Consider the following 48,070-nt stretch of genomic DNA (forward strand, 5'->3'; position numbering starts at 1 on the left):
CAGGATCAAACTCTCAATAAAAACTTTGAGTTTGCTTAGCTCGGATCCACTGACTGTGTTCCGCTTTAAGCTTATAGATTGTTATGGTTTAATCTCTTATACCATTTAATTAACTTGGTTCAGCGCTGTGTCTTACGAAACAGCTTATTTAGTATATCCCGCAGAGGCTTTTTTGTCAAGCACTTTTTAAATCTTTGTAAAAAGTTTTTTTGACGTGCCTCACGTGACAACTTGTATAGTCTACCATGTGATGGCGACTTTTGTCAACCTATTTTTTGAACTTTTTCTCTCGCGAGTGCGTTCGCTCAAATAGGTAAGTATTATTATACGCAGGTCACTATTTCTTGTCAACACGAATTTTACTTCAGTTTATCTCTTCCTTTACGCCCTTTCCGCCAGCTCTCTCGTCTGCTCAATCAGGGCCCACAGGTCCGGATCCGAGGCGAGACGGTAGGCTTTTTCGAAGTCGTTCAGCGCTTCTGAAAACTTTTCTTCTCTGTAATAGAGAATGCCTCGGTTCATAAGGGCGGTGCGATTGTCGTTTTCTTTGTCCAGAAGATTTGTGAGAACTTCCAGGGCTTCCTCTTCTCTTCCCGCGGCGGCCAGGGCGATGGCCAGGTCGTTTTCGATTTCGCCGTCGTCGCCGTGGGATGCCGCGTCTTCGAGAAAGGCGATGGCTTTGTCCATGTCTCTCAATCCGTAATAGGCCATGCCCAGAATGTGTGCGCACAGAGCGGGCTCGGTGTACTTGGAATCCAGGGACTGAATAGCGGCAATGGCGTCTTCGTATTTTCCGTAGTGCAAGTAGGTCTTCGCCCCGTCAATGGCCGCCGGCTCTTCCACCCGCTCAAGTGCCATTCGCATTTGTTCTTTCAATAGATCGTCTTCGGCGAGGGCCAGGGCCTTTTCGTCGTAAAACTTCGCCTTGATGTAGAGGGCCTGCGCTTCGAAAAGCCGCCCCAGCGCTCCGTAGGCTTCGGCGCAGTTCGGTTCGTCGTTAATGACGGACTCGTAGCGATCGGTGATTTCTTTTAACAGATCGCTTAAGTCTTCTCCCTGCCCCCAGTTTTTATTGTAGATGCCCTCCATGGCATAGGTGGTCTCCAGTCGATCACGCACATCCCCTCGTATGCACTCTTTGGCCCGCGCCATTAAGTAGGCGAATTCCGCCTCTTCCTGTTTCAGGGCAATGGCCAACTGCCGATCGATGGCGCGAATGGCGTCGTCTCGATTTTCTTTTAAAAATTTCAGGTACACGTCGGCATAGGGAAATTCCGGATCCAAGGCGACGAGAACGCACATGGCGGTAAAAATGTGGCGGTAATCCATGGTGCCGTCGCCGCGCTGCGCCTTGATTTCGCTAACAAGGTCTTTTTGCAACATGGGTATGGGCGCGCCGTTCAATATTTTCTCGCGACCGGGAATTTGTTCCAAGAAGCCGATGGCGTCGTACCAGTCCCTTAGGTATTTCTTACTGTCCATGGTCCTTCCTTTCATCTCTGTGATCTTTATATTTTCCGTTTTCGTAGTAAATGTAGCGCACGCGCCCCGGTAAATGAATGCCGCGCACCTGTTTCGACGCTTTGAGGGGATCGTCTGCGGGAACAAAGTCCGGGTGGTTTTTCAGAAATTCCACCACGGACTGACGGTCCACTTCCGGATCCTCCACGGGCAGGACACCGCCGATGTAGCGATTCTCCGCAAAATAGAAGTCTTCTTTCAAAGCCGCGTACATAGCCTCGTCCAACAGGCTCGCTTCTTCTAAAAAGCTGTAAAGGAAGCGGTACTTGCCCTCGCGATTTTTCAGAGGCATTCGGTGAATGTTTTGTTCAAGTGCCCGAGCCATGGCCATATAGAATTCCGACGGGCACAGGCCTCGCTTCTTGACTTCGGCTTTTACGGCGAGAAAAACGTCTTCGTCGTAATAGTTTTCCACAATGGTGGCAAAATTTTTCAGTAATAGCACTTCACTTGCCCGAAGGACATCGGTGCGGATCACCTCGTAGGGCGGGCGGTCGTCGTAGACGATGTGAAATTCTTCGGCCCTGCGTCGCAGTTCCGTACCGCGGAGCAATTTTAAAAAGCCGATTTGAATCTTTTTCGCTCCGAGAGGCACCACCCGGTCAAAGCCTTGAAGAAAGCTTTCTATATCTTCTCCGGGAAGACCGACGATGAGATCCACGTGGATATGCACTTTGTCTCGGTCGATCATGGCCATGGCCCGCTTCATTTTGTCCAGATCCGTGCTCCGGTGGATGCGCCGGTTCACTTCCGGGTTCACCGATTGGATTCCCGCCTCGATTTGAAAGAGGCCCGCCGGCGCTTCATTGATTACCTCAGCCACTTCAGGGGTCATGTGTTCCAAATTCATTTCAAAGTGGATGCACATGCCCTTCGGCGCCTCGTCGATGAAGAAGCGAAGGATCTCTTTTGTGCGCGCGGGACGAATGTGAAAGGATCGGTCCACGAATTTTACCAGCTTCGTTCCCGTCCGGAAAATTCGACGCATATGGGCTTTGATTTCTTCCGCGCTTCGGTAGCGCACCACATCGTCTTCGGACGACAAACAGTAGCTGCAGTGGTAGGGGCAGCCGCGCATGGATTCGTAATAGGCGATGCGATGATTCAAGTCTTCCTCTTCGTAGCCGGCGGGAAGGCCATCCATGGAAAGCGGTCCTTTCACGGGGTTCGCCTGTATTTTATTTCCGGAGCGATACACCAGGCCCGCCACCGCCTCCGCTTCGGCTTCGCCGGCGAGATAGGCTAAAAAATCGTCGAAACTGTCTTCGCCTTCGCCGCGCAAGATGCCGTCGATCCACGCCGCTTCTCCCATGCGCTCGACGCTGTCGTAGGTGACTTCCGGACCGCCGACGTATTGTTTGATCTCGGGAAAGGCCTTTTTTATATAGCGGCCCAGAGTTTCGATCTCAGGCCAATTCCAAATATAGGCAGAGTAAAGGATCACATCGGGGCGCTTCCGCAGGATTTTCTGCAGCATGACGTCTTTCGATTCATTAATGGTCATTTCCAGAAGGCCCACCGGCCGCTTCGTGGATTCTTTAAGAAGGCGCACGGCCAAATTTGTGTGAACGTAGCTGGCGTTTAGGGCGACGAGTAAAGGGTTCATTCTTCCTCCATAAAAAAAGAGGCTTTCGCCTCTTTCTTACATTTTGTCCGGGGCTTCGATGCCCAAAAGATCCAAACCAATGCGGATCATGTTTTTGACGCCGTATACCAAAAGCAGGCGGGCCTGTTTCAGTGCATCGTCGTCGACGAGAATGGGCGTATTGGTGTAGTACTTGTTGAAAATTTTTGCGCAGTCGGTAATGTAGCGGGTCACGAAATAGGGTTCGTACTTTTCGTGGCTGTCTACGATCACTTGATTGAAGCCGTAAAGTTTTTGCAAGAGTTCTTTTTCTTCCTTTGAGGTGAGCAGGGACGCATCCACCGGCCGGCTTACGTCGAAGCCACCTTTTTCCAGAAGGGAATTCATGCGGGCGTGTGTGTATTGAACATAGGGGCCTGTTTCGCCGTCGAAACTTAAGGTGCGATCCCAATCAAAGACGTAGTCTTTAATCCGTTGATTAAAGAGCTCTTGGAATTTCACGGCGCCGATGCCCACTTGATGGGCCAGCTCGTCGCGATTGTCCATTTTCATGCCGCTCGTTTCTTCACGCTCTTTTAAAATGTCTTCCACTTTGTCCACGGCGCGATTCAAAACATCTTCCAGGTAGACGACTTTGCCCTTCCGGGTGGAGAGGGTACCTTCCGGCAGAGAGACCATGCCGAAGGGCACGTGGATGCAGTCGTCGGCCCAGTCGTAGCCCATTTCTTTTAAAATGGCTTTTAATTGTTGGAAGTGAAGGTTTTGTTGACTGCCCACGACGTAGATATTCTTGTAGAAGTCGTAGTGTTCTTTTCTGAAAATGGCCGTGGCGATGTCGCGGGTCAAATAAATAGTGGAGCCGTCGCTTTTAATAATAATGGACGGGGGCAAATTGTATTTGTCCAAATTGATGATTTGCGCCCCTTGATCTTCCACCAAAAGGCCCTTTTCCTTGATTTCGTCCACGGCCTTCATCATTAATTCGGAGTAATAGGATTCGCCGCGGAAGGAATCAAATTCCACATCCAGCATATCGTAGACCCGTTCGAATTCTTTTAAGCTCAGATCGCGGAACCATTGCCAGAGGGAGACAGCTTCTTCGTCGCCGCTTTCCAGCTTTCTGAACCACTCTCTGGAATTGTCCAAAAGTTCTTGGTCTTCTTCCGCCTCTTTGTTAATGCGAACGTAAAGTTTCACCAGTTCGGGAATGGCGTTTTTTTCGATGACTTCATCGTCGCCCCAGCGCTTGTAGGCTTCGATCATCATGCCGAATTGGGTGCCGTAATCGCCTAAGTGGTTAATGGCCTCGACTTTGTAGCCCAAGTGCTTGTAAATGCGCTTAATGGAATCGCCGATAATGGTGGTGCGAATGTGACCGATGTGGAAGGGCTTGGCGATGTTCGGCGAGGAGTATTCCACGATGACGGTTTTGCCTTCGCCGAGATTCGAGGCACCGAAGCGATCCCCTTCTTCTACCACGGCCTTCAGCACGTTTTCGGCCAGGGTTTTCGTGTCGATGAAAAAGTTTAGGTAGGGCCCGGCAACGACGATCTGTTCGATGCCTTCCATGCCTTCCAATTTTTCTTTCAGTTCTTGCGCAATAATGGCCGGATTTTTCCGCATGGTTTTCGCCAGGGTAAAGGTAGGGAAGGCGTAGTCCCCCATTTTTTTGTCCGGCGGCGTTTCAATCTTTAAAAGTAGTTCGTTTTTCTCCAGCCCCGTTTCCCGAGCCAGCCCTTCTGCAATTTGTTCTTTAAAATCGATCATAGTCTCTCCTATCTTAAGTATGCAATGGTCACGCCACTGCCGCCTTCTGCCGGCTCGGCATCTTCCTGCTTTTTAACCAAGGGATGGTGACGCAAGTATTCCTTTACTTTCTTGCGCAGCATCCCCGTTCCCTTTCCGTGAATGATTCGTATCCGGTCCAGGGAAGCTAAATATCCGTCGTCCAATGCTTTTTCCAAAATGGGCTCCGCCTCTTCGAAGGTTTTGCCTCGAATATCGAATTCCACCTTGGCGTTCTTTTGCTTCTTTTGCCGCACTTTCGACGTGTTGACTTTTTTCTCTGCCTTTGCCTGTGGTTCGCTGCGAATCAAGGATGCGGCGGGTAGGGTCATTTTCATTAAACCCGCCTGCACAAGGACCTCGCCTTTGTTGTCGGGCCCTTCAAGTACCGTGGCGGACACGCCTAATGATTCCGCGTAGACTTCGTCTCCCGGCTTCAGGGCCTTGGCTGGTTTGGCCGCCCGCTTCAGCACGATGCCTTCGTCTTTGTCGCGATACTTTTTGCCCCCTTCCCGCAAAAGATCTTGGGCCTGTTGCAGAGTTTGGGCATCTTCTTTTCTGAGTTGCTCGCGAATATCCCGTATTTCGGACACGGCGAGATCCGCATCTTCTTTGGCAGACTTTACGATGCGGCGGGCTTCGTCTCTCGCCCGCTGCAAAATCTGATCCTTTTCGGCATTTATCCGATTCGCCGTCTTTTTCGCTTCCGCCATTTCCCGCCGATATTCGCCGGTGAGTTGCACAAGCTCCGCTTCCCGCTTTTCCAAGCGACTGCGTTCCGCTTCCAAGGTGGTGAGCACGTCTTCAAAGGCGATGTCTTCGCCTTCCAGAAAATCTTCGGCGCCGTCCAAAATTTCTTTCGGAAGTCCGAGGCGGGAGGAAATTTCAAAGGCGTTGCTCTTGCCGGGCACGCCCACGTGGAGGCGGTAGGTGGGCGTCAATGTCTCCACGTCGAATTCCATGGAGGCGTTTTGCACGCCATCCCTTGTCAAGGCATAGAGCTTGAGCTGGGTGTAGTGGGTGGTGGCCATAAAGCTCACGCCCTTGGCCATTAGGTGTTCGATAATACTCAGTGCCAGGGCCGCCCCTTCCGTGGGGTCGGTGCCGGCGCCCAGTTCGTCGAAGAGGACCAAGCTGTTTTCGTCCACGGCCTTTAAAATGTCCACGATGTGCACCATGTGGCCGCTGAAGGTGGAAAGAGACTGTTCGATGCTCTGTTCGTCGCCGATGTCGGCATAGACGCCGTTGTAAATGCCCACGGTGGTGCCGCGGTCTGCGGGAATGTGCAGGCCGTATTGGGTCATAAGCACCATGAGTCCCAAGGTCTTCAGGCTCACGGTCTTGCCCCCGGTGTTGGGCCCGGTAATAATCAGACCCTGATTGTCGCCGCCTAATTCCAAATTCAAGGGCACCACTTTATGGCGGTCGATTAAGGGATGGCGCGCGTTAATCAGCTTTGTGATGCGCTTCTCGGAAAGCTTGGGACGCACGGCGTTTTGATCCGAGGCCAGCTTGGCCTTGGCGAAGATAAAATCCAGCTGACCGAAGAGTCGCTCGTTTTCCGCGAAGGCTTCCGGGTACTGACCCACTTCTTGGGAAAGCTCTTCCAAGATGCGCTGAATCTCGTCTCGTTCTTCCAGCTCCAGCTGACGGATCTCGTTGTTCGCCTCCACAATGGCCATGGGCTCGATGTACACCGTTTGGCCCGAAGCGCTCATGTCGTGAACCAGGCCCTTTACTTTGCTTCTCGCGTCGTGGCGCACGGGGACCACGTAGCGGCCTTCACGCATGGTGACGAGGGAATCCTGCAGGGATTCCTGCAGGTCCTGAGAATTTAAAATGGCCTGCAATTTGTCCCGCACCTGATCTTTTTTCCGCGCCAAAGAACGGCGGATGGTCTTCAACTTCGGGGAGGCATCGTCGTAAATGGAATCTTCCGATTCGATGGTGGCTTCGATGCGCTCTCTGAGATCTCCCTGAGTCCACAGGGCCGATACCATGGCGCGAATAGAAGGATAGGGGTCTTCCGCGGATTCGTCGGCCTCGGCCATGTATTTGCGCATGCGAGAGACGCCGCGAAGGGAATCGCCGATTTCCAAAAGCTCGCTTATGTGGAGCACGCCGCCGCGGGAAGCGTAGTGGGCGCTTTTCGCCACGGGGCGGGCGCCGGACAAGGGAGGAGCCGAGCGCTCGACCAGGAGGCGAAAAGCCTCTTCGGTCTCCTGCTGCCTCTGTTCGATGACTGCGGGATCGGCGGAAAAGCGCATGGTTTCGCAACGCTTCTTGCCGATGCTCGACGTCGTCAAGTTCTTTAATTGTTCGACAATGTCGTGAAATTCAAGAATGGCTTCGATTTTAGGCGCCATATCTCCTCCTCTTCTAAACACTTGCTTCTAGATGATTCCGCGATTGAAATGGCCGCGGGTAAATTCGCTGACCACGGGCTTTTTCACGGGCTTTCCTTCGATGACGCGGCTCGCTTCCATAATGATTTTATTTAAGTCTTCGCCGACGCGCCCGCGAATCTTCAGCGCCGCAGGCTTCACGGCCATAATGGACTTCGCCCGATCGCCCAGATAGATGGGCACGCTGTTGTATATCTCCGTCATGTCGCCGATGCGACGGAAGGGAAAGGCGGCGTTTCGCTCGTCTCTGAGCCTGTAATTCTTTCTGAAGGCGCACGTGTCGCATTTGCGGTCCACGCCGCAGCCTTTGACTAAACTCATAGGGCAGTGGCGCATGGTCATGGAGCGGGGGTAACCGTAATACAAAATTTCGCCGCAGGTGCCGAAGCGTCGATAAAGGGCTTCCAGCTGTTGCCTCTTGCATTCAAAAGACGGAATTATGCTCTCGGCCTGATGAAAGTGACGGAAACTGTATGCGTTAAAGACATTGAGTCCTTCTCCGACCACGATATGTCCGGATACGTCTTCGAATTGGCCCAGATTTTGAACGACGCCGCCGTCGAAAAAGTTCTTGACCTTGTCGTAGCCCGCCGGCGTTTCGTAGGGAAAACTGTAATAAACCGGCACGTCCACGCCCTTCAGGAAAGCCATGGCCTCTTTTGAAGGCAAAAAATACAGCTCCAAGCGATCGATGGCTCGATAGGGCAAATCGTAAATCGCCTCTTCCTCTGAGATCTCCACGGTGAGCAAAGTATTTTCTACGGTTTTCTTTCTGAAGCTTTCGGAAAAGGTGAAATCCGGCCGCGTCCGCTCGTCTTTTTTCTCGTAATCTGCCAAGGCCCGACGCCTGAGGTCGTTGACCGTGGAAATCGGCAGAAAGACATCGTCGTCCATGTCCAGTTCCACGTCTTTTAATGCGTAGACGGAGCCGTCAAATTTCCCTAAGTTTTCCCGAATGTGATCCTTGTTCGCCTTCGCTTTTTTTGCACGCTCCAGGGGATCTTCTCCCACGGCCTCCGATCGATGATCGCCGCTTAAAGTAAAGCGAGGCAATTCGCCGATGTGGGCGTAGAAATGGCCGCTTACATCTCGGGTGCCGGCGATTTCCTCAGCTTCACGGGCCGCCGTTTCGTTGAGCTTCACCGAAGAGAGGCGCAGCACCGTCGTTCCCGCATCGGGCGCAAAGGGCAGGCGAAGGGCCTCTTCCGCCTTTCCCGCGAAGGTGTGGCGCTTCTTTTCCCCGGCCACAGTAAATTCCAAGAGATCTCCCTCGTCGGGCAACCTTTTCCAATCCACCGTCGTGCCCTTGGCGGGATCGCTGTTTACCACCACGCCGATTTTCACGCCGCGGTGGTTGGGGCGAGATTTCGTAATAAAGGCGTCGCCGAAATCGCCGAAGCCCACGCCCTTGGTGTAGGAGCGGTTAAACATCTGGGCCATTTCTTCGATTTTGAAATCCTCGCCGCCCAAGGCTTTGTTGTAATTGCTTGTCACCACCGCCACGTATTCCGGGCTTTTCATGCGGCCTTCCAATTTAAAGGAGTAGACGCCGGCCTCCGCCAGTCGGTCAACAAATTGGATGGTGTTTAAGTCCCTGGGGCTGATCACATAGCCCTTGTCGTAGGCGGGATTTCCCGCAGCGTCCTCGATGGTGTACTGCTTTCTGCAGGGCTGGGCACAATTGCCGCGATTGCCGCTTCTCGCGCCGATATAAGAGCTCATTTCACATTGGCCGCTAATAGAAACACAGAGGGCGCCGTGGCAAAAGGCTTCGATTTCAAGATTCGTGCCTTCTTTGATGCGGCGAATTTCATCGGGAGAAATTTCTCTGCCCACCACCACGCGGCTGAAGCCCATTTTCTCCAAATAGCGGGCGCCTTCAAGGTCCATGACGCTCATTTGGGTCGAGGCGTGAAGTTCGAAATCCGGCAAGTACTTGTGGACGAGCTCCGCAAAGCCGATGTCCTGCACGATGAGGGCGTCCACGCCCATTTCGTAGAGATCCGCCGCGTAATTCAATGCCCGTTCGCATTCTTCGTCGGAAAGCAAAATGTTTAAGGTGACGAAGACGCGCTTGCCCCTGACATGGGCATAGGAGACAGCTTTCGCCATCTCCTCTGCCGTGAAATTCTGTGCACTTGCTCTGGCGGAAAATTCCTTCCCGCCAAGATAGACGGCATCGGCGCCGCTGTTTATGGCCGCGTAAAAAGACGCCATGGATCCCGCCGGTGCCAATAGTTCCAGATTATTCCTGTTCATGGTCACCGCGCAAGACGTATATTTCTTTATTCAGATCCACGAGGCGCATTTGCGTTTCGTAGTTCTTTTCTTCCAATTCGCGAATCTTTTCATCCCGTGCCTTTAATTGCGCTTCGGCGGCTGCTTTTTCTTCCGATAAGGCCGCCTTTTCCCGCTCGAGCTTCTTCTTTTCGTCGTCGGATTCCTTGAAGCGGGCGTCCAGCTCTTGGATCTTCTTATCTTTTGCCTCCAGGGTCTTAGAATTTTCTTTCAGACGTTTATTCAGCGCGTCGATTTCTTCAAGCTTCTCCTTCACGCCTTGGGAATCTCCCGCCAAGGCGTCGGCCGCTTCTTGGGCCCGGGCCTGCTTGTTCTTTTCATCCAACGCATTTAAGAGACTTAAAATATATACCTGTACGTCATTTAAGCGGTAGTTGTGGCTTTCCACTTCTTGGATGCGCTCGTTGGCCTCATCCGCCAAAGCCTTGACGTACGTTTCGTCGTCTTCGCCGATAACGTGAAAGGTCATGCCTGCAATTTCAACCTGTACGCGCGTCGTTGTCATCTTACACCTCTTATTCAGATCGTAATTTGGCGTTAAACTGTCCTTCGATTCCTTCGATGATTCCATCGATAATGTGTGCAATTTCCGATTCTTTTAAGGTCCGATCGGCGTGGCGGAAGGCCAACTTCAGCGCAATGCTCTTCTTGCCTTCTTCGATGCCCTTGCCGAAGTAGACGTCAAAGACGGCCACGGATTCCAAAAGTTCGCCGCCTTCTTTTTCCACATAGTCAAGAAGATCTTGTGCCGCAAGCTTCTTGTCGACAATAAAGGCCAAATCCCGTTCGATGGAGGGGAAGCGGGCGATGGGCTTGTAGATAATGATGTCCTTGGCCTTTTCCACGATCTTCGAGAAATCCAATTCGGCCATGTAAACGGGCTGTTTCATGCCTAAGTTCGCTTGGGCCTTCGGATGAATGCAGCCGAAACGACCGATGCATTCGTCTTCGATGTAAACTTCCGCTTGACGTCCCTTGTGGAACAGGGGGAAGTCCTGTACCTGAACGAAGCGCACCCCGTCGATGCCGAGGCGCTTCAAGACCGTGGCCACGGTTTTCTTCAGATAGTAGAAATCTTCTTCGCCGTAAAAACCGATGGCGAGCTTCATGTATTCCTCGGGCAAGCCGTCGGCGTCTTTATCCACGGAGAACACATTACCGAATTCAAAGCCGTAGGCCGAGGGATTTTTGTAGCTCATGTTCTTTACGAAAATATCCAACATATTGGGAAGAAGGGTGGTCCGCATAATGGAGTATTCTTCGCCGAGGGGATTTGATATTTTTACGGCTTCTCTCAAGGGGTCGTCCGCCGCCAGTTGAATCCGGTCGAAAGCCGAGGGGCCCATGAAGGAGTAGGTCATAAATTCGTCGAAGCCTGCGGCGAGAAGCACGTCTTCCGCGCGCTTTTGTACCCGGCGGAACAGGCTCTTACCCCCGCGAGTCAATGTGCCCTTTAAGGGTTGGGGCGTAATGTTGCCGAAGCCGTAAATCCGGCCCACTTCTTCGGCCAAATCTTCCCAAATGTGCAAATCGCCTCTGAAGGTGGGAATCGTGGCGTGAAGCATATCGCCGTCCAGGGTCGTGGGGATCAGGAGGGATTCCAAGATCTTCACCATGCCTTCGCCGGAAATTTCCGTGCCTAAAAGGGCGTTGATGCGGCTCACTTTTGCATCCACCGTCCAGGGCGTGACTTCTTTCGGGTAATGATCGAAGCAGCCCTTGGCCACTTTTGCCGCACCGATTTCAACGGCCAGTTCGCAGACGCGGTCCACGGCTTCTTTCGCCATATTGGGATCCAGGCCTTTTTCGAAGCGGCTGGAGGCTTCCGAGCGAAGGGCTTGGCGCTTCGATGTCTTGCGAATGTGATCGGCATCGAAATTGGCGCCTTCCAAGATGACCGTGGCGGTCGTTTCGCTGACGCCGGAAATATCGCCGCCCATGACGCCTGCAAGACCGATAATGCCTTCCTTGTCGGCGATGACGATGTCGTCTTCACACAAGATGTGTTCGTTGCCGTCCAGGGTGTGCATTTTTTCTTTGTCCTTCGCCATGCGCACTTGGATTTCCTTGCCCTTTAAGTGCTCCAGGTCGTAGGCGTGGAGAGGTTGGCCGTATTCCAACATGACGTAGTTGGTCAGGTCGACGATGTTGTTAATGGGGCGCACACCGGCGGCCATTAAGTCGTTTTGCATCCAAAGGGGCGAGGGCTTTACTTCCACGTCCGTGAGCATGCGGAGGTAGAAACGCGGCGCGTTTTCCGTTTCCACATTAAGGCCGTTAAAGGCATCTTTCATCGCCACGTCGCTGTTTTCCGTGACGGTAACGGCATTTTCCTTCAACGCGCTGTTCGTGGAGGCCGCCGTTTCCACCGCCATGCCGCGTACGCTTAAGCAGTCCGGGCGATTCGGCGTGATTTCGAGCTCGATGACTTCCTTGTCCAGTTCCAGAATCTTCACATAGTCGCTTCCGAGGGGCACGTCGTCGGGCAGAATATGGATCCCGTCGCGGGCATCTTTCGGAATGACGGAGGTATCCATTCCCACTTCTTCCAAAGAGCACATCATGCCTTCGCTGGGCAGGCCGCGCATTTTCGTTTCTTTAATTTTCATGCCGCCGACAAGCTTTGCGCCGTCCAGCGCTACGGGAACGACAGCGCCTTCAAAGACGTTTTTCGCCGCCGTTAAGATTTGTTTTTCTTCGCCGCCCACGTCGATTTGGCAGACGACCAATTTGTCTGCATTGGGGTGGGGTTCGATTTTTAAAATCTTTCCTACGACGACGCCTTCGAGGCCTTTGCTGCGGTCGATAATGGATTCCACGTGATTGCCCGTGGCGGTAATTTCATCGCACATGGTCCGCGTGTCGGCGGGGAGTTCTACGTATTTTTCAAGCCAAGATTTGGGTAATAACATCCTTCAGTACCTCCTAGAATTGAGACAAGAAACGGTCGTCGTTTTCAAACATGAGGCGAATGTCCGTAATGCCGTATTTAACCATGGCAATTCGGTCGATGCCCATGCCGAAGGCAAAACCGCTGTAAACATCGGGGTCGATGCCGCAGTTTCTGAGGACATTGGGGTGAACGACGCCGGCGCCCAACAATTCCATGCTCCAGCCCGTGTGGTTGCAGGCGGGGCAGCCTTCCCCGTGGCAGACGAGGCAGGTGACGTCAACTTCCGTGGAAGGTTCCGTAAATGGGAAGTTGTGGGGGCGGTATCTGATTTGCATGTCGTCGCCGAACATTTCTTTGACGAAGACATTTAATGTGTCGATTAAATTGGCCAGGCTCACGCCTTTGTCTACGACCAGGCCTTCAAATTGATGGAACATGGGCGAGTGGGTGTCGTCCACGTCGTCGAAACGGAAGACGCGACCGCTGCTCACAATGCGAAGGGGCGCGCCGTATTCTTTCATGGCGCGAATTTGCATCGGCGAGGTGTGGGTACGAAGCAGGGTTTTGTCGTCGATGTAGAAGGTGTCGCTCTTGTCGCGGGAGGGATGGTTTTTCGGGGAATTTAAGGCGTCGAAATTGTTTGCGACGCTTTCGATTTCCGGACCGTCCACGACGGTGAAGCCCATTTCCACGAAAAGATCTTCCAATTCTTCTTTCGTCTTTAAAAGGGGATGGCGATGACCGACGCGGAGCTTCCCTGCATCTAAGGTGACGTCCAGGTATTCGTCTTCCATTTGCGCTTCGTAGACGCTTTCTTTCAGGTTGACGATTTTTTCTTCAAGCTTTCCCTGAACTTTTTCCCGCACTTCGTTGGCAAAACTGCCGACGATGGGGCGTTCTTCCTTAGACAACTTACCTAAGCCCTTTAAAATTTGAGTTAATTCACCTTTCTTACCGAGGTATTGCAGGCGAATTTTTTCCAAATCATCCATGGTTTTGGCGCCGTCAATGGCGGACAGTGCGCCGGATTCCAATTTTTCAAGTAACTCTTTCATAAGTACTCCCTTCGGTTTGTGCTCTGATCTAATGGTTCATTATACCATAGAATAAGGCGCGGATAGGGCATCGGCGCCAATTTCTCTTGTCAAAAAATCCGCCTTGCTTATATTTAAAGTCTATGTTATACTGACATAGTCAATAGGTAAGGCGACATAGCCAAGTGGTAAGGCGCGGGTCTGCAACACCCTTATCCCCGGTTCAAGTCCGGGTGTCGCCTCCAAACCGTCGAGAAATCTCGGCGGTTTTTTTGTGTTCTTTTTTACTTCTTTTGGCGCCTCGCTTTCATTCATACATAAAAAACAGCACCTGCCGAAACAGGTGCGCAAGCAAAAATGAAATCTGAGTTTTAAAGCTATTTGTCCTTCACATTCATTCCGACGAGCATGCCCAACAACATGCCGACGGAGATTCCTATGGCCAGGTTTTCCGCGCCCAAGGCGATTCCCACCGCCGTGCCGAAGCACATGCCGATGGCCATGCCCTCGGCCATATGATCCTCGGCTCTCTCCTCTTCACTCCTATCGTCTGCATCCTGCATCTTTTTTGCCCGATGAATGGCATAAATGGCCAGCACACCGAATAATATAAGCGGCAAAAGGATTCTGATGATTTTCATTGAACGGCCTCCTCATCATGTATTTGAGCAAGAAAAAAGCCCGGTATAAACCGAGCTTGGAGCGGAAGACGAGATTCGAACTCGCGACCCTCGCCTTGGCAAGGCGATGCTCTACCACTGAGCCACTTCCGCAAGTGGTGCCCAGAGCCGGAATCGAACCAGCGACACGCAGATTTTCAGTCTGCTGCTCTACCGACTGAGCTATCTGGGCAAGGTCGTCAGCGACAACCTTTTTCTATCTTACAGAAACTTTACGGATCTGTCAAGAAATTTTTAAACGGGCCGAAGAAATTATTTACTCTTCCACCTCGTGGGCCGAGAGCATGGCCTCAAGTTCCGCTTCGTCGAATTGATAGCGGCGATTGCAGAAATGGCAGGTGGCTTCGCAGCCCTTGTCTTCGTCGATCATTTCGCGAATCTCGAAGTCGGGCAATGCGGCGATGGAATCCGCCACTTTCTCCTTGGAACATTCGCAGACATAGGCGATGGGTGCCTCGCTTAAGATCTTCAATTCGTAACCGGGCAAGAGGGCGTGCAAGAGCCCCTCTGTGTCAAGGCCCTGAGCCAAAAGTTCCGTCACGGACTTCACGCCCTTTAATGTCTTTTCCAGGCGGTCGATGTCGTCGTTGTCGGCACCGGGCATGATTTCAATAATGAAACCGCCGGCGTGTTTCACGCTTAGATCCGTGTCCACGGCGACGCCTAAACCGACGGCGGAAGGAATCTGCTCGGATTGGTACAGGTATTGGGCCACGTCTTCGCCGATTTCGCCGCTCACGAGAGCGACTTTTCCCGTGTAAGGTTCCCGCATGCCCAAGTCCATGGTGACGGTCAAGGTGCCGGGAAGGCCCACGACGGCGCCGACATCCAGCTTGCCATCGGTCTCGCGACTGGGAAGGTCCGCTTGGGGATGATCCACATAGCCTTTAATGTGGCCGTTGTTTCTGCCGGTGACCACGATTCTTCCGAGAGGCCCGGATCCGTCCACGATCATGGTCATGGATTCCTCTTTGCCCTTTAATTTATTTCGAAGCAAAAGCCCTGCAATTAAACTTCGTCCCAAGGCCGCCGTAGCCGTGGCCGAGGTTTGATGGGTGATGCGGGCGGTTTCCACCAAGGCCGTGGCCGTGGCCACGCTCACTTTGATGGTGCCCTTTTCATTCATTGCGCGAATACATGTATCGGTCATAAAACTCCTTTACTCGTCGATGCCCGCGACAAAACTGATCCGCTTCGATTGCGGCGTCGCGGGAGAAAAACTATAGCCGTCGTAGGCGGCGAGCGCCTTCAAGCCCGCTTCCCTTAAGCATTTTTCCACGGTCTTTTCATTGTATACATACTCTTCGTGGATTTCGTCGAAGCGCTCGTAGGAGCCGTCTTCTTCTTCCAAAAAGGCGGTGATGACGTAGCGATTCACGGCGCCGTCGAAGTGATTTTCCCACGTTAAAAAATAGCCCTCTTCGTCGCGAATTTCTTTTAAGTCGCCGTATTCCCGAAAACGGGCGGCGGTATTTAAGTCGAAGAGAAAGCGGCCGCCCGTTTTTAAATGGGCCCGAACCTGTTTAAAGCACGCCAAGAGATCCGCCTCATCGGGCAGGTAATTGAGCCCGTCGCAGAGGCAGAGGATCAAGTCGAAGGATTTGCCGAAGGAAAAATTCCGCAGATCCATTTTTGTCCACTTGGCCCGGGGATTTTTGTAGAGGCGCCGGTAGGCCTGCATCAACATTTCTTCGGAACGATCGAAGCCTACCACCGTGCCCATGGCCGTGAGTTTTTCCGTGAGCTTTCCCGTACCCATGGCCATTTCGAGAATGTCGAGCCGATCCCTTTCGCCGGCGACTTGTTTCACCCAGCGAAAGGCCTCGTCGTAGTCGTAATTGGCCATAACGGCGTCGTAGATCAGGCTAAAGGCTTCGTATTCACTCACTGAGTCGCTTCTCCACTTCCGTTAAAATGGGCGAGGCTTCCCCGTCGAAAATCACCTCGGCATTGTGGTCGTAGGGCGTGGTGCCCTTGTTGATGATAATTAAATGCTCCACCATTCGCGGAAGATAAGCCACGGGCATGACTTTCAGGGAGCTACCCACGACGATCATGGTGTCGGCTTTTTCCGTGGCGCGCACGGCGTCATCAAAAGCTTGAGGCATGGCGTCGCCGAAAAGAACCACATTGGTTCGCATCACGCCGCCGCATTTCGGGCATTTCGGAGGAATTTCCCCTGACTGCACGCGCTCGTCGAAGGCCTTGAAATCTTCCCGGTAGTTGCAGCGCTCACAACGGGCCGTGGAGGCGTCGCCGTGCACCTGAAGCACCTGCTTCGCGCCGGCCGCCTGATGCAGATCGTCGATGTTTTGCGTAATGATTTCGTGAATAATGCACTTCTCCTGCATTTTGGCCAAAGCTACGTGGCCCGGATTGGGCTCTTTGCCTTCCAGATCCTTTAAAATCGTGTAGCCTTCTTTGTAAAAGCGCTGAGGATTGCTTTCCAACACGCCGACGGACAGGGCGTCTTCCGGAATAAAATTCGTGTAGTAGCCCCTATCGCTTCTGAAATCGGGAATCCCTGATTCCGTGGAGATGCCGGCACCGGTTAAACAGACGGCATACTTCGCATTTTTTAGAATTTCTGTCGCTCTTGCTAATTTATCCATCATCGACCTCCTATACAAGTAATTGAATCATATAAACAGCTGCGAGCATGGCAATCGGAATCCACTCCTTGCGCCGCACCGCCTTTTTGCCGCGAGGTAAAGGCCTTTTTATGGAGGCGCGCAAAATCAAAGCCACGCCCACGGCGCCGGCCACGAGGAGCATCACCGTGGTGGCATTTTTTATGCCGCCCAGGCGAAGCACGAGCCCCGCCTTTGAAAAGGACGCGATCCACCGTTCGTTAAAGAAGTGGATAAACAGAATGGATGACAAATTATAAAGAAAATGGGAAAAAATACAGGCCTTTAAACCACCGTAGAGGTAAATATAGCCCAGAACCAATCCGAAGAGAAAGGGAGCCAAGCTGTTTTGCAATTCGAAATGAAAAATGGCGAAAAGTGCCGCCGACAAAACCACGGCGCCCCTGGGGCTTCGGCGGGAAAACTGTTCGCACAAGACGCCGCGGAAAAAGAATTCCTCCATAATCGCCGGCGCCAGGGCCATGGTAAGGATTTGTTTAAAAAGGCCCACGTCGCCCCTGAGCAGGTCCAGATTTTGATTTTCCAAAAGATAAATGCGGCTCAAGGCATCGAGAAAAATGCCGTTGATCACGAGGATGATGGGAAAGACGGCCACGGTCAAGAGCGCCGCCTCGCCAAGGGCCATGCCTCCGTGCTTTTTCCCGCCGTAGCGGCTCCTGAAATAAATCGCCGGGAGAAAAATCGCCACCGCCTCCGTGAGCACGATGCCGAAAAAAGGATCTCTCTTTGAAAACAGCGGCCCTAAGAGCAAAAACAAAATCGCCGCCGGGACGCACCAATAGAGCAGGCCAATGAAATTAATCTTCGTAGGTGTAGATGTAGAGTTTATTTCTGTAATACGGCCCATAATTTAATCCATAGCCCACGATAAAGACATCGTCGATGGTAAATCCCGTAAAATCGGCGGAAAAATCCACTTGTCTGCGGGAGGGTTTGTCGAGCATCACCGCCGTTTTCACCGACAACGGCTCCATTTTTTCAATGGCTTCCGCCACCGTTTTAAGGGTGTGACCCGTGTCGATAATGTCGTCGACGATCAGCACGTGGCGGCCCTTCACCTCACTGCGCAAGTCGCCGAACACCTTCACATCCCCGGAAGAGGATTCGTTGTTTTCGTAGCTGGAGGTGGTCATAAAGTCGATTTCCATTTTGCTCTTCATTTCCCGAACAAGGTCCGAGCAGAAGACGAAACAGCCGCGCAAAAGGCCGATAATCAGAATCTCTTCGCCGGCGTAGGCCGCGTCGATCTCCTTTGCCAATTCCCCGACGCGCTCGGCGATGGCTTCCCTCGAGTACAACACCAATTCTTTCTTTTCCATAGGCTCCTCCTTTTTACTTTCCATTCATTATATCAGAATCCGGCCCATCTTTTCCCCTCGGGTGCTATAATTCTTATAGGTGATACTATGAAAAAGGAAACATTACACACATTGGCGGCGGACAAACTCTATCTCCTCTCCTCCATCGACGCCTGGAAGGGCCCGGTGAGGCGGAAAGATTTTTACGACGCCGTTTTAAACGAAGGGCGCATGAACTACTTCTTTCTGTGCCAATACATGAGCGAATTGTGCGATGCCGATTTTATCGAGGACGCGGACGAGATTCTTACCTTAACCGAAGAAGGCAAAGACGTCCTCGCCATGTTCGGCGATGCCGCCACTCCCGTGGTCCAAGAAGACGGGTTGCCCAAGGCGAGCTACGCCGTTTACGACGAGGGCAATTTCAGAGTCTATCAAAAGCGATTGGACGACGTGCTCGTCTTTTCTCTGGCTTTATCGAAGGATGCCTTCAAAATAAGCTTTGAAAATGAAGATGACGGCGAGCAGGTGGAGGAATTAATTCGACGTTTCAATAGTTAATACTTTTGAATTCAATTAAAAAGACGAAGGGACTTTTGAGTGATCCCATAAAGTTGGATTTCATGATCCATCGTTTGGGCACTCTAATGCTCCTCTCGCCTTTTTTTAATTATTTTCAATTGAAAAATTCCTGCCTTTTAAATTTGCTGCCAGTTTGCCTTCTCCAGTCCATTAAATTGATCTTCATTCTCTGAAAAAAGACGTCCACGGAAAGGTATTTCGTAAGCAATGGACTTTCCGATATGAAGAAAATGAATCGTGGCTTTTTTCGTCTCGCGATGGACCTCGAATTTTTCTATTTCGCTCTCCGGGTAAAGGTAAAATTCCTTTTTGTCTGAGTTCGAAATTTCCTTTTCATAAATGCCCTTTTTATCGAAGACGAGGACAAAGGTTCTATTTGCTTCGTACGCATAAAGTCCATCGAGTAAAAAAAGCTTTAGTGTCGATTTCACCGGTCCATTATGTTTCATTGCAAAAAGATACTTCGCCTGAGCGCCGAATTTTTCTTCGACTTCTTTTTTTATTGCCTCATTGTCATTAAATAATAAGCCCATCGTGCCTCCTATTTAAAAATAAATACATCAGTGAACTCTTTCTCCAATACTTTCGCGATTTTATAGGCGGTCTCCAAGGTGGGGCTGATGGTGTTGTTCTCATAAGCCATAATGGAGCGACGCTTTAAACCCACGGCCTGGGCCAACTTTTGCTGCGAAAGATGCTTTTCTTTCCTAAATTCGCGTATTCTGTTTTCAATTTTTACGTCCATACCTCATCCTCTTTGATTTGGCACCACCGTACTATTTATAGTACATAGTTTGTACTATAAATAGTACCACGAACTTCCTTTCCTGTAAATACTATCCCCACTTTAAGCAAACTTCGTCGAATGGATGGACGTAGAAAAAACGGATGTCGAATTTTTCAGCCTCCGTTTTTCTTACTCTGCTCATCCATATTAATCTATCTTTACCAGGCCTTACCACGGCATTTGCTTACGCAAATAAACGATTCATTAAATATTTTTTCTCTCCATTTGTTAAGTCTCCGGTTCGACCGGGGGTTATTTTTTATTCTCATGACTTCCTTTTCGGAAACCACGGAATCACGCGATTCACTTTTCTGCAATAGGTAAGGTATTCCTCCCCGAATTGACGAAAGAGCCACTTCTCTTCCGTCTGCTTCATTAACAGGGTGAGCATCGCCCAAAAGAGAATAGGCAGTAGGAGTAAGAGGTAATTGGCAGCGAAAAGAAGAGCCCCGGTAAAGAGAAAGAGGAAGGCACTGTATACAGGGTTTCGAACGCAGCCGTAGACGCCGGTGGTCAAAAGCTTCCGCTCCCGAACTTTTTCGTTGATTCGTTGAAAGACCACCGCATGAACCCAGAGATACATGCCGCCCAATAAAAATAAAATGCCGAAGGCGACAAAAAAGAGTCGTCCCCGTTCCGCACAGCCCACCTTCAAATAGCCTCTGTCCCGAAACATGATTCCGAGCGTGGTTAAAAACAAACAGCTAAGTACATAAATCGGCCCTACGCCGAAAGCGGGCATTTTAAAATCGTCATAACTCATGCATCCCTCCTGCGTTATTTGTTTTTATTTGATATTATCTCTCAGGATTATTATATAGTAAAACCGTTTTTCGGTCACAAAAAAACAGATGCCGAGAGTCTCAGCATCTGTTTTTTCGCGAACTGATTTTATATCAAGTCCTTGGATTTACCATTGACGGTTGTAGTCTTGTTTGTTGGATCCGACTTGATTGGAAATGCTCTTTTGTTTCTTTTCTTCGAAGTCTTTGCGGGTGAGTACGTCGACGACTTCCATATTGAGTTCCACGACGTCCAAGCCAGTCATAAGCTTCAGTTGTTTTTCCGTGTATTGTTTTAATTCTTCGAAAATTCGCGGTGCCGATTGGCCGAATTCCAGAAGAATTTTTACGTCCAGCACAACTTCCTTGCCGTTGATCGTGGCATCGACGCCCTTGGTGTCGTTGGATGCGCCGAAGCTTTCCGTAATGCCGGAGATAAAGCCGCCTTTTAAGTCCAAGACGCCTTTGATTTCGCGGGCGGCCAGGGAGACGATTTTTTCTACGACGGAATCATTAAAGATCAAGGAATCTCTGTGCTCGACTTCTTTTGCTTCTTCGCCGGGAACTTCCGGCAAATCCTTTAAGGCTTCTTTTACTTCTTCAGCATTTTTTTTGATTTCGTTTGTCATGATCCGGTCCTTTCTCTTAACCAATGGAATCTAAAAACTTGAGTACGACGGGATTGCGGTCGAAGAAACCGCCTACCACAAAGCCCGCGCCGATTAAAATGGCGAGGAGCAGGGTTTTGAAAAATCCGATGGTGATGAATAAAATCCCGATAACGAGGCCCATCACCATGCCGCCGACGGTTTTTTTGTAGCGTCTCAAGAGGGGAGAGGAAAACAAATTTCCCAATCGCCTTCTTCCCGCAGGCGCGCTTGCGCTTTCCGCAATTCGGGGCGCTGCGGCATTTTGCGGAACGATGTCGTAATCACCTAAATAATGCAACTGCTGCTGTTCATCTTGTGTAAATAATCGCATCGCCTCACCCCGCAACCTGTTCTGTCTTCACTTCACCGGGCTCGGTGAGGGTGATTTCCACATCGCCTACGGGATAGCCCACGTAGTTTTCCAAATTTTCCCGCACGCGTTCCTGAATGGATTCAGCCAACGCGTCCAGATTGGTAACTTCCGCAACGCCGCAGGTGATCTTCGATCGAATCGTAGGCTCTTTGCCTCCGTGGATATCCACGGACACTTCGGGCCGGGTCACTTCGGTAAAATTTTTCACCGTACATGCCACGACCGAGCGCACCGACGATTCTGTTAAATACACTTCGCCGTCTCCATGCTTGATGCGAATGCTTCTTTCCCGCGTCTTTACGGTTAATGAGCGCAGGAAAAGGAACAATCCGTAGACAGCTGTAAGAGCCGCAAATACGGAAAAGGCATAAAAACCCCATTCCTCATTTAAAATCCCGATCAACGCTTCCTGCCACCGGCCGAGACCGACGGCATTGCCGTAAAATGAAAAGAAACAAACGCAGGCAAAGACGAGAAGTACCAGGGCCACGAGAATATCCATGGCCTTCTTACTCTTTCTCACAAACATGCCTCCCTTAACACGAGTCCTCTCGTGTGATCTTTCCTTCTTCTTACACTTTACCCTTCGCGATGGGAGATTACGCATTAAGCACCTATAAATTCCATGGTTTTATAAAAAACCTAATCCGCCAATTGCTTTTGAACGAAAGCGGCTCGTTCTTTTAAGTTTTTGAGATTTTCCTTGTGTGTTTCCAATTTATCCCGTTCTTTTTGTACGACTTCGGGCTTCGCTTTACTGACAAAATTTTCATTTGCCAGCTTCTTTTCCGCCCGCTCGATTTCGGCTTCGGTTTTTTCCATGTCTTTTTTCAGCCGTTGGGCTTCCTTGTCGTAGTCGACCAAGTCTTTCATGGGGAGGAAAAGTTCCGCCTTTTCTACGACCACGGAGATGACATCGTCGGAAACGGCGTCGCGATCGGGGATGCGCTCAATGGCGGTGCAGTTGGCCAAGTTAGCGAAATGCTCTTTTAATTCGTCGTAGACTTCCGCCCGGGCGTCGTCGGTTAAGAGATAGAGCTTGCTCTTTCTGAAAGGTTCGATGTCCATTTCCGCCTTGGCATTGCGAATGCCTCGAATGGCTTCTCTGAGAATGGAGATTTTTTCCACGTCTTCGTCGTATTTGTAGACGCCGCTTTGGGGCCAGGAGCTTACGATAAGATCTTCTTTCGTGGAGGGCAGGAAAGCGTAGATTTCTTCCGTAATAAAGGGCATAAAGGGATGAAGCATTTTCAGGATCTTTTCAAGTACATCCAGGAGCACGCCGTAGACCACTTCTCTGTCTTCGATGTCGTCGCCGTAGAGGCGCGGTTTTACCATTTCGATGTACCAGTCGCAGTATTCGTCCCAAATAAAGTCGTGTACCGCTTCGGCGGCCATGCCGATGTCGTATTTTTCGATTTTTTCCTGTACTTCCACAATGGTTTCATCGACGCGGGTTAAAATCCAGCGATCTTCCGAATGGAGTTTTTCCGTTATGACCTTGGCGTCGTAGAAATCTTCCGGCAGATTCATGAGCACGAAGCGAGACGCATTCCATAATTTGTTGCAGAAATTGCGGTTGCTTTCCACCCGCTTGTAGCTGAAGCGCATGTCGTTGCCCGGAGTGGAGCCGGTGATCAATGTAAAGCGCAGAGCATCGGCGCCGTATTGATCGATGACGTCCAGGGGATCGATGCCATTGCCCAAGCTCTTGGACATTTTGCGGCCCTGTTCGTCGCGAATCAGCCCGGTGAGGTAGACGTCGGTGAAGGGAAGCTCGCCGGTAATTTCAATGGCAGAAAAGACCATGCGAATGACCCAGAAGAAGATGATGTCGTAGCCTGTGATCAAGACGTCGGTGGGGTAGTAGAAATCCAAATCCGGCGTGGAATCCGGCCAGCCCATGGTAGAGAAGGGCCACAGGGCGGAACTGAACCAGGTGTCCAAAGAGTCTTCGTCTTGGCGAATGTTTTGGCTGCCGCAGGCAGTGCAGGTGTGAACGGCTTCTTTCGACACCATCACTTCGCCGCAGTCGTCGCAGTAGTAGACGGGCAGGCGGTGGCCCCACCACAATTGACGGGAGATGCACCAGTCGCGAATGTTTTCGAGCCAGTGAGTGTAGATCTTGCCGAAGCGTTCCGGCACGAAGTGGAGATCGCCTTTTTCGTAAGCTTCCAAGGCGGGCTTGGCCAGCTCTTCCATGGACACAAACCATTGTTTGGAGAGCATGGGTTCGATAACGGTTTTGCAGCGCTCGCAATGACCCACGGCGTTGTGGTGATCGTCGATCTTAACCAAATAGCCGCCTTCATCGAAATCCTTGACAATGGCTTTTCGCGCTTCTTCTCGGCTCAAGCCACAGTATTTGCCGGCGTTTTCGTTAAGTCGGGCTTCTTCGTCCATAATCAACAGTTGGCCCAAATCGTGGCGCGCGCCCACTTCGAAGTCGTTAGGGTCGTGGGAGGGGGTGATTTTTACGGCGCCGGTCCCGAATTCCGATTCCACGTAACTGTCGGCGATAATGGGGATCTTCCGCTCAATGACGGGGATCACGGCGTATTTGCCCACGTAATCTTTATAGCGTTCGTCTTCCGGATTGACGGCGACGGCCAAGTCCCCGGGAATGGTCTCCGGCCGGGTCGTGGAAATCATAATGGCGTCGTCTTCGCCGTCGATGGGGTAGCGGAAGGTCCACATCTTGCCTTCCTGCTCTTCGTGTTCCACTTCCGCATCGGAAAGGGCGGTTTTGTCGTGGGGGCACCAGTTAATGATTCGGTCGCCCTGATAGACCAGGCCTTTTTTGTAGAGGCGAATAAACATTTCTTCCACGGCGGCGGATAGGCCTTCGTCTAAAGTGAAGCGCTCTCTGGACCAGTCGCAGGATACGCCCAGCTTCTTTAATTGGTTTTTAATGTTGCCGCCGTATTCTTCCGTCCAGGCCCAAGCGGCTTCCAGGAATTTTTCCCGGCCCAAGCTGTCTTTGGACTTGCCCTCTTTGCGCAACTTTTCCACGACTTTTACTTCCGTGGAAATGGAGGCGTGGTCCGTTCCGGGAATCCACAGGGCGCTGTAACCGCGCATGCGCTTAAAGCGAATTAAAATATCCTGCAGGGTGTTGTTCATAGCGTGACCCATGTGCAAATTCCCCGTAACATTCGGCGGCGGCATGACGATGGTAAAGGGCTTTTTCCCTTCCGCCTTGTCCTTTTCGCGATCCGGCGTGAACTCGCCCTTTTCCATCCAATCGGCGTAGATGCGCGATTCGAAATCCTTGGGATTATAGGTTTTCTGCATACTGTTCATAATTCCTCCTACTAAAAAATCTCGCCCTGAAAAGGACGAGATTCCGCGGTACCACCTTTATTCCGTATTGCTACGGCACTTCTTCCCCATAACGACGGGACGCCGTTTCGCTCTCGCGAAAAAAGGATGAAGGCGACCTTCGATTGCTTCGCCGATCGCTTCCACCACGCGCGACCTCTCTATGGACGAGGGACAATCTACTCCTCCTTCACATGTGTAAAGATAGGTTCATTATAGAAAATTTTCTGTAAAAAATCAAGACTTGTTTAAAATTGTACTAATCCTACTTTTCTGTATACCTTTCTTAGCGTCTTCTGTGCCAAGTAGGATGCTTTTTCCGCACCGTCTCGGCAAATGGCTTCCAATTGTTCCTTGTCGCCGCGAATGGCGTGGAAGCGCTCTTGCACCGGCGCGAGGCCTTCCACCACCGCTTCTGCCACGGCTTCTTTCAGCTCGCCGTAGCCTGCGGATTCAAATTCCCTGAGGGCTTCCTCGGGGCTGATGTGTTTAAAGGACGAGTAAATGTCCAGAAGGTTTTTTACCCCCGGTTGCTCGTCGGTGTAGGCGATGGTGCCCTTGGAGTCGGTGACCGCCCGCTTGATTTTTCTGCGAATCACGTCAGGTTCATCGAGAATTAAAATAAAGCCGTTTTCGTCGGGATCGGATTTGCTCATTTTCGATGTGGGATCCTGCAGACCCATGATCTTCGCCCCTACCTTCGGCGCCATAATGTCCGGAATGGTAAACGTAGGCGAATAACGAGTGTTAAAGCGTTCGGCGATGTCACGGGTGAGCTCGATGTGTTGCCGTTGGTCTTCCCCGACGGGCACGAAGGCCGATTGATAGAGAAGAATGTCCGCCACCATGAGCACCGGGTAGTTTAGGAGGCCGGCGTAGACTTCTTTTTGCTTTTTGGATTTATCCTTAAATTGGGTCATGCGGTTTAACTGACCGATGGAGGTAATGGTGTTTAATACCCAGGCGAGTTCCGTGTGCTCCGGCACTTGGGATTGAATGTAGAGAATGGATTTTTCGGGATCGATGCCGCAGGCCACGTAGAGGGCGATTAAATCTAAGGTCCGCTTTCTTAAATCGGCAGGATTTTGGGGCACGGTAATGGCGTGCATATTGGCGACGCAGTAAATGCATTGATATTCTTCCTGCAAATCGGAGAAATTGCTCAGTGCGCCTAAATAATTGCCGATGGTCAAGCTGCCCGAAGGTTGAATGGCCGAGTATACTACTTTTTTATCCATAATGTCCTCTCTTTCCGCGGCCTACAGGTCGCCGTTTATCGCATCGCTTAATTCTTTACGATCGATCAGTTGTTGGAATTTCCGTTCTACTTCTTCTCGTATGTCGTCCAGATCCACGCGGATCAATTTGCGGTCTTTTAATACAAACTTCCCGCCGATTAACACGTGTTTCACATCTTCCGCCTGGGCCGAGTAGCACAGGGCGCTAATCAAATTGTTCCTGGGCGTGAAGCTCGGTGAATTTAAATTAAAGCAGCTAATGTCGGCGAGCTTTCCTACTTCGATGGAGCCGATTTCGAAATCCCGCCCCAAGGCCTTGGCCCCGTTGATGGTGGCCATGCGAAGCACATCTTCCGCCTTCAGCGCTTCGGGATCGTAGCTCACGCCCTTGGCCAAAAGGCCGGCCAGGTGCATTTCCTCCAACATATTTTGATTGTTGTTGGAGCTGTCCCCGTCGGTTCCCAGTGCCACCGTAAGGCCTTTATCCATCATTTTTTGCACCGGAGCGATGCCGCTCGCCAATTTCAAATTGCTGGAAGGATTGTGCACCGGGAAAAACTTCTCGGGATCCACCAAGTCCATCTCCTCTTCCGTCATGTGGACGCAGTGAGCGGCGATGGTGCGCACCTGATCCAGCCCGAGATTCCACATGTAGCGAATGGGCGTCGTGCCGTAAAGGGCTTCGGCGTCTTCCATTTCTTTTTTCGATTCGGACAAATGGGTGTGGAGCACGCCGTCCAACTCTCCGGTAAGACGGATAATGTCTTTAATGTAGTCCCCACTGCAGGTGTAAATGGCGTGGGGCGCCGGAGCCACTTCCACTAAATCGTCGCCCAAGCCATGGCTGTTAATGTAAAGCATGCGCACTTCTTCCAGCTTTTCGTCGCCTTGGCCGTCGCTATCCGTAAGGCCTCGGGTTAAAAGCCCCCGCATGCCGATGGCCACCGCCGCCTGGGCCACCATGTCCATGTGGTAGTACATGTCGCAGAAAGTCGTTGTGCCCGATAAAATTCCTTCCGCCATGGAAAGCATGCTGGCCCAATAAATGTCGTCTCGGGTCAAGTGGGCTTCCAGGGGCCAAATCGCCTTGGTAAGCCAGGTATTTAAATCCATGTCGTCGGCATAATTTCTGAAATAACTCATGCCCAAATGGGTGTGGGCGTTAACAAAGCCCGGCACGAGCAAAAGATCCCTGCCGTCGATGATTTCGGCACCTTTTAATGTATGGGCGCCTGCAATCGCCGCGATCTTGCCGTCTTTAATCTCAATGTCTTTGTGGTATAATACCTCTCCGGCCACCACATCGACGTATTGCGTGTCTTGAAAAATGATATGCATAAGTCCTCCTCGCAAGTCTGTTTTTAGTATAGCACAAGGGAGAAAAAAGCGGAATATGGCCTTTTTCCCTTTACATGTCCTCTGTTTTCTTGTATAATACCAGAGGTTCTAAATTATCGCGGCAAATAATAATTTAGGAGTGAAGACAATGGCAAAAATGATGGGACCTAGATTTAAACAATCCAGAAGATTAGGTCTGAACGTATGTGGACATCCCAAGGCGATGAACCGCGCCGGCAGAGGCACGGCTCGCTCCGACAAGAAGTTAACCGAATACGGGAAGCAATTGTTGGAAAAACAAAGACTCAGAGCTTACTATGGCGTAATGGAAAAACAATTCTACCGCTACGTCCTCGACGCTCAAAAGGCGGAAGAAGAAACCGGCCCTGCACTTGTTAAACGCTTAGAAGTCCGCTTAGATAATTTAACGTATCGTATGGGTTTTGCATCTTCCATTCGTCAAGCAAGACAAATGGTTACCCACGGTCACATTCACGTAAACGGCAAGAGAATCAACATTCCCTCTTACCAAGTCCAAGTCGGCGACGTGATTTCCTTAAGCGACCGCGGCCGCAAAGTTGACATGTTCAAAGAAAACTACGAAACGAACTTCGTCAATGCCTATCCCTACATCACGAAGGAAAAGAACAATCGAGCTACCTTAAGCTCCGAACCCGCTCGTGAAGATATCCCGATCGAAATCGAAGATCAACTGATCGTCGAATTCTACTCCGGAAAATAAGAAATTGCGGATTTTCCGCAATTTTTTTATTTGTCGTCTTATAAATAACTACCAGGAAGTGAGGTAAGCATGTTTCAATTCCAATTTGGAACAACGGATTATCACCATATCCACTTTATCGGCATCGGCGGCATCAGCATGTCCGGCCTCGCGGCACTGATGCTTTCCAAAGGTTACACCATCTCCGGCAGCGACCGAAAAGCTTCGCCCATTACAGAACATCTTCAGGAATTAGGCATTACGGTTTACGAAGATCACGACCCCGCCCAAATCGAAGACGCGGATCTCGTCGTCTACACCGACGCCATTCAAATGGACAATCCCGAATATCGGGCGGCAGTCGCAAAAAAAATCGACATCGTGGACCGCGCCACCTTCCTCGGCGCCGTCATGAAGAATTTCCACGTCTCCATCGCCGTCTCCGGCACCCACGGAAAAACCACCACCACATCCATGATCGCCACGGCCATTAAAGACGAGCCCTTCTCCCCCACCATTATGGTCGGCGGAAACCTCGGCGAAATCAGCGGCAATGTGCGCATCGGCGACGGGGATTTCTTCCTTACCGAAGCCTGCGAGTATCGGGCCAATGTGTTGAAATACTTCCCCTCCACGGCGATTATTTTAAACATCGACGAAGACCACCTGGACTTCTTCGACAACATCGACCACATTCTCGAAACCTTCCGGGCCTACGCCGGCAACCTCGGCGAAGGGGACGTGTTGATTCTAAATAAAGACGACGAATACGCCTACGGCATGAAAGATGCCACCAAGGGCCGCGTCGTGACCTTCAGCTACAAAGAAGCCGCCGATTACGAGGCGCGCAATCTCGTCATCGACTCTCACACGGGCAGACCCAGCTACGATTTGTACATTCGCGGCGAAAAAATTGCGCCCATTCAGCTGCAAGTCATGGGCCTGCACAATGTGTCCAATTCCCTGGCCGCCATTAGCGCCTGCGTGGAAAACAACATCCCCGTGGAAGATGCCATTAAAGGCGTCCTCGGCTACCACGGCGTGGGCCGCCGCCTGGAATACAAGGGCGAAGTAAACGGCATTCGCATCATCGACGATTACGCCCACCACCCGACGGAGATCGCATCCACCCTCCACGCCTTAAAGCCCACGGTAAAAAATCGGCTGATCTGTATCTTCCAGCCTCATACCTACACCCGCACCAAGCTTCTTCTCGATAGCTTCAGTCACAGTTTCTCCGAGTCCGACATGACCATTATCGCCGACATTTACGCGGCCCGTGAAAAAGATTACGGCGACATCCACTCGAGGACCTTGGTCAACGCGGTGAAGGCCAACCACGATTCGGCCATCTACATCGGCGAACAAGACGACATTTTAGACTATATCAAAGAAAAAAGCCGCCCGGGCGATGTGATCCTCACCATGGGCGCCGGCGATATCTTCCGCGTCGGCGAACGCTTCTTGGAAGATGCCGAAAAAAACGTGTAAGCAAATAGCGCCTCATTCCTTTTGCGGATGAGACGCTTTTTTTGTGCTTATTTTTCCTCCACGAGGCGGCCGTGAAGGACCATGCGCTCTTCTTTTTCCGAGCAGGTTTGCAGGGTAACGATTTTTTCTCCCTGCCATCTCAAGGGCCCTTTCAGTATGTTCTTCGTCTCCAGTCGCGTGCGGAAGGCGGCGAGGCGCTGGCCTTCGTATTGAACGGAGCGGAAATCTTCGTAGGGGTTGGCCTTGTATGCGGCGAAAATTTCGTAAACCTTCCGCCCTTTTTCCGTATCCACGACGATTTTCGGCGCCGTCTTTACGAAGGCCGGATCTTCGTAGGACAAAAGGGGATGAAAGACCTTGCCGTTTTTCACGCGGTGGCCGTAGATGATCGTGTTTTGATCGGAAAAATCCGCCTTGTTTCGGTAATCCATAAAGGGCACGCCGAGGGCGTTTCGGCTTTTCTCGATGTCGTGATTCAGGTAATAGTCGTTGTCCTTCCCCTGCACCACGGGAAGGGAGAGAGGTGTCCCGGGGATTTCGATCCAGGCCACCAAATCGGGGTAATCTTTTTTCAGGGCGGCGATTTTTTCCGCCGCGGCCTTATGGGCATCTTCCACACCGGCCTTTTCGCCTTCTCTGTACTTTTCCGCGATGCGGGCTTCGTTTCGATCGTAGACGTGTTGATCTTTGTAATAGAGGCCGATCTTTCCCAAAGAAAACACCAGCACGAGGACCAAAATCAGTTGCAAGCCCTTTACTACTTTGTTATTCATAGCGCTCCTTTCTCGTCGATTTATACCCTTTCCAAGAATACTTTCCCAATCAGAACCACCGGCTTAGCCGGTGGTTTGTTTTGCCCCTATAAGGGGCTGTTACCGGCAGCACTTTCGTGCTCTGAATTTCTTCCTCTTGCAACAATTCCCCAGTTGGCGCTAAAGCGCCTATTCTCATACTTTATTTGACCTGCTGACCCGTAAACGGATCGATGAATTCCTTCATGCTTATCTGATCCGCCATATAATCTTCTTCCAATTGGTTTTTGATATATTCTTGAATTTTTTTCGCATTTTTTCCCGCAGTATCGACGTAGTACCCTCTACACCAGAAATGCCTATTTCCATATTTGTACTTCAAATTTGCGTGTCTATCAAAAATGATTAAGCTACTTTTTCCTTTTAAGTATCCCATGATTTGAGATACGCTATATTTCGGTGGAATTTCCAGCAGCATATGTATATGATCCGGACAACATTCCGCTTCGATTATGTTTATTCCTTTTCTGTCGCATAGGTCCCTTAATGTTTTTCCTATGTCTTGTTTCAATTTCCCGTATATAACCTGCCGCCTATATTTTGGCGCAAACACAATATGATACTTACAATTCCAACTTGTATGTGCTAAGCTGTTCTTATCCATATGGATACCTCCTTGATATTTTATTGCCGATAACACAATAATTTTATCATAGGAGGTTCTTTTTTTACTTGAAGCTAAAGCTTTTTATGCCTACCACCAGCATAGCTGGTGGTTTATTCATGCTAAAGCGCACAAGAAAAAATCGAGCGGCCTTATGCCCCTCGATTCTTCGGAATGATAATAGGAATGTGTCTGCAATGATTTTACAGCACTTTGTTTAAGAATTCTTGCGTCCGGGCTTCTTTCGGATGACCGAAAACTTCTTCCGGCGTGCCCTCTTCAAGCAAATAGCCTTCGTCCAAGAATAGGATCCGATCCCCCACTTCTCTGGCGAAGCCCATTTCGTGGGTAACTACCACCATGGTCATCCCCTCTTTGGCCAGCTGTTGCATAACGTCCAGGACTTCGCCGACCATTTCCGGGTCCAGTGCCGAGGTGGGCTCGTCGAAGAGCATGACCTTGGGCTCCATGGCCAGGGCCCGCACAATGGCGATCCGCTGTTTTTGTCCGCCGGAGAGTTGATTGGGGTAGCTGTCTTTTTTGTCCAAGAGGCCGACGCGATTTAAGAGTTTTTCCGCCTTGGCTTCAGCCGCTTTCTGATCCGTTCCTTTCACCAACATGGGCGCCATGGTGATATTTTCCATGACGGTTTTGTGGGGAAAGAGATTAAAGGATTGAAAGACCATGCCCATGTCTTCGCGAATTTTTTCGATTTCCGTCTTCTTGTCGTTAATGTCCACGCCTTCAAAGATGATTTCGCCGCCGTCGGCTTCTTCCAGGCGATTCAAACAGCGCAGGAAGGTGGATTTGCCGGAGCCCGAGGGCCCGATGACGACCACCACTTCTCCGTCTGCGATTTCCGTGGAAATGCCTTTTAAGACTTGGTTGTCGCCGAAACTTTTTGTCAAATTATGAATGCGAATCACTGTTAGCCAACCTCTTTTCAAACACACTGATGACCTTGGAAAGGCCGGTTACGAGAATCAAGTAGATAAGCGCCGCCGTCACATTGGGCATGAAAGGCTTGTAGCTCGCCCCTTGGGCGATCTTTGCCTGATACATTAAGTCGCTTACGCCGACGATGGAGACGATGGCCGTTTCTTTAATCAAAGTAACAAACTCATTGCACAGGGCCGGAAGCACGGTTTTAATGGCTTGGGGCAAGATAATGTAGCGCATAATTTGGCTTTTCTTCATGCCCAGGGATGCCGCCGCTTCCCCTTGTCCGCGATCCACGGCGTTGATCCCGCCGCGGATAATCTCGGACACATAGGCTGAGGAGTTCATGCATACGGCGATTAAACTTAAGGCAAAGGGATTTTTTAAGGCCGCGTATTGATCGGGGAGCACGCTGGAAAAGCCGTAGTAGAATATCGTTACTTGAACCAATAATGGCGTGCCCCGAAACATTTGCACGTAAATTTTTGCGATGGCCTGAAGAGGCTTCAGCTTTGACCGGCGGAGCAGCACGATTAAAATGCCCAGGATAAAACCGAAGAACACCCCTAGAAAGGAGAGCTTTAGGGTCATCAAGGTTCCATCTAAATAGGATGAGCCGTATTTATTTAAAAAGGCCATCCAGGAATTCATTAAGTCCATTTTTCCTCCTCGATAGAAAAAACTGTTTCACGAGGAAACAGTTTTAACTCTATGGTTCGGGCAATTTTACTTGCCGTTGTTTTCTGCTGCATTGTCGGCTGCCGCTTCTTCAGCGCCTTCATTGCCGGTGGATTCGTCGGCCAGTTTTTCGTATTCTGCGATCAAGTCTTTGATCTTGCCTTCGTCGATTAATTTTTGTACCACTTGGTTAATGTAGGCGGTAAAAGCGTCGTCGCCTTTTTTATTGGCGACGCATACGCCCGGTTCTTCGGGTACGCCGGCGTCGATGACGACGAGTTCGGGGAATTGTTTGGCGTACTGTTCACCGGAGCTTTTCGAGATAACCAAGGCGTCGGCGGTTTTGTTCTTCACTTCCATGGCCAGATTGTTTAATTTGGCAAGGCTCTTTAATTCCACGTCTTTCGGGAAGTTTTCGCGGACGGTTTCTTCTTGAATGGAGCCGGTTTGTGCGCCGACGACCTTGCCTGCGAAGTCTTCCATCTTCTTGTACTTGTCTGCATCTTCTTTGCGAACGAGAACCACTTGTTCGTTGGTGAAGTAGGGTACGGAGAAGTTCACCGCTTCTTCACGTTCCGGCGTAGCCGAAAGGCCGGCGACACCGATGTCCGCTTGACCGGAGGTAATGCTCGGGATAATGCCGTCGAAATCCAAATCTTTGATTTCAAGTTCGACGCCGATTTCATCGGCAATGGCTTTGGCGATTTCAATATCGAAGCCGACGATTTCATCTTTACCGTCTTTTATTAAGTGCCATTCGTAGGGCGGGTAGTCGGCGCTGGTAGCCAAAACCAATTTGCCGTTGTCCTTAATTTTCTTGACGGCGGCGTCCATATCTTCTTGGCTCACTTGAGCGGCTTCTTTTTTGCCTGCGTCGTTTGCTGCGTTTTCACCGTTTTTCGCACCGGATCCGCAACCGACCAATGCAAACGCCATGATCATGGCTAAAATTGTAAGTAAACCTGTCTTTTTCATTTTATTTCTCCCTTCAATCTTAAATACATCGGCTGTCATTCGTATCGGCGTCGTCTTTTAGGGCCGGACGCGCAAGTCGAATTTTTTGTTTCCTTGCGATAATTCCGATCGCTCTCGAAAAATTTTTCTGTATTCAAGATTAAGGCCTCCTTCTTTGTTTTTTCTTTTGTGAAATTATACTATATCGTGTTAAAATCCACAAGAAAATCCGAAAGATAGTGAGAAACGCTGTTTCTCGTTTGCCTTCATGGAAATTTATTTCGCTTTTCGAAAACTGCCTACTATAAATAGGCCCTTTATCAAACAATTTGCGTCGATCTCGTTTTATTTTTCCAGTAGGGGTTTCAAATAGATGCCCGTGTAGGATTTTTCGTTTTTTGCCACGTCCTCGGGCCGGCCCACAGCCACCACTTCGCCGCCGCCGTCGCCGCCGTCGGGACCAAGGTCGATGATGTGATCCGCCACTTTGATCACATCCAGATTGTGTTCGATAACCACCACGGTGTTGCCCATGTCGGCCAACTTGGAGAGAACGCCCAGTAGCTTTCGAATGTCTTCCGCGTGAAGGCCGGTGGTGGGCTCGTCCAAGATATAGAGGGTGTTGCCTGTCCCCCGCTTGGAAAGCTCCGTGGCCAGCTTGATCCGCTGGGCTTCGCCGCCGGAAAGTTGGGTGGAGGGCTGCCCGAGCTTAATGTAGCCCAGGCCCACTTCCTGCAAGGTGGTTATTTTTCTTAAAATCCGCGGATGGTTTTCGAAAAATTCCGCCGCCTGATCCACGGTCATGTCCAGGACGTCGGCGATGTTTTTGCCCTTGAATTTGACCTGCAACGTCTCCCGATTGTATCTCTTGCCGCCGCAGACTTCGCAGGGCACGTAGACGTCGGGGAGAAAGTGCATTTCCACTTTCAAGATCCCGTCGCCCTTACAGGCCTCGCAGCGGCCGCCCTTCACATTAAAGGAGAAGCGGCCCTTGGCGTAACCGCGCATTTTCGCTTCGTTGGTTTGGGCGAAGACATCGCGAATGGAATCGAAGACGCCGGTGTAGGTGGCGGGATTGGATCGGGGCGTGCGGCCGATGGGGCTCTGGTCGATGGAGACGATTTTGTCCACGTGTTCCAAACCTTCGATTTTTTTGTATTTGCCCGGGCGCACTTTGTTTTTGTTTACCTTTTGCGCCACGGCCTTTTTCAAAATTTCGTTGATGAGGGAGCTCTTCCCCGAACCGGAGACGCCGGTAACGCAGATAAATTGTCCCAGAGGGAAGTGCACGTCGATGCCCTTTAAATTGTTTTGCGCAGCCCCGTAAACGACGATCTCATCCCCCGTATAGGGCCGCCGCTCTTTCGGCACGGGAATTTTTTTCTTGCCTGAGAGGTATTGCCCCGTGAGGGAATCTTCCACTTGAATGATCTCATCGTAACTGCCCTGTGCCACGATGTGGCCGCCGTGGACGCCGGCGCCGGGGCCGATGTCTAAGATCTCGTCGGCTTCCCGCATGGTGTCTTCGTCGTGCTCCACGACGATGAGGGTGTTGCCGATGTCCGTGAGATTTCGAAGGGATTTCAAGAGCATGGCATTGTCTTTTTGATGGAGGCCGATGGAGGGCTCGTCCAAGACGTAGGTAACGCCGACGAGGGCCGAGCCGATTTGGGTAGCGAGGCGAATCCGCTGGGCTTCGCCGCCGGATAAGGTGCCCGCCATTCGGGCCAGCGTAAGGTAGCCCAGGCCCACTTCTTTTAGGAAGGAGAGCCGTTCGTGAATTTCTTTTAAAATCTGATCGGCGATGTTTCGGTCCATGTCGCTGAGATCCAGGGAATCGAAGAAATCCATGGCGTCAATGACGGAAAGCAGGGTGGATTCGTAAATGTTTTTTCCGCCCAGCTTAAAGACCAAAGACTCCATCTTCAGCCGCGCGCCGTGGCAATCGGGGCAGGGAATGTCGGAGAGGAAGGGCTCGATTTTTTCCAAGGTGCGATCGCTGGCGCTTTCCGAGTAGCGGCGATTTAAATTCTTCAGAATGCCCTCGAATTGGCCCCGGTATTCTTTGTCTCCGCTAAAGTAGGAATTGAAGACGAAGTGCAGGGGCTTTTTCGTACCGTACATCAATTCGTCGATCATGGGTTTCGGCGCGTCTTTGATCGGTTTTTTCGTAGAAAAATCGTGTCGTGCCGCGATTTGGTCGATAATTTCTTTGTAATAGGTGCCTTCCGTGGTGCCGTAGCAGGCGATGGCCCCTTCGTCGATGGAAAGCTCTTTATTGGGAATGATTAGCTCCGGATCCGCCCGGCGGCTGCTGCCCAAGCCCTTGCAGGTGGGGCAGGCCCCCATGGGCGTGTTAAAGGAAAAAGACCGAGGCGTGGCGGGCTCGATGGAAATGTCGTGCTCGGGACAGGAATAGCTCGTGGAGTAAAGCTTTTCGTTGCCGTCCATGGTGTCCACGATAACCGTGGAGCCGGAGATCTCAAGGGCCGTCTCGATGCTGTCGGTGAGGCGGCTCTCGATGCCCTCGCGAATGATGATGCGGTCCACGACGATGAAGATATCGTGGACCTTGTTTTTATCCAGCTCGATCTCTTCTTCCGTGCGGTGCATTTCCCCGTCGATGATCATGCGCAAAAAGCCTTCCTTGCGGATGCGAGAGAGGATTTTCTTGTGCTGCCCTTTTTTCTGGCGCACCACCGGGGCCAGGAGTTGAAAGCGGGTGCCCTTCTCCATTTCCATAATCTTGTCCACGATCTGATCTTCCGCAAAGGCCTCGATGGGCTTGCCGCATACCGGGCAATAGGGCTTCGCCACCCGGGCGTAGAGCAGGCGGATGTAGTCGTAGATCTCCGTGACCGTACCCACGGTAGAGCGGGGATTTTTCGACGTGGTCTTCTGGTCGATGGCGATGGCCGGACTCATGCCCTCGATGTAGTCCACCTCGGGCTTGTCCATTTGCCCTAAGAATTGTCGGGCGTAGGAAGACAAACTTTCCACGTAGCGCCGCTGCCCTTCGGCGTAAATGGTGTCGAAGGCCAGAGAGCTCTTGCCGGAACCGGAGAGGCCCGTAATGACCGTCATTTTATTTCTCGGAATATAGACGTCGAGATTTTTTAAATTGTGCTGGCGCGCCCCGTGAATGTGGATCGCCTGTTCAATGGATGGATTCATCTATTTCCTTTCTCTTTATTCATTTAATCCGTAACGTTCTTTTATTTCTCTTATTTGATCGCGAATGCTCGCCGCCCGCTCGAAATCCAGTTGCTCGGCGGCCTTGAACATTTCCGTTTCAAGATTTTTCAGCATGGCCAGAATGTCTTCCTTGGCGAATTCTTCGTTGAAGGCTTCCTCTTCTTCCGCCGCAATGGTATTTTCAATGACGTCGCGAATGCCCTTGACGATGGACTTGGGCTCGATGCCGTGTTTCTTATTGTAGGCCATTTGAATGGCGCGGCGCCGTTCCGTTTCTTCGATGGTGCGGGCCATGGAGCCGGTGATGGTATCGGCATACATAATAACCCGGCCTTCCACATTTCTCGCGGCACGACCCGCCGTTTGAATGAGGGATGTTTCCGAACGCAAAAAGCCTTCCTTGTCCGCATCCAGTATGGCCACGAGGCCCACTTCGGGAATGTCCAGGCCCTCCCGCAAGAGGTTAATGCCCACGAGCACGTCGTAGACGCCGAGGCGCAGATCCCGAATGATCTCCATGCGCTCGATGGTCTTTACATCAGAGTGGAGATAGGCCACCTTCATGCCCATGTCTTTAAAATACTTGCTCAAATCTTCCGCCATGCGCTTGGTCAAGGTGGTGACCAGGGTCCGCATGTTTTTCGACGTCATGTCGTTGATCTGTTCTGTCAAGTGGTCGATTTGATTTTTCGTGGGCACCACGTCGATTTTCGGATCCACGAGACCCGTGGGGCGAATGATCTGTTCCACCCGCTGCTCCTCGTGTTCCGTTTCGTAAGGGCCCGGCGTGGCGGAAACGTAGACCACTTGATTCTGCAAAGATTCGAATTCCTCGAAGCGCAGGGGGCGATTGTCCAGGGCCGAGGGCAGGCGGAAGCCGTATTCCACGAGGGTTTCTTTTCTGGCCCGGTCCCCGTTAAACATGCCGCGAATCTGGGGCACCGTGGCGTGGGACTCGTCGATAATGGTCATGAAATCCTTGGGGAAGTAGTCGATAAGGGTGTAGGGGCGGCTGCCCGCTTCCCTGCCGCTTAAGTGGCGGGTGTAGTTTTCGATGCCGGAGCAAAAGCCCATTTCCTCGAGCATCTCCACATCGTAATTGGTGCGCTGCTCCAAGCGCTGGGCCTCCAGGAGCTTTTCCTGATCCCTCAGGGTAAAGAGCCGTTCTTCCAATTCTTTTCGAATGGTTTTGACGCCCCTCTCGATTTTTTCCGGACGCGTGGCAAAGTGGGATGCAGGAAATATGGATACGTGATTGCGATAGCTTTCGATGCGACCGGTGACCGCGTCCACTTCGGCGATTTGATCGATCTCGTCGCCGAAAAATTCCACGCGAATGGTCTTTTCGGAATTGCCGGCGGGAAAAATTTCCAGCACGTCGCCCCGGGCGCGGAAGGTGCCCCGGGAAAAATCCACGTCGTTTCTCACGTATTGAATGTCCACGAGCTTGCTCATAAGTGCGTTTCTGTCCCACACCATGCCCGGGCGCAGACTCACCACCAAATTCTTGTAATCGATGGGGTCGCCCAAGCCGTAAATGCAACTGACCGATGCCACGATAATCACGTCCCGCCGCTCGAAGAGAGCCATGGTGGCGGAGTGGCGAAGCTTGTCGATTTCGTCGTTAATGCTGGCGTCTTTTGCGATAAAGGTATCCGTTCCCGGCACATAGGCTTCCGGCTGGTAGTAATCGTAGTAGCTGACAAAGTATTCCACGGCATTGTCCGGGAAAAATTCGCGAAACTCCGAAGCCAATTGGTAGGCCAGGGTCTTGTTGTGGGCGATGACCAAGGTGGGCTTTTGCACCCGCTCGATGAGATTGGCCATGGTAAAGGTCTTGCCGCTTCCCGTGACCCCTAATAGAGTTTGGTGCTTCATGCCTCCGTCGATGCCCTTGGCCAGTTTGTCGATGGCCTGCGGCTGATCGCCGGTGGGTTTATAGTTCGAATGAATTTTAAAATCCATAAATCCTCCTGCAAAAAGAGCGATCTAACGACCGCTCTTCTCAATAATGGCAATTGCCTTTTGCAATTGTGTATCCTGATCTCGATGCTCGAGTCCGATGGCCTGCACGTCTTCAGGCAAGCTGACTTTCACGTCAGGCTCGATGCCCTTATCTTGAATACTTACCCCGGACGGCGTGAAATATTCACTGGTCGTGAGCTTTATGCCGCCGCCTCCGGGCAGAGGCACCAGGGTTTGCACCACGCCTTTGCCGTAGGTCTTTTCGCCGACCAAGGTGGCCGCTTTGTTGTCCTTTAAGGCGCCGGCCACGATTTCAGATGCCGAGGCGCTTCCGCCGTTCACCAAGACCACGATGGGCTTGTTCCAACTTTCCTCGTCGGAGGTGTAGTGGAAGACTTCCTTATCCCGATTGTCCTTGGCGCTGACGATGTCCGCCTCGGGAAGCAATTGATCGCTGATGCCGACGGCGGCTTCCAAAATGCCGCCGGGATTGCCGCGAAGATCCAGAATCAATCCCTTTTTCCCCGCCGCGGCCTTCATGGCCTCGGTAAATTCGTCCACCGTATTCTCTTCGAATTGGGTGAGGCCGATGTAGGCGATGTCGCCGATGGAGCCTGTGATTACCGATTCCATGTGGATTTCGTCGCGCGTAATCTTCACATCCCGCACGCGGCCGTCCCCTTCGGATAGAATGCCCAAGGTCACCGTGGTGCCCTTGTCGCCTTTAATGTGCTTGACCGCTTCATCCATTTCGTCCACGGTGTATTCCACGCCGTCGACGGAGACGATTTTATCGCCGGATTTTAAACCCGCCGCCTCCGCAGGCGAGCCCTTAATGGGCGCAATGACGGTGATCAGTTTGGAACCTTCGACGGCACCGATTTGCACGCCGATGCCGAAAAATTCACCGGTGGTGGATTCCATAAACTGTTTGTACTCCTCCTCGTCGAAGTATTGGCTGTACGGATCATTCAGCGCCGCCACTGTGCCCTTTTTTCTGCCTTCGATAAAATCTTTTTCGGTGATTTCGTCGCTGCGCAGGTAGTATTTCTTTAAAAAGCGCTCCAATACTTTCGTCTGGGCCACTTCCTTCGCGCTTCCCGTGGCCACTTGCACCGAGGCAAAGGCGGTGATGATATTGGTCACGAGCAAGAGGGCGATAATGCCCGCTATGTGTTTCTTTTTCATGGGTACTCCTGTTTTAAATGGAAGAAAGAACCTTCCCGAAGAAAGGTTCTTTTACTTTCGATTATAAATAGTTAAGGGGATTTTGCACCGCGCCGTTGACCCGCACTTCAAAGTGCAAGTGCGCGCCGGTACTCATGCCCGTGCTGCCCACATAGCCGATGGTTTCCCCTGCGGAGACGGATTGCCCCGGGCTCACAGCTCTGGAAGACAAGTGGGCGTAGACCGTAACTTTGCCGCCGTGGTCGATCATAATGCAGTTGCCGTAGCCGCTCATAAAGCGGGAGGCGATGACCGTGCCCGATGCAGCACTGACCACCGGGGTGCCGTTGGGGGCGCCGATGTCCACGCCGGTGTGGAGCTTGCGGTATTTCAAAATCGGGTGGATTCGGTAGCCGAAAGGCGACGTGATCCGGTGATGGCCGGGGACGGGCCAGTAAAGCTCGCCGGTTTTCGCTTCCGGCGTGGCCTTTTCGCCGTAAGATACCACATCGTCGGAGACGGCGGGCGCGCTTTTTACGGATGCCGATCGAGTCGATACGGTGCGGCCGGTTGAACGGCTCGCCTTTCTCGCAGCCGCTTCCTTTTCGCGACGGGCTTCTTCCGCCGCCGCTCTTTGCTTGGCGAGGCGGGCCGATTCTTCTTCCTTGGCCTTTTGAATGGAAAGATCCAGATTGGCGATTTGCGATTCAATGGCGTCGGACTCGCGAAGCATGGCGTCGTATTGGGCTTCGTAAGCACTTAAATTGCTCATGAGGCTGTTCATGTAGCCGGTCTTTTGCGCATTGGCCGCTTCAAGATTGCTACGCTCGATGCGGGCTTGTTCCTGCTTTTGAGCCAATTGCTTTTCCTGCTCGGCGAGAAGGGCTTGCTTCTCTTCAATTTCCTTTACCTTGGCGTTGATTTCGTCGATAAGCTCCCGGTCGCTGGTAGCAATGGAGCGAATCATGCGCGCATTGCCGATGATGGACGTGGCGTCCGTGGAATCCAAAAGAATGTCCAAATAGCCCCGGTCGTTGGCGATGTACATGGCGCGAAGACGCTTGGCGTAAAGATTTTTTTTCTCCAAAAGCTCCGCCTTTGCCGCCTCGAGCTCCGCCTTCGTTTGCGCGATTTCCGCCTGAAGCTTTTGCATTTCGCCGTTTAATTGATCGATTTTAATATTGACTTGGGTAATTTGTGAGTCCAAGGCGAGAATTTCCGCTTGCACCGTGACCACTTGGCTCCTGGTTTGGCTGATCATGGATTGGGTACCCGCCATATTGGATCGAATCGAATTCTTTTTTTGTACCGCTTCCGAACGGGCGGCTTCCAAGCTCGATGCCAGCACCGGCTGGGAACTTAACATTAAAATGGCGAGGGCCGCGGAAAGTTTCTTTCTGTGATTCGCTTGCAAAGTGAACCTCCTTCTGGTTACCGTCTATACATCTAAGAACCGCTTCAGCGACAGAGAGCTTCCGATTAAGCCGACGCCGACGCCGATACATAGAAACATAATGGCCATGTCCTTCAGCATATCCGTCGGGCGAATAAGCCTCAGCCCCATGAGCACATTGAGTTTTTCATCGAACAGGCCGAACATGCCTTTGTAGCCTAAATACACGAGCACCAACGCCAGAGCTCCGGCGACGACGCCGAAGAACATGCCTTCAATGAGCAAGGGCCGACGTATGTAGCCGTCACTGGCGCCGATGTATTTCATAATTTGAATTTCCTGACTGCGATTGGCGATGGTGGATTTAATGGTGTTGTGAATAAGCACAATGGCGATGATCAAGAGAATGGCGACGACGGCCACGCCTAAAATGCGTACCCAATCGTTAATTTGCACGATCTTGCCGATTAATTCATTTAAGTAATCCACCTGGTAGACCCCGGGCATGCCCTGCAGGGTATTGGCCACGGTCTTCGCTTGTTTTATATTGGACAACTGCAAAGTAACGGAGGCGGGAAGAGGATTTTCTTCCATACCTTCCAAGAAATAAGCGTCGTTGGTAAGCTCCATGTTCTTGGAAAACTCTTGCCAAGCCTGTGCTTTGGTGGTGTAGCTCACGTCCTTGACATAGCCCGTGCCCTCGGCCTTTTTGATAATGGCGCGAATACTGTCTTCGTTGGCGTCGTCGTTTAAGTAAACGACCACCTTGTCCACTTTCTTTTCCGTTTCGTTGACGATGCCGGTCATGTTCAAGACCAAGAGCACCACCACGCCGAAAAGGACCAAGACGGCCATAATGGAGATCACGGACAAGAGGCTCATGCCCTTGTTTCTCGCGATGCCTTGAAAGGCCTCTTTTATGTTGTTGCCGAATTGTCTAATCCACCGCATCGTAACCTCCCACGTTCACATCGCTAATGATTCGTCCGTTGTCGAGGGTAATGACCCGGCGCTGCATGTGGTTGACGATATTTCTGGCGTGGGTGGCCATAATCACCGTGGCGCCGTCGTCGTTAATGCGCTTTAAGGTCTGCATGACGGTCATGGCCGTCTCGAAATCCAAGTTTCCCGTGGGCTCGTCGCACACTAAAACAGGCGGTTTGTTCACGATGGCCCGGGCAATAGCGAGGCGCTGCCCTTCCCCACCGGACAATTCGCCCGGGTAACTGTTTAGTTTATCGCTTAATCCGACGAGCTCCAATACTTCCGGCACGCGCTTTTTAATGGTGCGGCCGCTTTCGCCGACGATTTCCAAGGCGTAAGCCACGTTTTCGTAGGCGGTCTTTTTTTGAAGCAGGCGGAAATCCTGAAACACGACGCCCACTTGACGCCGCAATTTGGGTATATACCATGGAGACAATTCGGTGATGTCTTTATTGTTTACGTAAATGTGGCCGCGAGAAACTTTTTCTTCGCAGATCAACAATTTGATTAAAGAACTTTTGCCTGCGCCCGAAGCGCCGACGATAAAAACGAATTGACCGTATGGGATTTCCATATTAATGTCCATTAAAGCCTGTACGCCATTTTTGTACTCTTTATAGACATTTTGAAACGTAATCAACGATCCACCTCATTCCATACAATTTATCTCATTTATTATAGTATAAGTTACAAAAATATGAAAGCGAGGAGCCCATTTGCCATGAAAAAGAAATGTTTACGTAATAATTACAAGAAGATCCGCGACGAGATTCCCGAATCGACGCGGAAAGAAAAATCCCGGGCGATTTTTTCCCGCTTAAAATCCTTAGATGAATACAAAGAGGCGAAGCGTATCTTTCTCTTCGTCTCCATGGGAAGCGAAGTGGAGACCATTCATTGGCTCGACGATTTGCTGAAGGAGAAAGAAGTCTTGATTCCCGCCACGAAAAAAGGCGATTCGGAAATGAAAATGGCCCGCCTTTTATCAAAAGACGAGCTCGTCGAAAATTATTGGGGCATTTTGGAACTGCCGGAGGATTTGGCGCAAGCGCGGGAAGAAACTGTTTGCGATTTAATCATTACCCCGGGCCTGGCCTTCGATCATTCGGGCTACCGCATGGGCTACGGCGGCGGCTTTTACGACCGCTTCTTCTCGAGCCACGAGGGCTTTCGATTGGGCGTAGGCTTTCACGAACAGCTCGTCCATGAAGTGCCCCGCAACGCATACGATCTGCCCGTTCACGCCTTTTTATCCGAGACGGATTGCCTCGTCTTTTGATGGATGGCGTAGACGATTTCCGCTGCCATGTAGGCGGCACCGTAGCCGTTGTCGATATTCACCACGGCCACGCCCTCGGCGCAGGAATTGAGCATGCTTAATAGGGCCGCCACGCCCCCAAAGGACGCCCCGTAGCCCACGGAGGTGGGTACGGCGATAACGGGCACTGAAACCAGCCCCGCCACCACGGAAGGAAGGGCGCCGTCCATGCCGGCGCACACGACGATGGCATCGCACCCGCCGATGGCGTCGATACGTTCGAAGAGGCGGTGGATCCCCGCCACGCCCACGTCATAAAAGGGCACGGCCTTTACGCCGAAATAGGCGAGGCTTCTTGCACACTCCTCCGCCACCTTTCCGTCGGAGGTGCCCGCCGTCACCACGGCCACAGAGCCTACGGGCTCTTTTTTTGTGCCCGCCAAAGCGGTTTCTGAGAGGGGATCGTAATCCAGCCGCTCTTTTAACTCGCCTAATTTTTCGTAAGTCTCCGGAGCGAGGCGCGTAATCAATACATCGCCCTGTGCTTCCAGCAAGCCTTCGATGCAAGCCTTTAAGTGGGCCGGCGCCTTGTTCTCGCCGTAAACCACTTCGCCGAAAAGCCGCCTGCTTTTTCGTTTCGTATCCAAATTATAAAATTGTTTGTCGTCTCTCATCATGGCCTGCTTCTTTCTATCTTTGACAAGTCTTAAAATACGTCACTTCTTTGAAATGTACATCATTCTTTCACAAATGATATAATAATGGCAAGGATGTGATGCTTTGGATCCATTGATTCGCATAAGGAATTTGTACCGAGTCTACCACATGGGCGAAGAAAAAGTCTATGCCCTTCGTGGCGTCAATTTAGATATACAAAAAGAAGAGATCCTCTGCCTCCTGGGAACCTCCGGCAGCGGGAAATCCACACTCTTAAATATGATGGCCGGTTTGGATCGGCCCACAAAGGGCGAGATTATTATTAACAACAAGATCCACATGGAGAAGCTTTCCGAGGAAAAGCTCACGAAGTTTCGCCAATTAAATGTGGGCTTCGTTTTTCAGTCCTATAATTTGATCCCTACCTTAACGGCCACGGAAAACGTGAGTTTGGGGCTTATCTTTAAGGGCGTGAAAAAGCAGGAACGGGAAGAAAAGGCCCGCGCCATTTTGGAGCGTGTGGGCCTGGGCAATCGCCTGGATCACAAACCCAGCGAAATGAGCGGCGGCCAGCAACAGCGGGTGTCCATCGCCCGGGCCTTTGTGGATGCGCCGCCCATTCTCTTTGCCGACGAGCCCACGGGGAATTTGGACACCAACACCTCCGTGGAAATCATGGAGATGATGTGCGATCTCGCCAAGGAACATAAGCAAACCCTCATCATCGTCACCCACGATTTGGAAACCGCCGTCTACGCCAATCGCATCGTCGAGCTGCGTGACGGAAAAATCGTGCGGGACGAAACGCAACAGATCATCGAAAAAGCACGGGAGCTCGAACTTCTCCCCCAAAATAACAACGAGGAGTCCATATGAAAAAACAAACATGGCTATTAGCCGGTTGTCTGGTACTTACAAGCGTCGCGCCCCAAGTGGCCTCGGCTGCAAACGGCGCCAATGCCATTCCCCCGCAGAAGGTGGAATCGACGAGCCACGCCCCCATATCGATTTTAGACTTCACGGACATCAGCTGGCCCCAAGACAACGGCTCGGGGGCCGACATCCCCATTCGCTTCTCCATTAAAAACAACGGCAAAGGCCCCGCGAAAAACATTCGCATTCAAGCGGAATCCCAGGATTTAAACGGCTTAGTGCCGAAATCCGTCACCACAGTGAATGCCAAATACTTCGCCCCGGGTCAAAAGGAAAGCTATACCTTTACCTTTCAAATGACGCCGGGCGGCGATAAGAAAAACTATCCCGTGAAGCTCTCCATCGCCTACGTCGACGTGAACACCAACGAGGTCCACGAGAGCAAGCAGATGGTCACCGTTCGCGCCGCAGGCGGTTCGGATCCCTCACAGGCGGGGACGTCCTCCGGTGATCTTTCCGGCAGCGGGGACTTCTCCGGCGGATCCATGGGCGGCTTCTCCGGCGGTGACATGGGCTCGCCCCTTCCCGTCACAGGCTCCGAGGGCGCATCATCCGGCGGACAGGCTCCTTCCGGCAACAATACACCGAAGCTTGTGATCGACCACTACTCCTACGATCCCGTGGATGTCAAAGCCGGGGTGCCCTTTACCCTGTACTTCCGCATTCTGAATACCAACGGCAAAAAATCCGTGCAAAATCTGCGCGTCGCCCTTTCCGCCGATGCAGCGGAGGCTGTGGATGTGCCCACATCCTCCGGCCAGGGAGCCCAAGGCGCCATGGAAGCCGCCGCATCGAGCGGCGGTGGCGGCAGCGCCTTTATTCCCATCGGCAGCAGCAACACCTTTTATATCGATAAGATAAAGCCGAAAAAGCACGCGGAAAAAGAAATTACTTTGACCACGGCTCCGGATACGGCGCCGCGTACCTACACCATTACGGCGAATTTCGAATACGAAGATTCCGACGGCAATCCCTACACCTCCTCGGAAGTCATCGGCATTCCCGTGATTCAAAGCGCGGAAATCGAACTCGGGGATTTAAAAGTGGACAAGGAAGGCTTCGTCGGCGGCGAAATGCCCCTGTCTCTGGAATTTTTTAACACGGGAAAATCCGTGCTTTCCAATGTGATGGTGAAAATGCGGGGCAATTTCGATGCGGATACCAATACCTACTTCGCCGGCAATGTGGCCCCGGGCAGCGCCCAAACCTACGACGTGAACATTACGCCACGGGCCAAAGGCGAGCAAAAGGGCGAAATCGTCATTACCTACGACGATTCCACAGGCAGAAAACAGGAATTGGTCAAGCCTTTTGTCGTACAGGTGGAAGGCGATATGCCGGCAGGCGATGAAGAAGAGACGGAAGCGCCCCGCCCGGCCTGGGCCGTTCCCTTGGGCGTCGCCTTAATCGCCGCCATTGTCGGCGCCATCGCCTTCTACGTCCGTAAGAAGCGCAAAAAATCCGGCGACGTGGACGACGAGGATTTGACGATCTGATGAGTTACCGCGATCTATTCGACATGGCGAAGAAAAATCTCCTCGCCAGAAAACTTCGCACGGGCCTCACCCTTCTCGGCGTGGTCATCGGCTGCGTATCCATCATTATTATGCTCAGTTTCGGCTACGGCATGACGGAAAACAATCGGCGCATGATCGAAGACTTCGGCGATGTGAAAAACATCAATGTGACGCAAAAGGAAGAAGGCAGCAAGGGCAAGGCCCTGACGCGCAAAACCATTTCGGAATTAAAGGAGCTTCCCCACGTGGTGGACGTGACGCCGGTTTACAACACCAGCGTGAACATGAAGCTCAGAAAATTTCAATCGGATTTTGTGGGCATTACGGCCATGGAAAAGCACACCTACGATTCCCTGGGCTGGGAGATGGAAAAGGGCAGTTTCTTCCACGGCGACGGCAAGGGCCAAATGCTTTTCGGAAGCAGCGTCGTGGATATGTTTTACGATCCCACGGGCTCCACGACCATGCCCGCCATGGACGACGGCGAGGATCCGCCTCCGCTTTTTAATGCCGCGGGAAAAAGCATGACCATTACCTCCTCGGATTCGATGATGCCGGGAGAGAATATGGGCGCCGAGAATCTTTCCACGGAAATAAAAGTCACCGGCCTCATCGCCAAGACGAAAAAAATGGACTACGACAACAATGTCTTTATGACCGTGGACGGTTATATGGATTTAATGGACCGCTTAAAGATGCCGCGGCCCAACACCCACAGCTACGACCGCATTCAAGTGCGGGTGGACGATATGAAAAATGCTGAAGATGTTACATCTAGTATAAAAGCCCTGGACTACGATGCTTCCGGCATGATCGAACTTATTAAGAGCATGAACAAAGGCATGGCCATCGTCAACGCCATCTTCGCCGGCATCGGCTCCATTTCCTTTATCGTCGCCGCCATCGGCATTGCCAATACCATGATTATGTCTATTTACGAACGCACACGGGAGATCGGCGTCATGAAAGTCATCGGCGCGTCGATTCAGGACATTCAAAAGCTCTTCCTCACGGAGGCCGCCCTTATCGGCTTTATCGGCGGCGTCATCGGTGTGGCCCTGAGCCTGATCTTAAGCGCCGGTTTTAATCTCATCGGCAACCGATTCGCCATGGCACAAGGTGCGGAAGAGGCCGTAAAAATCTCCCACATTCCCCTGTGGCTCGTCTTGGTGGCTCTCGTCTTCTCCACCCTGGTGGGCATCGCCGCCGGCTACTTCCCTGCCAAGCGCGCCATGAACCTCTCGGCCCTGGATGCCATTCGCAGCGAATGATTGTTTTCGAAAAAATCGAAAATGTTTCACGGGCCATCGACATTTTATAAGTCTTTCCATTGAAAAAGGACCTCTTTTTACAGAGGTCCTCTCAGACTGCAGACAAACTCCGAATAAAACTCGGGGTTTGTCTCTTTTTTATGTATTTTTTCCATAAATCAGCAAAAGAAGGGCCGCAGTTTCCCCTCTCCCGATCTCTTCGATCCATCATTAGTGCCAGTTTTTTCATGTTCATGCATGCAAAGGTCAGCACCGCTTTCAGGTCCATTTTCTTTCGTCCACGCTGGTTGGTGTAGCGAAGGCCATGGTA

General features: G+C 51.5%; 42 protein-coding genes, 3 tRNA genes and 1 pseudogene. 8 read left to right on the plus strand and 38 right to left on the minus strand.

Annotated features, from left to right (window positions below):
• Positions 1-381: 381 nt before the first annotated feature.
• From OCV31_RS08505 to pheS, 8 genes are read right to left on the minus strand one after another with little or no spacing between them, the layout of a single operon-like run.
• Complete coding sequence (locus OCV31_RS08505; protein ID WP_267303912.1) at positions 382-1,482, minus strand: tetratricopeptide repeat protein; 1,101 nt, start codon at positions 1,480-1,482, stop codon at positions 382-384.
• Positions 1,472-3,127, minus strand: coding sequence for a B12-binding domain-containing radical SAM protein (locus OCV31_RS08510; RefSeq protein WP_148474320.1), 1,656 nt, complete (start codon positions 3,125-3,127; stop codon positions 1,472-1,474). Before OCV31_RS08510 ends, OCV31_RS08505 begins: the two co-directional genes overlap by 11 nt.
• Positions 3,128-3,163: 36 nt before the next feature.
• Complete coding sequence (gene argS / locus OCV31_RS08515; RefSeq protein ID WP_148474322.1) at positions 3,164-4,873, minus strand: arginine--tRNA ligase; 1,710 nt, start codon at positions 4,871-4,873, stop codon at positions 3,164-3,166.
• An 8-nt stretch (positions 4,874-4,881) separates the two neighbouring features.
• Positions 4,882-7,257 (minus strand): endonuclease MutS2, encoded by a 2,376-nt coding sequence (locus OCV31_RS08520; protein WP_148474324.1) that lies wholly within the window; start codon positions 7,255-7,257, stop codon positions 4,882-4,884.
• Positions 7,258-7,284: 27 nt separating this feature from the next.
• Positions 7,285-9,555 carry a peptidase U32 family protein gene (locus tag OCV31_RS08525; RefSeq protein ID WP_148474326.1) on the minus strand — a complete coding sequence of 757 codons (2,271 nt, stop codon included), beginning with the start codon at positions 9,553-9,555 and terminating at the stop codon, positions 7,285-7,287.
• Positions 9,542-10,099 (minus strand): cell division protein ZapA, encoded by a 558-nt coding sequence (zapA, locus tag OCV31_RS08530; RefSeq protein WP_148474328.1) that lies wholly within the window; start codon positions 10,097-10,099, stop codon positions 9,542-9,544. Before zapA ends, OCV31_RS08525 begins: the two co-directional genes overlap by 14 nt.
• Positions 10,100-10,109: 10 nt before the next feature.
• A complete protein-coding gene (pheT, locus tag OCV31_RS08535; RefSeq protein WP_148474330.1) occupies positions 10,110-12,506 on the minus strand; it encodes a phenylalanine--tRNA ligase subunit beta in 2,397 nt (798 codons plus the stop codon).
• Positions 12,507-12,519: 13 nt separating this feature from the next.
• The gene (pheS, locus tag OCV31_RS08540; RefSeq protein ID WP_108830751.1) at positions 12,520-13,542 is read right to left on the minus strand and encodes a phenylalanine--tRNA ligase subunit alpha; all 1,023 of its coding nucleotides are present in this window, start codon (positions 13,540-13,542) and stop codon (positions 12,520-12,522) included.
• A gap of 150 nt (positions 13,543-13,692) precedes the next feature.
• On the opposite strand from pheS, the gene OCV31_RS08545 reads away from it, so the two are divergent.
• Positions 13,693-13,766, plus strand: a tRNA-Cys gene (locus OCV31_RS08545).
• A 132-nt stretch (positions 13,767-13,898) separates the two neighbouring features.
• Here OCV31_RS08545 and OCV31_RS08550 read toward each other — a convergent pair.
• The 8 genes from OCV31_RS08550 to hpt form a co-directional block, all read right to left on the minus strand.
• Positions 13,899-14,162 carry a DUF2700 domain-containing protein gene (locus OCV31_RS08550; protein ID WP_148474332.1) on the minus strand — a complete coding sequence of 88 codons (264 nt, stop codon included), beginning with the start codon at positions 14,160-14,162 and terminating at the stop codon, positions 13,899-13,901.
• Positions 14,163-14,219: 57 nt separating this feature from the next.
• Positions 14,220-14,294 (minus strand) — tRNA-Gly (locus OCV31_RS08555).
• 3 nt (positions 14,295-14,297) lie between these two features.
• Positions 14,298-14,373: transfer RNA gene (locus tag OCV31_RS08560), tRNA-Phe, on the minus strand.
• Positions 14,374-14,457: 84 nt separating this feature from the next.
• A complete protein-coding gene (gene hslO, locus OCV31_RS08565) occupies positions 14,458-15,351 on the minus strand; it encodes an Hsp33 family molecular chaperone HslO (RefSeq protein WP_148474334.1) in 894 nt (297 codons plus the stop codon).
• Between the two features lie 9 nt (positions 15,352-15,360).
• Positions 15,361-16,089: a class I SAM-dependent DNA methyltransferase gene (locus OCV31_RS08570; RefSeq protein ID WP_148474336.1), complete on the minus strand. Its 729-nt coding sequence runs from the start codon at positions 16,087-16,089 to the stop codon at positions 15,361-15,363.
• Positions 16,082-16,816, minus strand: a complete 735-nt coding sequence (locus OCV31_RS08575) for an SIR2 family NAD-dependent protein deacylase (protein WP_317246791.1) — start codon at positions 16,814-16,816, stop codon at positions 16,082-16,084. Before OCV31_RS08575 ends, OCV31_RS08570 begins: the two co-directional genes overlap by 8 nt.
• 7 nt (positions 16,817-16,823) lie before the next feature.
• Positions 16,824-17,699 (minus strand): CPBP family intramembrane glutamic endopeptidase, encoded by an 876-nt coding sequence (locus OCV31_RS08580; RefSeq protein ID WP_148474338.1) that lies wholly within the window; start codon positions 17,697-17,699, stop codon positions 16,824-16,826.
• Positions 17,650-18,171, minus strand: a complete 522-nt coding sequence (gene hpt / locus OCV31_RS08585; RefSeq protein WP_148474341.1) for a hypoxanthine phosphoribosyltransferase — start codon at positions 18,169-18,171, stop codon at positions 17,650-17,652. The genes OCV31_RS08580 and hpt overlap by 50 nt, the downstream gene beginning before the upstream one ends.
• Before the next feature lie 87 nt (positions 18,172-18,258).
• Here hpt and OCV31_RS08590 point away from each other — a divergent pair, with 87 nt between their 5' ends.
• Entirely contained in the window at positions 18,259-18,711 is a 453-nt protein-coding gene (locus OCV31_RS08590; RefSeq protein ID WP_148474343.1) for a DUF4364 family protein, read from the plus strand.
• Between the two features lie 137 nt (positions 18,712-18,848).
• Here the strand turns inward: OCV31_RS08590 and OCV31_RS08595 are convergent, their stop codons facing one another.
• From OCV31_RS08595 to OCV31_RS08635, 9 genes are all read right to left on the minus strand, one after another.
• Positions 18,849-19,265, minus strand: coding sequence for a histidine kinase (locus tag OCV31_RS08595; RefSeq protein ID WP_148474345.1), 417 nt, complete (start codon positions 19,263-19,265; stop codon positions 18,849-18,851).
• An 8-nt stretch (positions 19,266-19,273) separates the two neighbouring features.
• On the minus strand, positions 19,274-19,477 hold the full coding sequence (locus tag OCV31_RS08600; RefSeq protein WP_148474347.1) for a helix-turn-helix transcriptional regulator: 204 nt from the start codon (positions 19,475-19,477) through the stop codon (positions 19,274-19,276).
• A gap of 307 nt (positions 19,478-19,784) precedes the next feature.
• On the minus strand, positions 19,785-20,282 hold the full coding sequence (locus OCV31_RS08605) for a methyltransferase family protein (RefSeq protein WP_148474349.1): 498 nt from the start codon (positions 20,280-20,282) through the stop codon (positions 19,785-19,787).
• A gap of 147 nt (positions 20,283-20,429) precedes the next feature.
• Complete coding sequence (locus OCV31_RS08610) at positions 20,430-20,930, minus strand: Asp23/Gls24 family envelope stress response protein (RefSeq protein ID WP_148474352.1); 501 nt, start codon at positions 20,928-20,930, stop codon at positions 20,430-20,432.
• 16 nt (positions 20,931-20,946) lie between these two features.
• Entirely contained in the window at positions 20,947-21,282 is a 336-nt protein-coding gene (locus OCV31_RS08615; RefSeq protein ID WP_148474353.1) for a DUF2273 domain-containing protein, read from the minus strand.
• A gap of 4 nt (positions 21,283-21,286) precedes the next feature.
• Positions 21,287-21,847 (minus strand): alkaline shock response membrane anchor protein AmaP, encoded by a 561-nt coding sequence (gene amaP, locus OCV31_RS08620; protein WP_267303913.1) that lies wholly within the window; start codon positions 21,845-21,847, stop codon positions 21,287-21,289.
• A gap of 119 nt (positions 21,848-21,966) precedes the next feature.
• A complete protein-coding gene (locus OCV31_RS08625; RefSeq protein WP_148474357.1) occupies positions 21,967-24,627 on the minus strand; it encodes a valine--tRNA ligase in 2,661 nt (886 codons plus the stop codon).
• Between the two features lie 266 nt (positions 24,628-24,893).
• Positions 24,894-25,883 carry a tryptophan--tRNA ligase gene (trpS, locus tag OCV31_RS08630; protein WP_148474359.1) on the minus strand — a complete coding sequence of 330 codons (990 nt, stop codon included), beginning with the start codon at positions 25,881-25,883 and terminating at the stop codon, positions 24,894-24,896.
• Positions 25,884-25,904: 21 nt separating this feature from the next.
• Complete coding sequence (locus OCV31_RS08635) at positions 25,905-27,221, minus strand: amidohydrolase (RefSeq protein WP_148474361.1); 1,317 nt, start codon at positions 27,219-27,221, stop codon at positions 25,905-25,907.
• Between the two features lie 148 nt (positions 27,222-27,369).
• Between OCV31_RS08635 and rpsD the strand changes: the two genes are divergently transcribed.
• Together rpsD and murC are read left to right on the plus strand one after the other, a co-directional pair.
• Complete coding sequence (gene rpsD, locus OCV31_RS08640) at positions 27,370-27,963, plus strand: 30S ribosomal protein S4 (RefSeq protein ID WP_108830736.1); 594 nt, start codon at positions 27,370-27,372, stop codon at positions 27,961-27,963.
• Between the two features lie 69 nt (positions 27,964-28,032).
• Positions 28,033-29,433 (plus strand): UDP-N-acetylmuramate--L-alanine ligase, encoded by a 1,401-nt coding sequence (gene murC, locus OCV31_RS08645; protein WP_148474363.1) that lies wholly within the window; start codon positions 28,033-28,035, stop codon positions 29,431-29,433.
• A 47-nt stretch (positions 29,434-29,480) separates the two neighbouring features.
• Here murC and srtB read toward each other — a convergent pair whose 3' ends face one another.
• The 11 genes from srtB to ftsE form a co-directional block, all read right to left on the minus strand.
• Positions 29,481-30,206, minus strand: a complete 726-nt coding sequence (srtB, locus tag OCV31_RS08650) for a class B sortase (RefSeq protein ID WP_148474365.1) — start codon at positions 30,204-30,206, stop codon at positions 29,481-29,483.
• 181 nt (positions 30,207-30,387) lie between these two features.
• Complete coding sequence (tnpA, locus tag OCV31_RS08655) at positions 30,388-30,849, minus strand: IS200/IS605 family transposase (protein WP_148474367.1); 462 nt, start codon at positions 30,847-30,849, stop codon at positions 30,388-30,390.
• Between the two features lie 203 nt (positions 30,850-31,052).
• Complete coding sequence (locus tag OCV31_RS08660; protein ID WP_148474369.1) at positions 31,053-31,775, minus strand: amino acid ABC transporter ATP-binding protein; 723 nt, start codon at positions 31,773-31,775, stop codon at positions 31,053-31,055.
• The gene (locus OCV31_RS08665; protein WP_148474371.1) at positions 31,759-32,448 is read right to left on the minus strand and encodes an amino acid ABC transporter permease; all 690 of its coding nucleotides are present in this window, start codon (positions 32,446-32,448) and stop codon (positions 31,759-31,761) included. Before OCV31_RS08665 ends, OCV31_RS08660 begins: the two co-directional genes overlap by 17 nt.
• A 66-nt stretch (positions 32,449-32,514) precedes the next feature.
• Positions 32,515-33,441 (minus strand): transporter substrate-binding domain-containing protein, encoded by a 927-nt coding sequence (locus tag OCV31_RS08670; protein ID WP_267303914.1) that lies wholly within the window; start codon positions 33,439-33,441, stop codon positions 32,515-32,517.
• A 324-nt stretch (positions 33,442-33,765) separates the two neighbouring features.
• On the minus strand, positions 33,766-36,594 hold the full coding sequence (uvrA, locus tag OCV31_RS08675) for an excinuclease ABC subunit UvrA (RefSeq protein ID WP_267303915.1): 2,829 nt from the start codon (positions 36,592-36,594) through the stop codon (positions 33,766-33,768).
• A 15-nt stretch (positions 36,595-36,609) separates the two neighbouring features.
• Positions 36,610-38,580 (minus strand): excinuclease ABC subunit UvrB, encoded by a 1,971-nt coding sequence (gene uvrB, locus OCV31_RS08680; RefSeq protein WP_148474375.1) that lies wholly within the window; start codon positions 38,578-38,580, stop codon positions 36,610-36,612.
• Between the two features lie 24 nt (positions 38,581-38,604).
• The gene (locus OCV31_RS08685; RefSeq protein WP_148474377.1) at positions 38,605-39,768 is read right to left on the minus strand and encodes a S41 family peptidase; all 1,164 of its coding nucleotides are present in this window, start codon (positions 39,766-39,768) and stop codon (positions 38,605-38,607) included.
• Between the two features lie 61 nt (positions 39,769-39,829).
• On the minus strand, positions 39,830-41,161 hold the full coding sequence (locus OCV31_RS08690) for a murein hydrolase activator EnvC family protein (RefSeq protein ID WP_148474379.1): 1,332 nt from the start codon (positions 41,159-41,161) through the stop codon (positions 39,830-39,832).
• A gap of 24 nt (positions 41,162-41,185) precedes the next feature.
• Positions 41,186-42,091 (minus strand): permease-like cell division protein FtsX, encoded by a 906-nt coding sequence (ftsX, locus tag OCV31_RS08695; protein ID WP_148474381.1) that lies wholly within the window; start codon positions 42,089-42,091, stop codon positions 41,186-41,188.
• Positions 42,078-42,764, minus strand: a complete 687-nt coding sequence (gene ftsE / locus OCV31_RS08700) for a cell division ATP-binding protein FtsE (RefSeq protein ID WP_148474383.1) — start codon at positions 42,762-42,764, stop codon at positions 42,078-42,080. Before ftsE ends, ftsX begins: the two co-directional genes overlap by 14 nt.
• A gap of 81 nt (positions 42,765-42,845) precedes the next feature.
• Here ftsE and OCV31_RS08705 point away from each other — a divergent pair, with 81 nt between their 5' ends.
• The gene (locus OCV31_RS08705; protein ID WP_267303916.1) at positions 42,846-43,403 is read left to right on the plus strand and encodes a 5-formyltetrahydrofolate cyclo-ligase; all 558 of its coding nucleotides are present in this window, start codon (positions 42,846-42,848) and stop codon (positions 43,401-43,403) included.
• Here the strand turns inward: OCV31_RS08705 and larB are convergent.
• The gene (gene larB, locus OCV31_RS08710) at positions 43,364-44,059 is read right to left on the minus strand and encodes a nickel pincer cofactor biosynthesis protein LarB (protein WP_267303917.1); all 696 of its coding nucleotides are present in this window, start codon (positions 44,057-44,059) and stop codon (positions 43,364-43,366) included. The genes OCV31_RS08705 and larB overlap by 40 nt on opposite strands.
• 103 nt (positions 44,060-44,162) lie before the next feature.
• Between larB and OCV31_RS08715 the strand changes: the two genes are divergently transcribed.
• The 3 genes from OCV31_RS08715 to OCV31_RS08725 are packed head-to-tail and all read left to right on the plus strand — an operon-like array spanning position 44,163 to position 47,760.
• Positions 44,163-44,915 carry an ABC transporter ATP-binding protein gene (locus OCV31_RS08715; RefSeq protein ID WP_148474387.1) on the plus strand — a complete coding sequence of 251 codons (753 nt, stop codon included), beginning with the start codon at positions 44,163-44,165 and terminating at the stop codon, positions 44,913-44,915.
• Positions 44,912-46,468, plus strand: coding sequence for a COG1361 S-layer family protein (locus tag OCV31_RS08720; protein WP_148474389.1), 1,557 nt, complete (start codon positions 44,912-44,914; stop codon positions 46,466-46,468). The genes OCV31_RS08715 and OCV31_RS08720 overlap by 4 nt, the downstream gene beginning before the upstream one ends.
• Entirely contained in the window at positions 46,468-47,760 is a 1,293-nt protein-coding gene (locus OCV31_RS08725) for an ABC transporter permease (RefSeq protein ID WP_148474391.1), read from the plus strand. The genes OCV31_RS08720 and OCV31_RS08725 overlap by 1 nt, the downstream gene beginning before the upstream one ends.
• 91 nt (positions 47,761-47,851) lie before the next feature.
• Here the strand turns inward: OCV31_RS08725 and OCV31_RS08730 are convergent.
• A pseudogene (locus OCV31_RS08730) lies at positions 47,852-48,070 on the minus strand (hypothetical protein); the annotation flags it as partial.

Origin of the sequence: Aedoeadaptatus acetigenes, assembly GCF_025566985.1 — a bacterium.
Lineage (GTDB): Bacteria > Bacillota > Clostridia > Tissierellales > Peptoniphilaceae > Aedoeadaptatus > Aedoeadaptatus acetigenes.

Coding starts and splice junctions, on each gene's coding strand:
- OCV31_RS08505 (WP_267303912.1), bottom strand. CDS start 1,482: ATGGACAGTAAGAAATACCTAAGGGACTGGTACGACGCCATCGGCTTC.
- OCV31_RS08510 (WP_148474320.1), bottom strand. CDS start 3,127: ATGAACCCTTTACTCGTCGCCCTAAACGCCAGCTACGTTCACACAAAT.
- argS (WP_148474322.1), bottom strand. CDS start 4,873: ATGATCGATTTTAAAGAACAAATTGCAGAAGGGCTGGCTCGGGAAACG.
- OCV31_RS08520 (WP_148474324.1), bottom strand. CDS start 7,257: ATGGCGCCTAAAATCGAAGCCATTCTTGAATTTCACGACATTGTCGAA.
- OCV31_RS08525 (WP_148474326.1), bottom strand. CDS start 9,555: ATGAACAGGAATAATCTGGAACTATTGGCACCGGCGGGATCCATGGCG.
- zapA (WP_148474328.1), bottom strand. CDS start 10,099: ATGACAACGACGCGCGTACAGGTTGAAATTGCAGGCATGACCTTTCAC.
- pheT (WP_148474330.1), bottom strand. CDS start 12,506: ATGTTATTACCCAAATCTTGGCTTGAAAAATACGTAGAACTCCCCGCC.
- pheS (WP_108830751.1), bottom strand. CDS start 13,542: ATGAAAGAGTTACTTGAAAAATTGGAATCCGGCGCACTGTCCGCCATT.
- OCV31_RS08550 (WP_148474332.1), bottom strand. CDS start 14,162: ATGAAAATCATCAGAATCCTTTTGCCGCTTATATTATTCGGTGTGCTG.
- hslO (WP_148474334.1), bottom strand. CDS start 15,351: ATGACCGATACATGTATTCGCGCAATGAATGAAAAGGGCACCATCAAA.
- OCV31_RS08575 (WP_317246791.1), bottom strand. CDS start 16,816: ATGATGGATAAATTAGCAAGAGCGACAGAAATTCTAAAAAATGCGAAG.
- OCV31_RS08580 (WP_148474338.1), bottom strand. CDS start 17,699: ATGGGCCGTATTACAGAAATAAACTCTACATCTACACCTACGAAGATT.
- hpt (WP_148474341.1), bottom strand. CDS start 18,171: ATGGAAAAGAAAGAATTGGTGTTGTACTCGAGGGAAGCCATCGCCGAG.
- OCV31_RS08590 (WP_148474343.1), top strand. CDS start 18,259: ATGAAAAAGGAAACATTACACACATTGGCGGCGGACAAACTCTATCTC.
- OCV31_RS08595 (WP_148474345.1), bottom strand. CDS start 19,265: ATGGGCTTATTATTTAATGACAATGAGGCAATAAAAAAAGAAGTCGAA.
- OCV31_RS08600 (WP_148474347.1), bottom strand. CDS start 19,477: ATGGACGTAAAAATTGAAAACAGAATACGCGAATTTAGGAAAGAAAAG.
- OCV31_RS08605 (WP_148474349.1), bottom strand. CDS start 20,282: ATGAGTTATGACGATTTTAAAATGCCCGCTTTCGGCGTAGGGCCGATT.
- OCV31_RS08610 (WP_148474352.1), bottom strand. CDS start 20,930: ATGACAAACGAAATCAAAAAAAATGCTGAAGAAGTAAAAGAAGCCTTA.
- OCV31_RS08615 (WP_148474353.1), bottom strand. CDS start 21,282: ATGCGATTATTTACACAAGATGAACAGCAGCAGTTGCATTATTTAGGT.
- OCV31_RS08625 (WP_148474357.1), bottom strand. CDS start 24,627: ATGAACAGTATGCAGAAAACCTATAATCCCAAGGATTTCGAATCGCGC.
- trpS (WP_148474359.1), bottom strand. CDS start 25,883: ATGGATAAAAAAGTAGTATACTCGGCCATTCAACCTTCGGGCAGCTTG.
- OCV31_RS08635 (WP_148474361.1), bottom strand. CDS start 27,221: ATGCATATCATTTTTCAAGACACGCAATACGTCGATGTGGTGGCCGGA.
- rpsD (WP_108830736.1), top strand. CDS start 27,370: ATGGCAAAAATGATGGGACCTAGATTTAAACAATCCAGAAGATTAGGT.
- murC (WP_148474363.1), top strand. CDS start 28,033: ATGTTTCAATTCCAATTTGGAACAACGGATTATCACCATATCCACTTT.
- srtB (WP_148474365.1), bottom strand. CDS start 30,206: ATGAATAACAAAGTAGTAAAGGGCTTGCAACTGATTTTGGTCCTCGTG.
- tnpA (WP_148474367.1), bottom strand. CDS start 30,849: ATGGATAAGAACAGCTTAGCACATACAAGTTGGAATTGTAAGTATCAT.
- OCV31_RS08665 (WP_148474371.1), bottom strand. CDS start 32,448: ATGGACTTAATGAATTCCTGGATGGCCTTTTTAAATAAATACGGCTCA.
- OCV31_RS08670 (WP_267303914.1), bottom strand. CDS start 33,441: ATGAAAAAGACAGGTTTACTTACAATTTTAGCCATGATCATGGCGTTT.
- uvrA (WP_267303915.1), bottom strand. CDS start 36,594: ATGAATCCATCCATTGAACAGGCGATCCACATTCACGGGGCGCGCCAG.
- uvrB (WP_148474375.1), bottom strand. CDS start 38,580: ATGGATTTTAAAATTCATTCGAACTATAAACCCACCGGCGATCAGCCG.
- OCV31_RS08685 (WP_148474377.1), bottom strand. CDS start 39,768: ATGAAAAAGAAACACATAGCGGGCATTATCGCCCTCTTGCTCGTGACC.
- ftsX (WP_148474381.1), bottom strand. CDS start 42,091: ATGCGGTGGATTAGACAATTCGGCAACAACATAAAAGAGGCCTTTCAA.
- OCV31_RS08705 (WP_267303916.1), top strand. CDS start 42,846: ATGAAAAAGAAATGTTTACGTAATAATTACAAGAAGATCCGCGACGAG.
- larB (WP_267303917.1), bottom strand. CDS start 44,059: ATGATGAGAGACGACAAACAATTTTATAATTTGGATACGAAACGAAAA.
- OCV31_RS08720 (WP_148474389.1), top strand. CDS start 44,912: ATGAAAAAACAAACATGGCTATTAGCCGGTTGTCTGGTACTTACAAGC.
- OCV31_RS08725 (WP_148474391.1), top strand. CDS start 46,468: ATGAGTTACCGCGATCTATTCGACATGGCGAAGAAAAATCTCCTCGCC.